The sequence below is a fragment of the Achromobacter ruhlandii genome (genome assembly GCF_002082135.1).
In the GTDB taxonomy this organism is placed as follows: Bacteria; Pseudomonadota; Gammaproteobacteria; order Burkholderiales; family Burkholderiaceae_B; genus Achromobacter; species Achromobacter ruhlandii.
In genome coordinates this window covers 2,736,954-2,793,264 of sequence record NZ_CP017433.1, presented here as the reverse complement: position 1 = coordinate 2,793,264, position 56,311 = coordinate 2,736,954, and the positions used below count along the sequence as shown (strand labels likewise).

General features: G+C 66.0%; 53 protein-coding genes and 1 pseudogene (1 of these 54 running past the window's edge). 21 read left to right on the top strand and 33 right to left on the bottom strand.

The features are described from left to right. Positions 1–1,065: the 3' portion of an amino acid permease gene (locus AruCF_RS12575; protein WP_049073387.1), read on the top strand. Its footprint begins 477 nt before the window's first position; 1,065 of the gene's 1,542 nt are visible here — the last part of the coding sequence; the start codon falls outside the window, past its left edge; it ends in the stop codon at positions 1,063–1,065. Positions 1,066–1,191: 126 nt separating this feature from the next. On the opposite strand, the gene AruCF_RS12570 is transcribed toward AruCF_RS12575, so the two are convergent. Beyond that, positions 1,192–2,253 (bottom strand): methyl-accepting chemotaxis protein, encoded by a 1,062-nt coding sequence (locus tag AruCF_RS12570; RefSeq protein WP_332849336.1) that lies wholly within the window; start codon positions 2,251–2,253, stop codon positions 1,192–1,194. A 318-nt stretch (positions 2,254–2,571) separates the two neighbouring features. Between AruCF_RS12570 and imuA the strand changes: the two genes are divergently transcribed. The 5 genes from imuA to AruCF_RS12545 all read left to right on the top strand — a co-directional run bounded on the left by imuA (position 2,572) and on the right by AruCF_RS12545 (position 9,935). Further along, positions 2,572–3,270 carry a translesion DNA synthesis-associated protein ImuA gene (imuA, locus tag AruCF_RS12565; RefSeq protein ID WP_049073385.1) on the top strand — a complete coding sequence of 233 codons (699 nt, stop codon included), beginning with the start codon at positions 2,572–2,574 and terminating at the stop codon, positions 3,268–3,270. Then, a complete protein-coding gene (locus AruCF_RS12560) occupies positions 3,200–4,669 on the top strand; it encodes a Y-family DNA polymerase (protein WP_049073384.1) in 1,470 nt (489 codons plus the stop codon). The genes imuA and AruCF_RS12560 overlap by 71 nt, the downstream gene beginning before the upstream one ends. Positions 4,670–4,676: 7 nt before the next feature. Beyond that, on the top strand, positions 4,677–7,904 hold the full coding sequence (locus AruCF_RS12555; protein WP_049073383.1) for an error-prone DNA polymerase: 3,228 nt from the start codon (positions 4,677–4,679) through the stop codon (positions 7,902–7,904). Between the two features lie 295 nt (positions 7,905–8,199). Further along, positions 8,200–8,580: an I78 family peptidase inhibitor gene (locus AruCF_RS12550; RefSeq protein WP_049073382.1), complete on the top strand. Its 381-nt coding sequence runs from the start codon at positions 8,200–8,202 to the stop codon at positions 8,578–8,580. 326 nt (positions 8,581–8,906) lie between these two features. Then, positions 8,907–9,935: a MerR family transcriptional regulator gene (locus AruCF_RS12545; RefSeq protein WP_049073381.1), complete on the top strand. Its 1,029-nt coding sequence runs from the start codon at positions 8,907–8,909 to the stop codon at positions 9,933–9,935. A 132-nt stretch (positions 9,936–10,067) separates the two neighbouring features. Here AruCF_RS12545 and AruCF_RS12540 read toward each other — a convergent pair whose 3' ends face one another. Further along, positions 10,068–10,967 (bottom strand): LysR substrate-binding domain-containing protein, encoded by a 900-nt coding sequence (locus AruCF_RS12540; RefSeq protein WP_049073380.1) that lies wholly within the window; start codon positions 10,965–10,967, stop codon positions 10,068–10,070. Positions 10,968–11,074: 107 nt separating this feature from the next. On the opposite strand from AruCF_RS12540, the gene AruCF_RS12535 reads away from it, so the two are divergent. The 5 genes from AruCF_RS12535 to AruCF_RS29900 all read left to right on the top strand — a co-directional run bounded on the left by AruCF_RS12535 (position 11,075) and on the right by AruCF_RS29900 (position 15,898). Beyond that, positions 11,075–11,947 carry an aldo/keto reductase family oxidoreductase gene (locus AruCF_RS12535; RefSeq protein WP_049073379.1) on the top strand — a complete coding sequence of 291 codons (873 nt, stop codon included), beginning with the start codon at positions 11,075–11,077 and terminating at the stop codon, positions 11,945–11,947. A 72-nt stretch (positions 11,948–12,019) separates the two neighbouring features. Continuing rightward, positions 12,020–12,670 carry an NUDIX hydrolase gene (locus tag AruCF_RS12530; RefSeq protein WP_049073378.1) on the top strand — a complete coding sequence of 217 codons (651 nt, stop codon included), beginning with the start codon at positions 12,020–12,022 and terminating at the stop codon, positions 12,668–12,670. A 90-nt stretch (positions 12,671–12,760) separates the two neighbouring features. Then, complete coding sequence (prs, locus tag AruCF_RS12525; RefSeq protein ID WP_063568647.1) at positions 12,761–13,711, top strand: ribose-phosphate diphosphokinase; 951 nt, start codon at positions 12,761–12,763, stop codon at positions 13,709–13,711. A gap of 22 nt (positions 13,712–13,733) precedes the next feature. After that, positions 13,734–15,422, top strand: a complete 1,689-nt coding sequence (locus AruCF_RS12520; RefSeq protein WP_083036766.1) for a nicotinate phosphoribosyltransferase — start codon at positions 13,734–13,736, stop codon at positions 15,420–15,422. Continuing rightward, a complete protein-coding gene (locus AruCF_RS29900; protein WP_063568649.1) occupies positions 15,422–15,898 on the top strand; it encodes a hypothetical protein in 477 nt (158 codons plus the stop codon). The genes AruCF_RS12520 and AruCF_RS29900 overlap by 1 nt, the downstream gene beginning before the upstream one ends. 79 nt (positions 15,899–15,977) lie before the next feature. Here AruCF_RS29900 and AruCF_RS12510 read toward each other — a convergent pair whose 3' ends face one another. The 8 genes from AruCF_RS12510 to AruCF_RS12475 all read right to left on the bottom strand — a co-directional run bounded on the left by AruCF_RS12510 (position 15,978) and on the right by AruCF_RS12475 (position 22,659). Beyond that, positions 15,978–16,943 carry a LysR family transcriptional regulator gene (locus tag AruCF_RS12510; RefSeq protein ID WP_157130042.1) on the bottom strand — a complete coding sequence of 322 codons (966 nt, stop codon included), beginning with the start codon at positions 16,941–16,943 and terminating at the stop codon, positions 15,978–15,980. A 233-nt stretch (positions 16,944–17,176) separates the two neighbouring features. Next, positions 17,177–17,911: an amino acid ABC transporter ATP-binding protein gene (locus AruCF_RS12505; protein WP_006386295.1), complete on the bottom strand. Its 735-nt coding sequence runs from the start codon at positions 17,909–17,911 to the stop codon at positions 17,177–17,179. A 62-nt stretch (positions 17,912–17,973) separates the two neighbouring features. Beyond that, positions 17,974–18,663 carry an amino acid ABC transporter permease gene (locus AruCF_RS12500; RefSeq protein ID WP_083036765.1) on the bottom strand — a complete coding sequence of 230 codons (690 nt, stop codon included), beginning with the start codon at positions 18,661–18,663 and terminating at the stop codon, positions 17,974–17,976. Then, positions 18,656–19,345 carry an amino acid ABC transporter permease gene (locus AruCF_RS12495; protein ID WP_006386293.1) on the bottom strand — a complete coding sequence of 230 codons (690 nt, stop codon included), beginning with the start codon at positions 19,343–19,345 and terminating at the stop codon, positions 18,656–18,658. The genes AruCF_RS12500 and AruCF_RS12495 overlap by 8 nt, the downstream gene beginning before the upstream one ends. 16 nt (positions 19,346–19,361) lie before the next feature. Beyond that, positions 19,362–20,183, bottom strand: a complete 822-nt coding sequence (locus tag AruCF_RS12490) for an ABC transporter substrate-binding protein (RefSeq protein ID WP_063568650.1) — start codon at positions 20,181–20,183, stop codon at positions 19,362–19,364. Between the two features lie 72 nt (positions 20,184–20,255). Beyond that, complete coding sequence (locus AruCF_RS12485; protein WP_063568653.1) at positions 20,256–21,452, bottom strand: aminotransferase class I/II-fold pyridoxal phosphate-dependent enzyme; 1,197 nt, start codon at positions 21,450–21,452, stop codon at positions 20,256–20,258. 77 nt (positions 21,453–21,529) lie between these two features. Next, positions 21,530–22,210, bottom strand: coding sequence for an RraA family protein (locus AruCF_RS12480; protein ID WP_054498853.1), 681 nt, complete (start codon positions 22,208–22,210; stop codon positions 21,530–21,532). A gap of 119 nt (positions 22,211–22,329) precedes the next feature. Continuing rightward, the gene (locus AruCF_RS12475) at positions 22,330–22,659 is read right to left on the bottom strand and encodes a hypothetical protein (protein WP_063568651.1); all 330 of its coding nucleotides are present in this window, start codon (positions 22,657–22,659) and stop codon (positions 22,330–22,332) included. Positions 22,660–23,005: 346 nt separating this feature from the next. On the opposite strand from AruCF_RS12475, the gene AruCF_RS30195 reads away from it, so the two are divergent. From AruCF_RS30195 to AruCF_RS12460, 4 genes are all read left to right on the top strand, one after another. Next, positions 23,006–23,644, top strand: a complete 639-nt coding sequence (locus tag AruCF_RS30195) for a Cap15 family cyclic dinucleotide receptor domain-containing protein (protein ID WP_082878677.1) — start codon at positions 23,006–23,008, stop codon at positions 23,642–23,644. Continuing rightward, on the top strand, positions 23,626–24,774 hold the full coding sequence (locus AruCF_RS12465; protein WP_217349498.1) for a nucleotidyltransferase-like protein: 1,149 nt from the start codon (positions 23,626–23,628) through the stop codon (positions 24,772–24,774). Before AruCF_RS30195 ends, AruCF_RS12465 begins: the two co-directional genes overlap by 19 nt. Before the next feature lie 356 nt (positions 24,775–25,130). Continuing rightward, the gene (locus AruCF_RS29140; protein ID WP_156524592.1) at positions 25,131–25,373 is read left to right on the top strand and encodes a hypothetical protein; all 243 of its coding nucleotides are present in this window, start codon (positions 25,131–25,133) and stop codon (positions 25,371–25,373) included. A gap of 676 nt (positions 25,374–26,049) precedes the next feature. Beyond that, positions 26,050–26,835, top strand: a complete 786-nt coding sequence (locus AruCF_RS12460; protein WP_082878698.1) for a reverse transcriptase domain-containing protein — start codon at positions 26,050–26,052, stop codon at positions 26,833–26,835. Positions 26,836–27,201: 366 nt separating this feature from the next. Here the strand turns inward: AruCF_RS12460 and AruCF_RS29135 are convergent, their stop codons facing one another. Both AruCF_RS29135 and AruCF_RS12455 read right to left on the bottom strand, forming a co-directional pair. After that, positions 27,202–28,113: a hypothetical protein gene (locus AruCF_RS29135; RefSeq protein WP_156524591.1), complete on the bottom strand. Its 912-nt coding sequence runs from the start codon at positions 28,111–28,113 to the stop codon at positions 27,202–27,204. 109 nt (positions 28,114–28,222) lie between these two features. After that, on the bottom strand, positions 28,223–28,804 hold the full coding sequence (locus AruCF_RS12455; RefSeq protein ID WP_063568812.1) for a TetR/AcrR family transcriptional regulator: 582 nt from the start codon (positions 28,802–28,804) through the stop codon (positions 28,223–28,225). A 107-nt stretch (positions 28,805–28,911) separates the two neighbouring features. Between AruCF_RS12455 and fabF the strand changes: the two genes are divergently transcribed. Next, positions 28,912–30,183 carry a beta-ketoacyl-ACP synthase II gene (gene fabF / locus AruCF_RS12450; protein ID WP_082878697.1) on the top strand — a complete coding sequence of 424 codons (1,272 nt, stop codon included), beginning with the start codon at positions 28,912–28,914 and terminating at the stop codon, positions 30,181–30,183. Positions 30,184–30,252: 69 nt separating this feature from the next. Here fabF and AruCF_RS12445 read toward each other — a convergent pair whose 3' ends face one another. From AruCF_RS12445 to AruCF_RS12420, 6 genes are all read right to left on the bottom strand, one after another. Then, on the bottom strand, positions 30,253–30,804 hold the full coding sequence (locus AruCF_RS12445) for a cytochrome b (RefSeq protein ID WP_063568811.1): 552 nt from the start codon (positions 30,802–30,804) through the stop codon (positions 30,253–30,255). Positions 30,805–30,829: 25 nt separating this feature from the next. Then, entirely contained in the window at positions 30,830–31,807 is a 978-nt protein-coding gene (locus AruCF_RS12440) for a cation diffusion facilitator family transporter (protein WP_063568810.1), read from the bottom strand. Positions 31,808–31,896: 89 nt separating this feature from the next. Then, complete coding sequence (locus AruCF_RS12435) at positions 31,897–34,440, bottom strand: cation-translocating P-type ATPase (RefSeq protein ID WP_063568809.1); 2,544 nt, start codon at positions 34,438–34,440, stop codon at positions 31,897–31,899. 12 nt (positions 34,441–34,452) lie between these two features. Continuing rightward, positions 34,453–34,881 (bottom strand): universal stress protein, encoded by a 429-nt coding sequence (locus AruCF_RS12430; protein WP_063568808.1) that lies wholly within the window; start codon positions 34,879–34,881, stop codon positions 34,453–34,455. Between the two features lie 120 nt (positions 34,882–35,001). Further along, positions 35,002–35,655: a nitroreductase family protein gene (locus AruCF_RS12425; RefSeq protein ID WP_082878696.1), complete on the bottom strand. Its 654-nt coding sequence runs from the start codon at positions 35,653–35,655 to the stop codon at positions 35,002–35,004. A 24-nt stretch (positions 35,656–35,679) separates the two neighbouring features. After that, entirely contained in the window at positions 35,680–36,327 is a 648-nt protein-coding gene (locus AruCF_RS12420; RefSeq protein WP_063568806.1) for a BON domain-containing protein, read from the bottom strand. A gap of 267 nt (positions 36,328–36,594) precedes the next feature. Here AruCF_RS12420 and AruCF_RS12415 point away from each other — a divergent pair, with 267 nt between their 5' ends. Beyond that, positions 36,595–37,284 carry a phosphoribosyltransferase gene (locus AruCF_RS12415; protein WP_063568805.1) on the top strand — a complete coding sequence of 230 codons (690 nt, stop codon included), beginning with the start codon at positions 36,595–36,597 and terminating at the stop codon, positions 37,282–37,284. Between the two features lie 29 nt (positions 37,285–37,313). Continuing rightward, positions 37,314–38,669: an erythromycin esterase family protein gene (locus AruCF_RS12410; RefSeq protein WP_156524590.1), complete on the top strand. Its 1,356-nt coding sequence runs from the start codon at positions 37,314–37,316 to the stop codon at positions 38,667–38,669. Between the two features lie 33 nt (positions 38,670–38,702). Here the strand turns inward: AruCF_RS12410 and AruCF_RS12405 are convergent, their stop codons facing one another. The 3 genes from AruCF_RS12405 to AruCF_RS12395 form a co-directional block, all read right to left on the bottom strand. Beyond that, a complete protein-coding gene (locus AruCF_RS12405) occupies positions 38,703–38,888 on the bottom strand; it encodes a hypothetical protein (protein WP_063568803.1) in 186 nt (61 codons plus the stop codon). A 254-nt stretch (positions 38,889–39,142) separates the two neighbouring features. Continuing rightward, complete coding sequence (locus AruCF_RS12400; protein WP_063568802.1) at positions 39,143–39,712, bottom strand: cysteine hydrolase family protein; 570 nt, start codon at positions 39,710–39,712, stop codon at positions 39,143–39,145. A gap of 134 nt (positions 39,713–39,846) precedes the next feature. After that, on the bottom strand, positions 39,847–41,469 hold the full coding sequence (locus tag AruCF_RS12395) for a methyl-accepting chemotaxis protein (RefSeq protein WP_083036763.1): 1,623 nt from the start codon (positions 41,467–41,469) through the stop codon (positions 39,847–39,849). A 293-nt stretch (positions 41,470–41,762) separates the two neighbouring features. Between AruCF_RS12395 and AruCF_RS12390 the strand changes: the two genes are divergently transcribed. After that, on the top strand, positions 41,763–42,053 hold the full coding sequence (locus AruCF_RS12390; protein ID WP_063568800.1) for a hypothetical protein: 291 nt from the start codon (positions 41,763–41,765) through the stop codon (positions 42,051–42,053). 300 nt (positions 42,054–42,353) lie between these two features. Here the strand turns inward: AruCF_RS12390 and AruCF_RS12385 are convergent, their stop codons facing one another. The 12 genes and pseudogenes from AruCF_RS12385 to AruCF_RS12330 form a co-directional block, all read right to left on the bottom strand. Then, positions 42,354–42,974, bottom strand: coding sequence for a hypothetical protein (locus AruCF_RS12385; RefSeq protein WP_063568818.1), 621 nt, complete (start codon positions 42,972–42,974; stop codon positions 42,354–42,356). 103 nt (positions 42,975–43,077) lie between these two features. Then, positions 43,078–43,902, bottom strand: a complete 825-nt coding sequence (locus AruCF_RS12380; RefSeq protein ID WP_054416707.1) for a ParB N-terminal domain-containing protein — start codon at positions 43,900–43,902, stop codon at positions 43,078–43,080. A gap of 110 nt (positions 43,903–44,012) precedes the next feature. After that, the gene (locus tag AruCF_RS12375) at positions 44,013–44,621 is read right to left on the bottom strand and encodes an LON peptidase substrate-binding domain-containing protein (protein ID WP_083036761.1); all 609 of its coding nucleotides are present in this window, start codon (positions 44,619–44,621) and stop codon (positions 44,013–44,015) included. A gap of 9 nt (positions 44,622–44,630) precedes the next feature. Further along, entirely contained in the window at positions 44,631–45,038 is a 408-nt protein-coding gene (locus AruCF_RS12370; RefSeq protein WP_026384362.1) for a carboxymuconolactone decarboxylase family protein, read from the bottom strand. A gap of 222 nt (positions 45,039–45,260) precedes the next feature. Beyond that, entirely contained in the window at positions 45,261–46,754 is a 1,494-nt protein-coding gene (locus tag AruCF_RS12365) for a M81 family metallopeptidase (RefSeq protein ID WP_063568798.1), read from the bottom strand. Then, positions 46,751–47,404, bottom strand: coding sequence for an ANTAR domain-containing response regulator (locus AruCF_RS12360; RefSeq protein ID WP_082878695.1), 654 nt, complete (start codon positions 47,402–47,404; stop codon positions 46,751–46,753). The genes AruCF_RS12365 and AruCF_RS12360 overlap by 4 nt, the downstream gene beginning before the upstream one ends. Positions 47,405–47,406: 2 nt before the next feature. Beyond that, positions 47,407–48,567 (bottom strand): transporter substrate-binding domain-containing protein, encoded by a 1,161-nt coding sequence (locus AruCF_RS12355; protein WP_063568816.1) that lies wholly within the window; start codon positions 48,565–48,567, stop codon positions 47,407–47,409. A gap of 53 nt (positions 48,568–48,620) precedes the next feature. Continuing rightward, the gene (locus AruCF_RS12350; protein ID WP_063568797.1) at positions 48,621–49,331 is read right to left on the bottom strand and encodes an ABC transporter ATP-binding protein; all 711 of its coding nucleotides are present in this window, start codon (positions 49,329–49,331) and stop codon (positions 48,621–48,623) included. After that, positions 49,328–51,295 (bottom strand): annotated as a pseudogene (locus tag AruCF_RS12345) (branched-chain amino acid ABC transporter ATP-binding protein/permease). Before AruCF_RS12345 ends, AruCF_RS12350 begins: the two are co-directional and overlap by 4 nt. Then, on the bottom strand, positions 51,288–52,121 hold the full coding sequence (locus AruCF_RS12340; RefSeq protein WP_054416553.1) for a branched-chain amino acid ABC transporter permease: 834 nt from the start codon (positions 52,119–52,121) through the stop codon (positions 51,288–51,290). The pseudogene AruCF_RS12345 and the gene AruCF_RS12340 overlap by 8 nt, the downstream one beginning before the upstream one ends. Positions 52,122–52,175: 54 nt before the next feature. Next, complete coding sequence (locus AruCF_RS12335) at positions 52,176–53,342, bottom strand: substrate-binding protein (protein WP_063568795.1); 1,167 nt, start codon at positions 53,340–53,342, stop codon at positions 52,176–52,178. Positions 53,343–53,381: 39 nt separating this feature from the next. Continuing rightward, entirely contained in the window at positions 53,382–54,272 is an 891-nt protein-coding gene (locus AruCF_RS12330; RefSeq protein ID WP_063568794.1) for a nitrilase family protein, read from the bottom strand. A 264-nt stretch (positions 54,273–54,536) separates the two neighbouring features. On the opposite strand from AruCF_RS12330, the gene AruCF_RS12325 reads away from it, so the two are divergent. Next, entirely contained in the window at positions 54,537–54,965 is a 429-nt protein-coding gene (locus AruCF_RS12325; RefSeq protein WP_059270903.1) for a VOC family protein, read from the top strand. Positions 54,966–55,015: 50 nt separating this feature from the next. Continuing rightward, the coding region (locus AruCF_RS12320) for an MFS transporter (RefSeq protein WP_175224769.1) at positions 55,016–56,311 on the top strand (1,296 nt) is incomplete at its 3' end.

Genomic DNA, 56,311 nt, shown 5'->3' with positions numbered 1-56,311 from the left:
GCCGAGTACTGGTTCGCCATCATCAAGGTGGTGGCGGTGCTGTGCTTCATCGTGCTGGGCCTGGCGATGCTGGTGGGCATCATCCACAGCGACGCGCCGGTCGGCGTGCGCAACTGGACCGTGGGCGACGCGCCCTTCGTCGGCAACGCCGCCACCTGGGTCGGGGTGGCCATGGTGGTGGCCTATTCGTTCCAGGGCACCGAACTGGTCGGCGTGGCCGCCGGCGAATCCGAGAACCCGCGCCGCAACGTGCCGCGCGCCATCAACCACGTGTTCTGGCGCATCCTGCTGTTCTACGTGCTGGCGATCCTGATCATCGGCCTGCTGATCCCCTATACCGACCCGCAACTGCTGCGCAACGAAGTCGAGGACATCGCCGTCAGCCCGTTCACGCTGGTGTTCCAGCACGCCGGGCTGCTGTCGGCGGCCACCGTGATGAACGCGGTGATCCTGACCTCGGTGCTGTCGGCCGGCAATTCGGGCATGTACGCCGCCACGCGGATGCTGTTCAACATGGCGGTCGAGGGCCAGGCCCCGGCCGTGTTCAAGCGCCTGACCGGCAACGGCGTGCCGCTGTACGCGCTGCTGGCCACCACCGCGCTGGCCTGCCTGTGTATGTTCAGCGTGGTCTACAGCCCCAAGGCGGTCTACATCTGGCTGCTGAATTTCGCCGGCATGACCGAGTTCATCGTCTGGCTCAGCATCGCCGTCAGCCACTACCGCTTCCGCCAGGGCTATATCAAGCACGGCTACGACACCGCCAACCTGCCCTACAAGGCCGGGCTGTTCCCGTTCGGACCGCTGTTTGCCTTCGTGCTGTGCCTGCTCGTCACGCTGGGCCAGAACTACCAGGCCTTCCTGGACGAGCGCATCGACTGGATCGGGGTGGTCTCGACCTACCTGGCTATCCCGCTGTTCCTGGCGTTCTGGATCGGCCACCGGCTGGTGAAAAAGTCGCGCTGGATCCGCTACGAAGACATGCAGTTCTACGGCTTCGAGGCCGACCGCGCGGCGGGCGTGCCGCAGGACGAACCGGTAGCCGCCGGCCAGGCCGCGCGGACCTGAGCGGCGGGCCTGAGCACGCGCCCCCGAGCACACGGGCCGGAGCGTGCGGGCCTGACCGCGAGGGCCTCGCGGACCGGGGCGCATCCTGAGCCGCGCCCCCCTCCTGCCGTCCCGTCGGCGCCGCCCCTATTCGAAGCTGTCGCGCGGACGCTGCGCGATGACGCCGTACCAGCCCAGGCCGGCGTAGGTTTCATAACCCGGCGTCAGCGAGAACCCCACCAGGCCGCGATCGGCGTTTTCGTAGTAGCCGCGCGGCCGCTCGTCGTGGCGCAGCACGTAGCGCTCCTTCAGCGACACGGGGCCGTCCGAGGCGGCGATGACGCGCTGGCGGCTGTCGACCAGCAGGCAGCGGGTGCGCGCCCACTCCTCTTCCGACAATCCCACCGATCTGACGATGCTGTCGGCCTGCTGGCTCCAGTCGAAGAACACCCCCAGCACGCCCAGCGGTTCGCCCTGCTTGTCGGCGTCGCGCCGGATCGCGGTGGCGTAGGTGGCGACGTGGGCGCCGTCCAGCAGGCGCTCGCTGTCGATGTCCATGGCCACGTACTCGCCGCCGTCGGCCGTGGCCATCCCGCGCCGGAACCATTCGGCCTGGCTGACGTTGGCGCCGCGCGCCTGCGGATAGCGGTCGGGACGGCCATTGGCCACCACCCGCCCCTGCGCATCGGCCACCCACAGGTCCAGGTAGACCGTATAGCTGTCCAGGATCACGCCCAGCCGGCCGCTGGCGTGGCGGGCGCTGTCGGCGCCGGGTTCCTGCAAGGCCCGCACCACCGACGAATCCGTCGCCCACCAGCGCACGTCGCAGGAACGCTCGTACAGGTTGCGGTCCATGGTCTCGATCATGTTCAGCGCCAGGTCGCCCAGGCGGCGGCCCTCGTAGCCGCGGATCTCGTGCAGGGTGTTTTCGCCGATGCGGATCAGGTCGGCGATGGAACCGGCCAGTTCCTCCTTGAGCGCGTCGGCGATGCCGGTGATCTGCTCGGACACGTACTGCACCTGGTTGGCCACCACCGCGAACCCGCGCCCCGCCTCGCCCGAGCGTGCGGCCTCGATGCGCGCGTTCAGCGACAGGTATTTGGCCTGCTGGTTGATATCGACGATGCTCTCGATCTTCTCGTTCGAAATGCGCTCGACGCGGCGCGACAGTTCGACGATTCTTTCCGGTTGATGGGCCATGTTCAGCACTCCTTTTGTTGGTCGTTGTTGCGTGAGGAGACGGTGACATGGGGACAGAAGCAGGAAGCATGCCAAGCCCTGCACGGGTTAACGACCGGCCCCTTCCAGGAGCGTGGCGGGGGTGGCGACGGCGCATCGTGCCTCCAAGCGGGCCTTGCGGCGCGCACCAATACGGTGCAAGCGACAGATACATCCGGTGCCTTCCGGGTCGGGTAAAATACTGTATATTCATACAGCAGTAAGCGATTCCGGCCAGGCGCCCTCTCCGCCCGGCCGTGCCGCCGCCCACCGAATCTTCACCCAGGAAAACCGGGTCGTCCGCCCGCCATGCCGTCGCCAGAACAGATCCATCCCGCGTTGTGGCGCGCCACCCAGTTGGCGCGCGGCGCCGCCCGCAGCCTGCCCACCGGCCACGCCGCCCTGTCGGCCGAGCTGCCGGACGGCGGCTGGCCGCTGGGCTCGCTGATCGAGCTGCTGGCGCCGCAACCCGGCATCGGTGAAATCCGCCTGCTGCGCCCGGCCCTGGCGCAACTGGAAACGCGCCGCCCCATCGCCCTGGTGCAGCCGCCGCACGCGCCGCACATCGCCAGTTGGATGAGCTGGCGGCTCGACCCGCGCCAACTGCTCTGGGTCGCCCCCGAAAAACCGCTGGACGCCCTCTGGGCCGCCGAGCAGATCCTGAAGAACGGCAGCTGCGGCGCCCTGCTCTGCTGGCTGCCGCACGTGCGCCCCGAATCGCTGCGCCGGCTGCACCTGGCGGCCCAGGCCAGCGACCTGCTGTTCGTCGCCCTGCGCCCGGCCAGCGCGGCGCAGCACGCCACCCCCGCCCCCTTGCGCCTGGCGCTCGCGCCCGCGCCGGGCGGGCTGTCCGTCCATATCCTCAAGCGCCGCGGACCGGTCTGCGAGGCCCCGCTGTACGTGGGCCTGGAGCCCGGCGTCCTGGCGCCCACCCGCCATGCGCCTCTGGATCGCCGCCTGCCTGCGCTGCCTGCCGCTGGACGCCCTGCGCCCGCACTGGCCGCTTGAGGCGCAGGCCTACGCGGTCCTCGACCAGGAACGCGTCGCCGCCCTCACGCCCGCCGCGCGCCAGGCCGGCGTGCGCGCGGGCATGCGCCGCGGCGGCGCGGCCGCCATCGCGCCCGAGGTCGAACTGCTGGCGCGCGACCCGGTGGCCGAGGCCGACACCCTGCAGGGCGCGGCGCTGGCGCTGCTGCAATACACCCCCGAGGTCGCGCTGGCGGACGCAGACACCGTGCTGCTCAACGTCGGCGCCAGCCTGCTGTTCTTCCGCGGGCCGCGCGCGCTGCACCGGCGCGTGGCCGCCACGCTGGCCGCGCTGGACCTGCGCGTGTCGCTGGGCATGGCGCCCACCGCCGCCGGCGCCTGGCTGCTGGCGCATCGCGGCGGACGCCGGCCGCCGCGCCGGGTGCTCACCCCGCGCACCCTGGCGCGCCGGCTCGACGCCCTGCCCGTGGCCCTGCTGCCCCAGGCCCGGCCGCGCCTGGACTGGCTCAACGACATCGGCTGCCACACCCTGGCCGACCTGCGCGCCCTGCCGCGCGCCGGCCTGCAACGGCGCAGCGCGCCCGACCTGCTGCAAGCGCTGGACGCGGCCTACGGCCAGTCGCCCGAACTGCATCGCTGGATCGAGCCGCCGCCGCGCTTCGAGCGCCGCATCGAGCTGATGGAATACCTCGAACACACCGACGCGGTGCTGGCCGTGGCGCGGCGCCTGGCCGAGCAACTGGGCGGCTGGCTGGCGGCGCGGCAACTGGCGGTGCGGCGCGTGCTGCTGCGCCTGGACCACGAGCGCGGCCGCCACGCGCGCCCGCCCACCGAGCTGGAACTGGCGCTGGCCCAGCCCGTCTGGCAGGCGCCGCAGATCCTCAACCTGCTGCGCGAAAAGCTCGGCCGCCTGACGCTCGAAGCGCCGGTGATCGCGGTGACGCTGCTGGCGCCCGACACCACCGAACAGCCCGCCGCCAGCACCACGCTGTTCCCCGAACCCGGCGGCACCGCCGCCGACCACGCCCGCCTGCTGGACCTGCTGACCGCGCGGCTGGGCCGCGAGCAGGTGCGCCACGCCTGTCCCCTCCCCGACCACCGGCCCGAGGCCGCCAACGCCTGGGGCGACGCGCTGGAACCGCCGCAACGCCCCGAACCGCTGCCCGAGCCCCTGGACCGCCCCTTCTGGCTGCTCGATCCGCCGCTGCCGCTCAAACTTGCCGGCCACCGCCCGCAATACGCCGGCCAGGCACTGCGGCTGATGCGCGGCCCCGAGCGCATCGAAAGCGGCTGGTGGGATCCGGTCCTGACCGTGCGCGACTACTTCGTGGCCGAGGACGCCGCCAGCGCGCGCTACTGGATCTACCGCGAGCGCGACGACGCGCACGCGCGCTGGTACCTGCACGGGCTGTACGCCTGACCCCGCCATGCACGCGCCCGACGATCCCCATGACGACGCCCCCGGTCCGCCTGCCGGACTGCCCGGCTATGCCGAACTGCAATGCCAGTCGAACTTCTCGTTCCTGCAGGGCGCCTCGCACCCCGAGGAACTGGCCGCCCGCGCCGCCGAACTGGGCTACGCCGCCCTGGCCATCACCGACGAATGCAGCCTGGCCGGCGTGGTGCGCGCCCACGTCGAGGCCAAGACCCAGAAGCTGCCGCTCATCATCGGCGCCACCTTCCGGCTGCGCGCCGGCCCCGAGGCCGCGCCGCTGGACCTGACCCTGCTGGCCCAGACCCGCGAGGGCTACGGCAACCTGTCCGAGCTCATCACCCTGGCCCGCACCCGCGCCCCCAAGGGCGAATACCGGCTGGCGCCCGAGGACTTCACCGCCCCGCCGCCGGGCTACGAACACCTGCGCCACCTGCCCGAATGCCTGGCGATCCTGTCGCCCGTCTACGGCGACGACCCCGACCGCATGGCGCAGCAGGCGCGCTGGCTGGCCGCCACCTTCCCGCGCCGCGCCTGGGTCGGCCTGACCCTGCTGTACCGCTCGCGCGACGACCTGCACCGCGCCGCCGTCGACCACGCCGCGCGCGCCGCCGAACTGCCGGTGGTGGCGCTGGGCCAGGTGCAGATGCACGTGCGCTCGCGCAAGCCGCTGCACGACACCCTCACCGGCATCCGCACCCACCAGTGCGTGTCGCAATGCGGCTACGCGCTGTCCGGCAACGCCGAACAGCACCTGCGCACCCGCATGCGGCTGGCCAACCTGTATCCGCCCGAAGCGCTGGCGCAGACGCTGGTGGTGGCGCGGCGCTGCGCCTTCTCGCTGGACGAACTGCGCTACGAATACCCCGACGAAATCATCCCGCGCGGCCACACCCCCGCCACCTACCTGCGCCAGGAAACCCTGGCCGGCGCCGCGCGGCGCTTTCCCGGCGGAACGCCGGCCCACGTCAGCGAACAGATCGAAAAGGAACTGGCGCTGATCGCCGACCTGCACTACGAGGCCTACTTCCTCACGGTCTACGACATCGTGCTGTACGCCCGCAACAACGGCATCCTGTGCCAGGGGCGCGGCTCGGCCGCCAACTCGGCGGTGTGCTACTGCCTGGGCATCACCGAGGTCGACCCGCGCCGCGGCAACAACCTGTTCGAACGCTTCATCAGCAAGGAACGCAACGAGCCGCCCGACATCGACGTCGACTTCGAACACCAGCGGCGCGAGGAAGTGATCCAGTACATCTACCGCAAGTACGGCCGCCAGCGCGCCGCCCTGACCGCCGTGGTGATCTCGTACCGCCCGCGCAGCGTGCTGCGCGACACCGGCCGCGCGCTGGGCGTGGACCCGGGCGTGATCGACGCGGTGGCGCGCGCCCACCAGTGGTGGGACGGCAAAAAGGAAATGCTGCGCACCCTGGGCGACTGCGGCCTGGACCCGGAATCGCAGGTGGCGCGGCAGTGGGCCGCGCTGGCCCAGACGCTGATGGGCTTTCCGCGCCACCTGTCGCAGCACCCGGGCGGCTTCGTCATCTCGCGCGGCAAGCTGTCGCGGCTGGTCCCGATCGAAAACGCCGCCATGGCCGACCGCAGCGTGGTGCAGTGGGACAAGGACGACCTGGACGCGCTCAAGCTGCTCAAGGTCGACGTGCTGGCGCTGGGCATGCTCTCGGCGCTGCGCCGCACCCTGGAACTGGCCGGCCAGCGCCGCGGCCAGCCGCTGCGGCTGCAGGACATTCCCGAAGGCGACGAACCCACCTACGACATGATCTGCGAGGCCGACACCATCGGCGTGTTCCAGATCGAATCGCGCGCCCAGATGACCATGCTGCCGCGCCTGCGGCCGCGCGAATACTACGACCTGGTGGTGCAGGTGGCCATCGTGCGGCCCGGCCCGATCCAGGGCGGCATGGTGCATCCATACCTGCGCCGCCGCCAGGGCAAGGAAAAGGAAAGCTACCCCAGCGAGAAAGTGCGCGGCGTGCTCAGCCGCACCATGGGCGTGCCGATCTTCCAGGAACAGGTGATGCAGATCGCGGTGGTCGCGGCCGGTTTCTCGCCCGGCGACGCCGACCAGTTGCGGCGCTCCATGGCCGCCTGGCGGCGCAAGGGCGGCGTCGACAAATACCGCGTCAAGCTGGTGGGCGGCCTGCTGGCCCACGGCTACACCCTGGAATTCGCCGAGGCGCTGTTCCGCCAGGTCGAGGGCTTTGGCGAATACGGCTTCCCCGAAAGCCACGCCGCCAGCTTCGCGCTGCTGGCCTACGCCAGTTCCTGGCTCAAGCGCCACGAACCCGAGGCCTTCCTGGCCGCGCTGCTCAACTCCCAGCCCATGGGCTTTTACGCGCCGGCGCAACTGGTGCAGGACGCGCGCCGCCACGGCGTGCGGGTGCTGCCGGTGGACGTGACCGTCAGCGGCTGGGACGCGGCGCTGGAGCCCGCGCCCGCCGACGCGGCGCCGCGCCGGCCCCATCCTCACGCGCCCTCGCCCGACGAAATCCGCCCCGCCGTGCGTCTCGGCCTGAGCCTGATCCAGGGCCTGCACGAAGACAGCGCCCGCCGCATCGAGGCCGCCCGCGCCGAGGCCCCCTTCACCAGCACCGGCGACCTGGCCCGCCGCGCCGCCCTGACCCGCCACGACCTGAACGCCCTGGCCGCCGGCGACGCCCTGCGCACCCTGGCCGGCCACCGCCGCCAGGCCAGTTGGGAAGCCGCCGCCAGCGTCCACAGCCGCGACCTGCTGCGCGACGCCGCCATCCACGAAACCGAAATGCCGCAACTGACCGCGCCGACTGAGAACCAGACCGTGGCGGCCGACTACCGCAGCGTCGGCCTGACCCTGCGGCGCCACCCCGTCGAACTGCTGCGGCCGCAACTGGCGGCGCGCAACTTCCAGCCGGCCAGCGTGCTCAACGGCTACCCCGACAAGCGCGTGGCCCGCGCCTGCGGCATCGTCACCGTGCGCCAGCGGCCGCAGACCTCCAAGGGCGTGATCTTCGTCACGCTGGAAGACGAAACCGGCCCGGTCAACGTGGTGGTGCGCCCCGAACTGATCGAACGCCAGCGCCGCGAGCTGCTCGGCGCCACCCTGCTGGGCGTGTATGGCTCGTGGCAGAACGTGGACGGCGTGCGCCACCTGATCGCGCAGCGGCTGGTGGACCTGTCCGAACTGCTGGGCGGTTTGAGCACGCCCAGCCGCAATTTCCACTGACGGCGATGCGCGGCCCGGCGCTGGCCCCGATGCCAGGGGCGCGCCGCCAGGCGAGACGACGGGGCGAAACAGAGCGGGTGAAACAAAGCGGGTGAAACAATCGGGCAAGACGAAGGGATGAGACAGCCTGGCGCGGCGGCAAAGCGTGGCGGTCACGGCGACGCCCCGGGGTTCGACCGGACGCCACCTCGGCCAAGCGCGGCACGGGCGGCTGGTCTATGATGGATTTTCCGCGCCGCCCGCCGGCCCCCGCGCCGGCCGCGCCGTGGAGACGTTTTCTATTTCAGGAGTGATCATGATCCGCAAGCTGATTCCCGTTCTGCTGGTTGCCACGCTGAGCGCCTGCGCCAACACCGGAGCCCCGCGTTCCTCATCCTCATCCGCCGCCTCCAGTTCCGCCAGCTCGCCCGCCGCCTCCGACAGCTCCTCCGGCGCGTCGTACGGATCACCCTCCGCCCAGGCCGGCGCCCGCAAGACCTGCGACGCCGCCGCGCTGCAATCGCAGATCGGCCAGAAAGCCACCCAGTCCGTCCTGGAAGACCTGCGCACCCGCAGCGGCGCCGCCACCGCCCGCATCCTGCGCCCGGGCCAATTGGTCACCATGGAATACAACGACACCCGCCTGAACCTGATCGTCGACGACAAGGACGTGATGACGGCGATCCGCTGCGGCTGACGTCCCGGCATTCACGGCAAGACGGGCGCAACGGACACACTCGCCCGCGCCCGCTTCTTCCAGACGCCGCGGTTGCCCGGGTCGTCCATGGACATCTCCCCCGGGGCCGCCCCGCCCGCGGACAACCATCCCCAAGCGAACGACCGGCCAGCCCCACGGGCAGGGCCGGGCCGGCGCGCCAGCAAGCTTGCCGGCGCGACCGCCTCCCTGCACGCCCGGCCCGCGAATCGATTCACGAATCGATCCACAAATCGATCCGCCAACGCTTGACCCTTACGTAACGTCATGCCCAAAAGTTCGGCCTGCGCCATTCACGAAGGAACCCCATGCGACTGAAAGTAGGAGAACTGGCCAAGCGCAGCGGACTGACCGTCCGCACGCTGCACCACTATCACGCGATCGGCCTGCTGACGCCTTCGGCGCGCGCCGACAACGGCTACCGGCTCTACGGCCGCGACGACATCGCCCGACTGCACCAGATCCAGGCATTGCGTCGCTTCGGATTGCCGCTGGCCGAGATCGGCGCCTACCTGGACCAGCCCGGCACGCCGCTGGACGAGATCATCGCCAGACAGATCGCGATGCTCGACAGCCAGATCCAACACGCCACCCGGCTGCGCGAACGCCTCGCGCAGTTGCAAGGCCAGTTGGCGATGGGAGCGGAGCCGGCACTGGCCGATTGGCTGACCACTCTGGAACTGATGAACATGTACGACAAATATTTCTCCCAGGAAGAACTGGCGCGTCTGCCCATGTACCGCCGAGGCCCGAACGACGATGCCGGCTGGCTTGCGCTGATCGCCGACGTGCGCCGGCAGATGGACGACGGCGCCCCGCCCGAGGACCCGCGTTCGCAGGCGCTGGCCCTGCGCTGGATGACGCTGCTGCTGCGCGACACCAACGGCGATCCGCGCCTGCTCGTGAAGCTCAACCAGATGCACGAACGGGAACCGGCCATGCAGGAACACATCGGTATCTCGCCGGCCATGCGCGACTACGTGGTGCGCGCCTTCTCCGAAAGCAAGCTGCGGCTCTACGAAAAACACCTGACGCCGGACGAGGCCCGGTTCATGCGGGCGCATTATCACGACCGCGCCGGCGAATGGCCGGCCCTGATGGCGCGGGTGCGCGACGCGATCGATGCCGGACAGGCGCCCGACTCGGCCACCGGCCGCGACCTTGCGCGGCAATGGCTGGAACTGTTTTGCAGCTACGCCGGCAACGACCCCGCGACCCACGCGAAATTCCGCCACGCCCTGATGACCGAGCCCGAACTGACCGCCGGCACCTGGGCCGATGACGCCACGCTGGCTTTCATGCGCCAGGCTATGGGCGCATTGACGGCGGCGCGCTAAGCGGCGTCGGCGTCGGCGGACACGGACGCCGACGCGGTTACGGTCAAGGTCGTCGTCGCGGTCGAGGTCACGGTCACGGTCGCGGTCACGGTCAAGGTCGCCGTCGCGGCGACAATCGCAGCCGCGACCGCGCTACCAGCGCGCCGCCTGGACGAAATCCACGAAGGCACGCAACGGCGCCGGCAGATAATGCCGGCCCGGAAAATACAGCAAGGGGCCGGTGAAGCTGGGCCACCAGTCCGCCAGCACCGGCTCCAGTTCGCCCCGATCCAGGTACGGCTGCAGCCAGTCCTCGAAAAGATAGACCACCCCGGCGCCCGCCACCGCCGCATCGACCGCCAGATCCACCGCCGCCCCCAGGCTGACGATCAGCGGACCGTCCACCTCCACCGTGACGGACTGGCCGTCGCGTTCAAACGCCCACGCCGGCATCGCGCCGCTGGTGAAACGGCCGCGCAGGCACAGGTGCTGGCGCAGGTCTTGCGGATGTTGCGGCCGCCCATGCCGGGCCAGGTAGGCCGGCGCGGCCGCCGCCGCCATCCGCTGGCGCCGCGGCCCGATCGGAATGGCCACCATGTCCTGGTCCATGCTTTCCTCGTAGCGGATGCCCGCGTCGCAGCCCGACTGCAGCAGCTCGACAAAACGATCGTCGACGATGACCTCCAGCCGGATCTCCGGATACTGCGCCAGGAACGGCGGCACGATACGCGGCAGCACCAGCCTGGATGCCGCCAGCGGCACATTCAGCCGCAGCCGGCCCGCCGGCCGGTCACGGAAACTGTTGGCCACGTCCAGCGCCGACTCGACCGCGTCCAGCGCGGGCGTCAGTTGCTCCAGCAGGCGCTGCCCGGCCGCCGTGGTCGCCACGCTGCGCGTGGTGCGGTTCAGCAGCCGCAGGCCCAGCCGGGCTTCCAGCCGGCGCACCGCCTCGCTCAACTGCGACGCGCTGGTCCCCGTCTGGCGCGCCGCGCCACGAAAGCCCCCATGCGTGGCCACCGCCACAAAGGCGCTGATGTCTTGAAGGTTGGACATGACCGGCCCTGATTGTTCGATATTCCGCACAAGCCGTGCGATTACCAGGGATTGTCGCACGCCCCGCGCCGCCCTAGACTCGCTTCATTCCCTCCCTGGAGCACGTCATGACCTCGATTCAACAAGCCGGCGCCTATGCGCTGGGCGACCTGACCGTCAACCGCCTGGGCTACGGCGCCATGCAACTGGCCGGCCCGCACGTATTCGGACCGCCCTCGGACAAGGCGCAAGCCCTGGCGGTGCTGCGCGAAGCGCTCGAACTCGGCATCAACCACATCGACACCAGCGACTTCTACGGCCCGCACATCACCAACCAGTTGATCCGCGAAGCGCTGCACCCCTACCGCGACGACCTTCTCATCGTCACCAAGGTCGGCGCGCGTCGCGGCGACGATGCCTCGTGGCTGCTGGCGAACTCCCCGGCCGAACTGGAATCGGCCGTGCACGACAACCTGCGCAACCTGGGCCTGGACGTGCTGGACGTGGTCAACCTGCGCCTCATGTTCGACGTGGCCGGCCCCGCCGAAGGCGACATCGAACCGTCCTTCACCACCCTGGCCGAACTGCAGCGCAAGGGCCTGATACGCCACCTGGGCCTGAGCAACGCCACCGCGCGCCAGGTGGCGCAGGCGCGCGGCATCGCCGACATCGTCTGCGTGCAGAACCAGTACAACATCGCGCACCGCGCCGACGACGCGCTGATCGGGCAGCTGGCGCAAGATGGCATCGCCTACGTGCCGTTCTTCCCGCTGGGTGGCTTCTCGCCGCTGCAATCGGCCACGCTGGAGCGCGTGGCCGCCGACTGCCAGGCCACGCCGATGCAGACCGCGTTGGCCTGGCTGCTGCAACGCGCGCCCAACATCCTGCTGATCCCGGGCACCTCGTCGGTCGAACACCTGCGGCAGAACGCCGCCGCGGCCAGCCTGGCGCTGCCGCCGCGGGCCGTGGCCGAGCTGGACGGGATCGGCGCCGCGGGCTAGTTCAATGGGCGCGGTTGACCAATCCGCCGCATAGTGGCACCTTACCCCGAAGTGCCACGCCCGGACCCCCACTTGGACCACCCACAGCCCCTCGTCACCGTCGACGCCGTCCTGCTCACCCTGCGCGAGACCGGCCTGGAAATCGCCCTGCACCCGCGCGACCGCGCGCCGTTCAAGGGCGCCATGGCCTTGCCCGGCGGCGTGGTGCACGTGGACGAAGACGCCAGCACCGAGGCCAGCATCCGCCGCGTGCTGCGCGAAAAGACCGGCTTCGAGCCGCGCTACCTGGAGCAGTTGCAGGTGTTCTCGGGCCCCGACCGCGACCCGCGCAAGTGGTCGCTGTCGGTGTCCTACGTGGCGCTGGTGCCGGCCGCCGAACTAGAGGCGGCCCCGGCGGGCTTTCGGTTCGTCAGCGTAGATGCGCTGCCGCCGCTGGCCTTCGACCACGCCGACATCGTCGCCGCCGCCGTGGCTCGCCTGCGCGGCAAATCCAGCTACTCCACCCTGCCGTTCTTCCTGCTGCCCGAACGCTTCACCCTGACCGAGCTGCAGCGCACCTACGAAGCCATCCTCCAGACCACCCTCGAGAAATCGAACTTCCGCCGCAAGATGGAAGCCTGGGATGTGCTCGAAGCCACCGACGACTACGCGCTGGGCGCGCAGCGTCCCGCCCGCCTGTACCGCCTGAAAGACTTCGCCCTGTTCGACCGCAGCGTCGGCTGACCTCGCGCCGAACTCCACTTAGTTGCAAACAAACAATAAGTAGGCTTATACTTGCCTCACTTAGTTTTAATTTGCCACTAAGGCCTGATCATGTTCACCCTCACCGCGCTCGTAGAAGGACAACGCCACACCGATACGCCCAGCGCGTTCGTGTTCCCCGGCGGCGAAAGCCAGGTCACCGTGCCCGCTGCCTTGCAGGCCCGCGCCGACGCGGCCAGCGAATTCCACATCCACGCCCTGCTGAAATCGGCCGACGACGTCATGCAGTTGCTGCTGCTGACCGACGCGCTGCGCCGCCTGAACCCGGCCGCGCCCGTGCACCTGGACATGCCCTACGTGCCCTACGCCCGCCAGGACCGCGTCTGCAATCCGGGCGAGGCGCTTGGCGCGGCGGTGTTCTGCAAGCTCATCAACGACCAGCAATACGCCACCGTCACCGTGGTCGAACCGCACAGCGACGTCACCCCCGCCCTGCTGCAACGCGTCCGCGTGATCGACGCCGCCGCCTTCCTGAAGACCGCGCTGGCCAACCCCGCCTTTGCCAACGGCGTCACCCTGATGGCGCCCGACGCCGGCGCCCGCAAGCGCGTGCAGGCCCTGGCCAAAAAGCTGGGCGTGGCCGACGTGCGCTACGCCGAAAAGGTCCGCGCCCCGCAGACCGGCCGCATCACCGAAACCCGCGTGCCCGACGACATCCCCGCGCAACCGGTGCTGGTGGTCGATGACATCTGCGACGGCGGCCGCACCTTCCTGGAACTGGCCAACGCCCTGCGCGACAAGACCGACCAACCGCTCTACCTGTATGTCACCCACGGCCTTTTCAGCAAAGGCCTGGCCGAGCTGAACGCCCGCTACGCCGGGATCTACACCGCCTATGACTGGACCGCCAGCGAAGGCGCCGGCGCGCCAGTCGTGGTCAACACGATCCAGGGCGCCAACGCCACCGCGCCGGTCAACACAATCGGCGCCGCCAGCGCCCCCGCCCCAACCAACACGATCGAAACCGCCAGCGCCCCCGCGCTCGCCACCCCGGCCAACTGAACCTCAAGCAGGAGTCCCCACCATGAACGCCTCCATCCCTGCCAAGAACGGCATCAACCCCTTGCTGCAAGCCGACTTCTACAAGACCGGCCACCCCTTCCAGTACCCCAGGGGCACCAACAAGATCCTGGCCAACTTCACCCCGCGCTCGGCCCGGCTGGCGCCGGTGCTGCCCGAACTGTTCGACAACAAGATCGTCTGGTTCGGCCTGCAAGGCTTCATCAAGGAAATCCTGATCGACCTGTTCAACCGCGAATTCTTCGGCAAGCCCGCCGGCGCCGCCGTGCGCCAGTACCAGCGCCGCGTCGACAATGCGCTGGGCAAGGGCGCGGTCACCGTCGATCACCTGCAGGCGCTGTATGACCTGGGCTATCTGCCGCTGGAAATCCGTTCCCTGCCCGAAGGCGCCCGGGTCGACATTCGCGTGCCGCCCGTCACCTTCGTCAACACCAGGCCGGAATTCGCCTGGCTGGTCACCTACATCGAAACGCTGTTCAGCTGCGAATCGTGGAAGCCGTCCACCGTGGCCACCATCGCCTTCGAATACCGCAAGCTCCTGACCTACTTCGCCCGCCTGACCGGCAGCCCGATGGACTTCGTCAACTGGCAGGGCCACGACTTCTCGATGCGCGGCATGGCCGGCCTGTACGACGCCCGCAAGAGCGGCGCCGGCCACCTGCTGTCGTTCACCGGCACCGACACCATTCCCGCCATCGACTACCTGGAAGACCTGTACGGCGCCGATTCGGACCGCGAACTGGTCGGCGGCTCGGTGCCCGCGACCGAACACTCGGTCATGTGCCTGGGCAGCAAGGAAGGCGAAATCGAGACCATCCGCCGCTTGGTCACGCAGGTCTATCCGGCCGGCATCGTGTCGGTGGTGTCGGACACCTGGGACTTCTGGCAAGTGGTCACCGACTTCGCCGCCGCATTGAAGTCGGAAATCCTGGCGCGCCAGCCCGATCCCTTCGGCAACGCCAAGGTCGTGTTCCGCCCCGACTCCGGCGATCCCGTGAAGATCCTGACCGGCTACTTCTGCACCGACGTCCCCAGCATCGAAGACACGGCAGCCCTGGCCGCCGCCCGCCACGACGGCTTCGAAGCGGTGCGGGATATCGAGACTGGCCGCTACTGGCGCCTGGACGACGACGCCCGCGCCAGCCAGGCGCTGCGCGAGGCCGAAGTCAACGGCGCGGTGCAATGCCTGTGGAATATCTTCGGCGGCGTGGTGACCGAGCGCGGCTACAAGCTGCTGGACCCGCACGTCGGCCTGATCTACGGCGATTCGATAACCCTGGCGCGTGGGCGCGACATCCTGATGCGGCTGGAAAGAAAGGGTTTCGCGTCGGGCAACGTGGTCCTGGGCATCGGCTCGTACACCTATCAATACCTGACGCGCGACAGCTTCGGCTGGGCGCTGAAGGCGACGTATGCCGAGGTCAATGGCGAACCGCAGGAACTGGTCAAGGACCCAGTCACCGACTCCGGCGTGAAGCGGTCGGCCAAGGGCTTGCTGCGGGTCGATGAGACGGCGACGGGCTATGTGTTGCGCGACCAGCAGACGCCGGAGCAGGCGGCTGGCGGCGCGCTGGTGCCGGTGTTCCGGGATGGGGTTCTGCTGGTGGAGCAGGATCTGGCGCAGATCCGGGAGCGGTTGCAGGGGTCTTGGGTTTGTCCTGAGCCGGGGAGTATTGATTGGGAGGGGTGTTGATGGACGAAGATTGGCTGGTAACAGACGCAAACGTAGCGTGGCCTGACGACAAGGCATCGGCTCTGCCGATTGCCCTGTGGTCTCCCGCCGAAGTAGTTGCGAAGCAAAAGCTGAGCGCGTTGACGACCCTGTACAGATACGACGAGGCCGGCAGGCTCTATTGCGTGAAGCCGTCAGCGAAACAGAAAGGGCGCATGTTCCCGGCCTGGCAGTTCGTTGATCCGGTTCCCAGCCTTTTGCCGCACGTCATCACCGAGTTGCGTGGCGTGTTGCTGTTCGAGCTTCATGCTTTTTTCGTTACCCAGCAAGACGACCTCAACGAACTATCACCCGCGGAAATGTTGGCGGGGCTGCCGTTCGAAAATCGAGGCGCAGTATCGCCCGCACAGGCGCGACTGCTCTCGCTTCCAACGGCAGAACGGTTGCAGCGGGTTCTGGCGCTTGCACGGTATGCAGGAAGGGGCATGACTGATTGAAATCGGTCGTATGCGATTTGATGAACCAACGCGTTACGAGCCGCCGTCTCACCTACAGGCACTAGTTCCCAGTACCGCCCTACTCCCCGCCCGCCCCCACCGCCGGCGGCACATGCGGCAGGAACGCCCCCGCCACCTCGAACGCGCATTCTTCCCGCGCGATATCGATCACCCGCGACACCACCGGATTGACGATGCTCTTCTTGTGCACCGCGTAGTAATTGATCGTCGGCAGATCCGGCTGCACATCCAACTGGCACAGCGCCCCGCGCTCGACCAGTGGCGCGAAATACGCCCCCGGCAGGTAACTGATGCCCAGCCCCAGCATCGTCAACTGCGCCATCATGCCCAGGCTGTTGCAGGTCAGCACCCGCTTGACCGACAGACCCTGCTCGGCGAACCAGGCATCGTACAGATGCGACAGCGCCGAATTGGTCGGCTGTGAAATCACCGGATACGGCGCCAGGTCCTGCGGCGCCAGCCTTGCCGAGAAATCGATGTCCAGCGACGGGCTGGCCATCCAGACGTTGGTCACCGCGCCCAGGTGGACGCAGTCGTATTGGTAGCTCCAGAAAGGCCCCGGCATGATGGCCAGGTCCAGTTGGTCCTGCTCCAGCCGCTCGTACAGCGTGATGCCGCCATCGATCTCGGGCATCAACTGCACCTTGGGATAGCGCAGGCTGATCTGGTTGACCAGCCGCGCCAGCCAGGTCATGCCGACCAGCTCGGTCACGCCCAGCCGCACCACGCCCTCGAAACTGGCCGGGTCGGCCATGTTCTGCACGATGCGGCTGTTCAGGTCCAGCATCTCGCGCGCCAGCTCGAACAGCTTGCGGCCCTGCGCCGTCAGCGCCAGCTTCTTGGCGCGGCGCTCGAACAGCGGCGCGCCGGCAAAGGCTTCCAGCTCCCCCACCCGCTTGGCGACGGCCGACTGGGTGGTGTGCAGCTTGCGCGAGGACGCGCTGAAGCTGCCCAGTTGCGAGCTCCAGTAGAACGCCTCCAGCTGTTTGAGGGTGTACATCGCGGCGGTGGACGTGAAATGCATGAAGAACCCTCACATTATCGTCGACAGGCGCGCGGCTGCGCGCCGTCCGGTCCGCGACCGAAACGTCGGGCGGCCGAAACGTCGGGCGGCCGAAACGTCGGGCGGCCGAACCGGGCCGGTCGACGCCGATCCGCCCCCGCCGGCACCGACGCATCCAAGTCAATGCCACCGCGTGCCGACTCAGTCGTTCCCTGCCGAGCGCAGCGGGTATCCCGCCACGCCCGGCACGGGCCCTACCCGCGCGGATGCAAGATATCCGCCAGAAACCGCTGCGCCCGCGGATGCTGTGGCGCGCTGAAGAAGCGCTCCGGCGTATCCATTTCCAGGATCTCGCCCGCATCCATGAACACCACCCGGTCGCACACGTCCCGCGCGAACCCCATCTCGTGCGTCACGCAGACCATGGTCATGCCGTCCTTGGCCAGGCCCTTCATCACCTGCAGCACCTCGCCCACCATCTCCGGGTCGAGCGCGCTGGTGGGCTCGTCGAACAGCATCACCGGCGGTTGCAGCGCCAGCGCGCGGGCGATCGCCACGCGCTGCTGCTGGCCGCCCGACAGCGAGCCGGGATAGGCGTCGATCTTGTGCTCCAGCCCCACCCGCGCCAGCAGCTGGCGCGCCAGCTCGGTGGCCTGCTTGCGCGGCTGCTTGCGGATGTTGACCGGCGCGAACACCACGTTGTCCAGCACGCTCATGTGCGGAAACAGGTTGAACTGCTGGAACACGAAACCGATCTTCTGGCGCAGCGCGTTCAGGTTGACGCCCTTGCCGTAGATGTCGGCGTCGTCGATCAGGATGCGGCCCTTCTCGATCGGTTCCAGGCGGTTGATGGTGCGGATCATGGTGGACTTGCCCGAGCCCGACGGCCCGCACACCACCAGCACCTCGCCGCGCGCGACCGACAGGTCCACGTCCTTCAGGACGTGATGCGCGCCATACCATTTGTTGACTTTCTCAAGCTTGATCATGATGAATTCCGATAAGCGCCGGCTCAGGGCCTGTTCTCGCTAAAAGGGGCCTCGCACGGGCCCTAGGCCATGGCGCGCTGGCGGCGGATGCGAAGGTCCAGCCACGACAGGCCGCGGCTCAGGCTGAAGCACACCAGGAAATAGATGATGGCCAGGATGCCGAACACCTGCAGCGGCTTGGTCAGCACCAGGTTGTTGACCTGATTGGCGGCAAACGTCAGTTCGTTCACGCTGATCACATACCCCAGCGAGGTCTCCTTGATGGTCGAGACGAACTGGCTGGTCATGCTGGGCAGCACGTTGAACAGCGCCTGCGGCAGCACCACCCGGCGCATCGTGGTCCAGTAGCCCACGCCCAGCGAGCGCGAGGCCTCGATCTGGCCGCGCGGCACCGCCTCGATACCCGAGCGGATCACCTCCGACAGATAGGCGCTCTCGTACACCACCATCGCCGCGATCAGCGTCCAGAAGCCGCTGATCACCTGCCCCGTCAGCTTCGGAATGACGAAGTACGCCCAGAAGATTAGCATCAGCAGCGGCATGCCGCGCACCACGTTGACCAGCGTCTTGCTGGCCACGCGCAGCCAGCCAAACGGACTGACCCGCGCCAGCGCGATGGCCAGCGCCAGCGGCAGCGACAGCGCCAGGCCGCACAACGCCAGGATCAGCGTCAGCGCCAGGCCGCCCAGCGGCCCATTGGGGTATTGGCCGACCAGCAGCGTCGGCCAGTATTGCGACAGGAGATCAAGCACCGTGGCCTCCCCGGTTCAGGCGGTAGCGCGCATAGATGCGCGATCCGATCAGCATGATGAGGAAGGATCCCAACAGGTACATGAGGGTCGCCGCGCCAAACGTGGCGAAGGTGCGGTAGGTCTCGTTCTCGATCTCGCGCGCCTGGTAGGTCAGCTCCATCACGCCGATGGCCATGGCCACGCTGGTGTTCTTGAACAGCAGCAAGGCGCGGCCCACCAGCGGCGGGATGGAAATCCGCACCGCCTGCGGCACGATCACGAAGCGCATGCATTGCAGATAGCTGGCGCCCAGCGCCCGGGCCGCCTCGAACTGCGTGCCGGGAATGGCGCGCAGCCCGCTGCGGATGTCCTCGGCGATATAGGCGGCCGACCCCAGCGCCAGCGCGATCGCCGCCAGCGACATCTCGGCGTTGTGCTGGTACAGCCACATCCGGAACCCCTCCGGCAGCAGCTCGGGCATGCCGAAGTACCAGAACAGCACCTGCACCAGCAGCGGCACGTTGCGGTGGTATTCCACATAGGCGTCGACCAGCCAGCGGCACGGCGCCAGGTTGGTGGCGCGCACCACGACCAGCGTCACCGCGATCGTGAACGCCATCACCCAGGACACCAGGAACAGCTGCAGCGTCACCACCATGCCGCTGGCCAGCAGCTGGTATTGCGAAGCGTCAAGTAGGCTCATTGCGCGGTACCGGCGTTCAGCCCGCGATGGGGCCGATCTTGAAACCGCGCTCGAGCTTGTACGGCGTCTGCGCGCCGAACCACTTGTCGAACAACTGCGCGGCCACGCCCGAGCTTTCCGCCTCGTCCAGCGCCTGGTTCACCACCGCCAGCATGCCCGGCTCCGACTTGCGCACGCCCAGGCCCCACGGCTCGTCGAACACCGACTTGGCGATCACGCTGACCGGCGCCGTCGGCGGGCTTTGCAGCACCAGGCGCACCAGCACCAGTTCCGACGCGAACTGCGCGTCCACCTTCTTCTGCTGCAGGGCCAGGTACGTGGCCGAGCTGTCGCCGTAGCCGATCACCTGCGACTTATCGAGAATGCGCTTGATCTCGCGCTCCGAACTGGAACCCTTGGTCGCGCCGACGCGGCGGCCATTCAGCGACTCGATCGTGTCCAGCCCCGAATCCTTGCGCACCAGCAGCTTCTGCGGGCTGACGTAGTACGCGTGGCTGAAGGCGATCTGCTGGGCACGGTCCGGCGAATAGCCCAGGTTCGCCGCCAGGATGTCGACGCGACCCTCGTTCAGCTCCGGCACGCGCGCCGCCACCGACAGCAGCTTGTAGCTGATCTTCACTCCCAGCTTGTCGGCCACCAGCTTGCACACGTCCACGTCATAGCCCACCAGTTGGCGCGTCGTCGCGTCCTGGAAGCTGAACGGCTGCGACGTGCCCAGGGTGCCGCAGATCAATTCGCCGCGGGCCTTGATGTCCGCGACCTGGTCGGCGCGGGCGCCAGCGCCCAGCGACAACGCGGCCAGGCCCAGGCAGGCGGCGATAAGTGAATGGCGTTTCATGGTGATTCCCCTTGTGTTGTGGTTTGAACAGAAAAACGGAACCGGCCCGCTCGTCGGCGGGCCCGGGAACAACTAGACGAGCTTGGCGCAAGCCTCGCGGATGCCCGCGCAGCCCTGCCGGATATCGTCCAGCGAAGCCGCGAACGACAGCCGGAACGTGCCCGGCGCGCCATAGGCATGGCCGTCGATCACCGCCACGCCAGCCTCGCGCAGCAGGTAATGCGTCAGGTCGGTATCGGTGCGGATCACATCACCTGCCGGCGTGCGCTTGCCCAGCAGCCCCGAGCAATCCGGAAACACGTAGAACGCGCCCTGCGGCACCACGATCGCCAGCCCCGGCGTGCCGGACAGCTCCGCCACCGCCAGATCGCGGCGCTCGCGGAACACCCGCGCGAACTCCGTCACGCAGTCCTGCGGCCCCGACAGCGCCTCCAGCGCCGCCGCCTGGCTCACCGACGACGCGCCCGACGTGCTCTGCGACTGCAGAATCGCCATGGCCTTGATCAGCTCATCCGGCCCGGCGCCGTAACCAATGCGCCAGCCCGTCATCGCATAGGCCTTGGACACGCCATTGACCACCAGCGTGCGCGCCGCCAGCGCCGGCGCCACCTGCAACGGATGCACCGTGGGTTCGTCGGTGAAGTTCAACCGCGCATAGATATCGTCCGTCATCAGCCAGACATGCGGATGGCGCTCGAGCACCGCGGCCAGCCCGCGCAGCTCGTCGGCAGTGTAGACCGAGCCCGTCGGATTGCTGGGCGCGTTCATCATCAGCCACTTGGTGCGCGGCGTGATGGCGCGCTCCAGCGCCTCCGGCGTCAGCTTGTAATCCGTGGCCGGCGTGGTCGGCACCGTCACCGGCACCCCGCCGTTGACCAGCACCATGTCCGGATACGACACCCAGAACGGCGCCGGAATCAGAACCTCGTCGCCGTCGTTCAGCGTCGCCGCCAGCCCGTTGAAGATCACCTGCTTGGCGCCCGTGCTGACAATGATGCGCGCCACCGGATAATCGACGCCGGTCGCTTCGAGCAGATGCGTCCGCGCCGCCTTGCGCAGCGCCACCGTGCCCTGGGCCGGCGGATACTTGGTCTCGCCCCGGTTCATCGCGGCCGTGGCCGCCTGGCGGATATGCTCCGGTGTCGAGAAATCCGGCTCGCCGATCGTCAGGTCGATAATGCGCCGGCCCTGCTCGCGCAGCTCGGCAATGATCGCGCGCGCCGCCACACTGGGCGACAGCTTGATGCGCTTGATGCGGTCGGCGACGATGCTGGCGGGTTGCGGGAGTTGGGTTTGCGGCTGGGTCGGGGTTTGCGGCTGGGTCGGGGTTTGTGTCGGGGCTTGGTTCACTTCGCGGCTCCCGTCTTCTCGGCCAGCGTCTTCTCCAGCCAGGGCTTGGTGTAGGTGCCGGCGCGCAGCTTCTCCTTGGCCACCGCCTCGTCGGCTTCCTTCTTGACCGCCAGCGCCAGCACCGCCGCGGCATGCTCGGCGGGAATCACCACCACGCCGTCGGCATCGCCGACCACCACATCACCCGGGTTGACCACCTGGCCGCCCACCGACACCGGCACATTGATCTCGCCCGGGCCATCCTTGTACGGCCCCTTGTGCGACACCGCGCGCGCAAAGCAGCCAAACTGCCCCTGCGCGAACACGTCCAGGTCACGCACCGCGCCGTCGATCACGAACCCGGCGATGCCGCGCCCCTGCGCATCCATCATCATCAACTCGCCGACCAGCGCATTGCTGGTATCGCCAGCGCCATCGACCACGATCACATCGCCCGCGCCACCCAGCGAAATCGCCTTGTGGATCATCAGGTTATCGCCCGGCCGCGTCTTCACGGTCAGCGCCAGGCCAACCGTGCGCTGGTTGCCGGCGTGCAGCGGACGCAGCCCGCTGACGCCGTACAGGCGGTTCATGCAATCGCTGATCTGGGCCGAGCCGATGGCGGCAAAACCGGCCAGCACGTCAGCGGCGACGGCCGGCGCGGGCCGGGGAAGAATGCGGTATCCGATGGGATTCATAGCGAGGAATTTTCTTGAAGGCGTGAACGGCAATAAGCGAACACGCATTACAAGGCCTCGCGGGGCGATCCTCAAAACGATATAAATTCCCGGTTATGTAGGAATTATTTTCGTGGATGTTATTGGATCGCGGGGGGAGCGTTGTGGGTGGGGTTGGGGGCTTCCCTTTCGTCGTCGGATTGCAGGGCCTGGTCGAGCATGGCTTCGGTCAGGGTGCCGAGGTGCTCGCAGAGGCTTTCGACGCCGCCCATCAGGGCGGAGATTGCCCAGGGGTCCAGCGGTGGGGAGCCGGTGGCGTCGGGTTCGGACGCGCTGTTGCCGACCATACGGGCGATGGTCTGGATGGCGTAGCGGGTGCGGTCTAGTTGGTGGAGGTGGGAAAGGGAGACGGGGCCGGATTCTCGGTCGGTGTCGATTTGCCAGGGGTTTTGGGTTAGGGGGTGCAGCATGAGGGACTGCCTCCTATAGGAGTTAAGCCGCGAACCGTTGCGGCTGTCTACGCCTATAGCTTTCCGGCTTCCAAACCGGCACCGGGAGAGGTGATGGTCATGAGTGTATGGCGACATGGTGGCATGTTGGACGCAAGAGAGGCAATTTCGCCATTGGTAGTAGCGTCAATGGTCACTTTCGACCCATACCGGTCGCCCCCACACCTTCAGTTCCAAGCCCCGCAGGATTCATCCCGCCCCCAAATTGCCTTCAGATATTCGGAATAGATAAAATATATTGAAAGAAGTAACTGACTGAGATTGCATCGAGCCGTTTGTTGGCGTCTGCATCATAAAAAGGTACAGCATGGTCGCACCACAAGAGCATGAATACTCAGTAATGGGTGGAGCAAATCGGTCAAGCGTTGGGCGGCTTCTGAGTCTCGCTGCCAGTGCCATCTCGGGAACACTTGTGTTTGCCGTTCTGTACACAGTTGACTTGGCAAAGCAACTTGGCTGGAACGCCAACGTTCCCCCGACACTGCTCTCCCTGGTAGGCGCCGGCGCGGTCTTTGGCGTTCTGTATTGGGTCCTAAACAAATGGGCCTGGAAGTGGCCCGGTGTTGGCCTACTGCTTAAAGTGCCCGACATTTCGGGCACCTGGGATTGCCAGGGTAAAACAATCGCCGCTGACGGATCGACGAAGTTCGAGTGGTCGGCCGAAGTAGTCATTGTTCAGTCGTGGGACAAGTTGAGAATTCGGCTGGCGACTCAAACGTCCGGATCGAGCAGCATCTCTGCCGCGCTAGCACACGACACCGTCGATGGATTCGTCCTGCTCTATCACTACCGAAACGATCCACGGCCGGAGGCCGTTGAACTGAAGACTCACACAGGGTGCTCCGTTATGACGATTGCAAAAAACTTACGGTCTGCCGAGGGCGAGTATTTTACGGGGCGAGGTCGTATGACCTTCGGCGTTATGAAATGGACCAAGAGGACCTGATGGCGACCGATATCAACAAACGCCTCGCGCAACTGCGCGCTCGACGCGATGGATCTGATCGTTTGACCATGGACAGCGCAGTCCAAAATGAAATTTTGAGTAAGGCGTTAGGCACTGGCACGCAAACTATCCAAGAATCGTGGGAGAAGCGCGCAAGCATCGACAGCAAGCACACTCTGTATGCGTTGGGTGCCATGCAGCCCGTTAGCGCCACTTACACACGAGTGAGTGTAGAAACCGCGGAACGAATCGGAAATCAGCTTCGTTCCAGACTTGGCAAAGCGGGAATAGACGCGGAGTTCCGCCTTCAGGGTTCAGTACCGCTGGACGTTCATATCCGTAGAGTAAGTGACGTTGATCTGTTGACAATTGACACAGGTTTCTTGGTCTACAGCACATCTGGAGTGCAAAGCCAGGCCGGCTATTACTTGAATACATCCAAAAATTCCCTCTCAGTGCTTCAAACGCTTCGCAAGCAGATAGAGATCGAGCTGCCTCTCGCGTTTCCCCAAGCAATCGTCGATACAACGGGTGCGAAAGCTGTCAAGATCCATGGAGGCTCTCTACCTCGGATGGTAGACGTTGTACCAGCCCACTGGTATGACACTAATGACTACCAAGCCAATAGAACGGAATCAGATCGAGGCATTCAAATTCTCGACAAGAAGGCAGGGATCTCACTGACTAACTTTCCGTTTTTGCATATCAGAAGGATCATCGATAAATGCAACAACGTCGGCGGAGGTCTGCGGAAGGCGATTCGACTATGTAAAAATGTAAAGGCCGACGCTGAGTCGGAGGGGAATGCGATCTCGCTCCCTAGCTTCGACATCGCCTCGATGATGTATCACGCCGATGTTGGCAATCTGGCTTTTGGCCAATACTTCGAGCTTATGATATTGGCGGAGGCCCAACGCCATCTTGACGTCTTGGCTCGAAACAACGAATACGCAGAAACTCTGATGGTGCCAGATGGCTCCAGGCGCATAATCGACACGCCTGCGAAGTGGCGAGGGTTGCTCTCGTTGTCCCTCGAAATGGACGATCTACTTCGGCGCGTTGCCGCGGAACATGGAGTATCTGGCTCCCTGGAGGACTGCCGAAACGCGATCCGGTTCTTGAACCAGTAGCACATTCGAAACTCAGAGGATACGGTCATTGCGCTGCGCCAGGTCACAAATAGGAATTTGATGTCAACATACCTAGAGCGGGCGTTGGTTGTGGTAGCGCCTCAGAATTTCGGAAAGAACACTTTGCTACGGTCAATGTTTAATGATCCTCGGCTCGGAAATAATGGGGAAATACCTAAAGCGCGGAGGCTTCGTGACGTCGTCCGGCTCAGTGGCGAGCGTCGGCTATATCTGCGTCTGACTTCGCCTCATGAGGGTGGAGAAACGCTAGGCGAATTTATTGGAAAGACAAACAGCAAGATGGTCGATGGGCGTTGGTGCTTCGCTGGCCGCTGCATCCCTAACCGCCAAAAAATATGCCGACCGCAGCTTCCGCCATTCAACATTTCATCAAAAATTTCGACCCGGAGCGGGTGCGGGCCGTGCTTTTGTGGCCTAGCCACTATCGTGACGATGACGATATTTTTGGTTCAGACGTCGTAGAGGGGCTGCTAGGCGTTCTGGAGAGAATTGACAAGCGAGTGGAAACCATGTGCGTAGACGGGCGGCAACGCGGGCGAAACGGCCTTGTACTGGCCGACTTTTTCGATTTCACTTGAGATTCGGAGGCACCGATAATGAAAGTTCGTTGGTCGCCGATCAGCCCCGCAGCACGTGTACGTGACGTTAGCCGAATGCTGGCGAAAGTGCTTCCGTACGGGGCCTATCCGCAGTTTCGTAGCCATAGCGCCACTTGTTGATAAAAAGTGGTTTGTAGGGTCGAAGCGTGATATCCCGACCCCCTCTCTCAACAGTCTAGGGCTGGCAAGTACCGCCGGCACGCGCGAGACGTCAGCGACACGCATGCGGCCACGGCCCGTCAAGGATGAGCGAGAGGCGAACCCAAAGCAGCGCAGCCGTCTAGGATGACGCAGTCGATCTTCATGGCGAACCAGAACCATCAGCGCGCACGCGCAACCGAAACATATGCTAATCTTCATCCGCCCGGCATTAGGCTTACATTTGTGCGCCTATCATCCCCATAATCTCATTGTCACTCCGTGATATGACTTATCGCCATGGGGTCCTCTCATGGTATTGAATTGGTTAAAGTCGTGCGCTTTGCGCTAGGTTTGCCGGGCTTGAGATGGAGGACGATAACTATGTCAAAAGACAAAACTTATCGCCTAGTCTGCAGAGTCCTGCATGTCTCGATTCTGGCCGTAAGGCTGGTAAACGAGATCTGGCAGCTTTGCAGCACGGCGTTTAACTACCCACCATCATGGCATAGAAAACATGGCCTTTCATGAGTTGTGGGAGGAGCGGTTTGAGCTTGCTCCTGGAAAATGGGTGTTTGTGCCGTCCGCAGAGTCACGAGAGCGAGGCGAACGTATCACCTCGAAAATCAAAGAAAAGTGGCAAGCTCCTGCATACTTCTACCATTGTCACCACGGCGGCCACGTTCGAGCCATTAAACAACATTTGGCCAACACCCATTTTTGCTGTGTAGACATAGAGAGCTTCTTCACAAGCATTAATCTCAGCAGAGTGACCCGAGCGCTGAAGCAATACTTTGGGTATGAGGTCGCACGCGAGTTCGCCCGCGATTCAGTGATCCGATTAGTTGACGATGTAGATTCCCAGTACATCTTACCTTTCGGCTTCGTCCAGTCCCCGATTATTGCCTCCGTGTGCCTTGACCAAAGCGCGCTAGGACGAGTACTGCATGAATTGGCCTCCAAACCAGACATTACCGTAAGCGTCTACGTCGATGACATCATTCTATCCGGTAGCGACCCATATCGTCTTCAACAGGAATTTGAAAGTATCAAAGCGGCTGCAGATAGGTCTGGTTGGAAAGTCAGTACGAGCAAGACACAGCCGCCCGGTGAACAGATATTGTCGTTCAACATACACCTATCCCAAGGGAACCTCACCATTTCTTCAGAAAGAATGGGGTTATTTGTTGATGCCTATCTCCAGGCGACATCCGACCATCAAAAAGAAGGGATGTTGAGATACATCCGCTCAATCAACGCCGCTCAAGCTACGTTCTTTGAGGTCATGGACGCTCATCCCTAACCCTGCTGACGCAGGCTTACGCGGACGACACATCCGAGTCTGACGCGCTACTCGACCAAGTTGCGAAGAATTGGCGCAGTTACTGGCAACGCGATCTGTGCTCAAACTGAAAAGACATCCAGTTCGGCGGACTGCCTGGTCTTTGGCCGACAGCAGACCAGGCCTGACGCCCACTTCCGACCTGGGGCAGACATTCCCGGCCATAAAAACGGCTATTCTTTGTGCGCTTGCCCCAATTCAAGGTGCGTGTCTCTTCTTGGCCGCGAGCCAACGCGGGTGACTGGTCGCTTCCGGCCCGGGAACGTGTTTTAGAGGCGCCAGCCGGTTTGTTGAGGCTCTCGCGGTCTAGTGGATGGCGTTGCAGACCTAAAACGGCACATCTCCCTCAAGGCTATTTGCGAGATCCACCAAGAAAATTATTTGTGACGCGCACACAGCTAGAACGTACTCAGTGATGTCAGCAGAGACCTTCCCTCCGGTGGTGGCCCCATGAGCCACTCCCTCAGCCCCACTTCGGAAGGCGTAAATGCCCGTGAGTGTTTGTATGAGTGCCTTCGGAACCGACACAACGCCCGTCGTTCCGAACCATTTGATCAAATCCCCCAGTGTCGACGCCTTTGCCATTGGAAAAAGCACCTTGCCGGTTGCCTCAACCGCACATACTGCTTCCTTGACCGCATTCTCGAAATCTGGCTTGGTAGGGTGCTGGAAGAACTGCCGCGCCTTCTCAAAATGCTGACGCGCACTGATCAATTCCACTGCGCCCAGGACTACGTGAGCTTTTGACGATAGCTCTACAGTGTGCTTCCGCCCTCTTCGCCGAACTGCGCCATCGGTAAAGTCGTAAGCGAGCGATTCCTCAAGAAAGAGTCGCTGTAGTTCAGCAGCTATGTAGGCTTGCGAATCAGCACGTGAAATCTCCTCAGTGTAATTGCCGTAGCCGTCCTCCCATCCAACTTGATTTGGAAGTCGAGAATACAGACGCTCACAGAAGTCGTAGATCTTTGGCCATTCTAGCTTCTGCAGCGCTGAAGTGGCGTTAGCCTGCGCCTGCTTAAGGCTTGACACCGACGAAGTGTCATACGACACAAGCTCAAATCGACCGGTCCGGTGAAGCTCGCGAGCTATTACGACCCAGTCAGCCACATACCTTTTTTCGACAAGGTCGGCTAGTAGATGAAGTAGGCCTGCCCTAGCTGTGTCTGGAAAGTCAGCATCGACTTGCCGATGCGATTGATTAGTCCGCGCGGAAAAGGGGATCGGTGAAGTTTGGATCATGTCTCGGTGGCCAAGCATGGATACACATTATTAATGCTTTGGAGATTGTGAACTGGTTCGAATAGCGCTAGCTCGGGCGAGCTGAGTCAGAGCGGCCGCCAGAATAAAATTATCCGCCGAACCGCTCCCGCACAGTTGCCAAAATTTCTTCGGAAAGCGCCGGGTTGCCCGCCGCCGTGGCGCGGGCGAGGGTCAATGCACCAACCATGCTGCTGAGGGTCACGATGGCCTGCGTGCGCTTGGCTGGGTCACTCCCCTGGAGCTCACTCATGAAGCGTTGGAAGTTGCGTTCCACGCCCTGCGCAAAGACCTTTGACATTTCCGGCCCTGCCCTGGCAACGTCTGCCGCCAGTGCGGCAACAGGGCAACCCTCTCCGGGGTGATCGCGGTGGAACGTGGAAAGATAACCATACACCAGTGCGCGGAGTCCGCCGGCAGATACACCATCCGCCTCTGAAGACTCCGATCCCTCTTGCGGCGTAATCGTCCACTCAAACGCGCGCGTGCATGCCTCGCGAGCGAGGGCATCCCGCGACTCGAAGTGCCGGTACAGCCCGCCATGGGTCAAGCCCGCATCGCGGGTGATCTCGGCCAGGCCCACGCCATCCAGGCCCTTTTCTCGATAGAGGCGCGCGGCGGCGTCCACGATTCCTTCGCGGTTCTTGGCGGCCTGTGCTTTGCTGACTTTCATAGGTTAGATGATACCCCTCATCAAAATTGATTTATGATTACGCTCATCATCAATAACATTACACTCAGCCCGTCGCAAGGGCTGGGTTCAATTGCGGAAGGTGCGGTATGGAACGTCGGGTAGTCATCACCGGTCTGGGCTTGGTGTCCCCTCTCGGATGCAATGTGGAGCTGGTCTGGCAACGCTTGCTGGCGGGCCAGTCCGGAATACGCGCCTTGGATGCGGCGGTTGGCGAAGGCTCCGGCGTTTCCATCGCTGGCCGGGTGCCAAGCCAGGAGGAGGATCCGCAAGCCGGATGGCGGGCCGAAGCCGTCATCCCGGCAAAAGAGCTACGCCGCATGGACCGCTTCATCGCATTCGCATTGGGCGCGGCGGATCAGGCCCTGGCACACGCACAGTGGCGCCATCCGACCGCCGAGCAGCAGGAGCGCGCGGCAACCATCATCGGCTCTGGCGTGGGCGGTTTCAGCACCATTGTCGAAGCTGTGCGAACCACGGATGGCAAGGGGCCGCAGCGCTTGTCGCCTTTCACCGTGCCGGCTTTCCTGGCCAATCTGGCGGCGGGACAAGTGTCGATCAGGCACCAGCTAAAGGGTCCGTTGGGAGCGCCGGTGACAGCCTGTGCCGCCAGCATCCAGGCCATTGGCGATGCGGCGCGCCTGATTCGGAATGACGAAGCCGACATGGCGCTCTGCGGCGGTAGCGAAGCCACCATCGACAAAGTGGCGCTAGGCAGCTTCGCGGCGGCTAAGGCGGTGAAGACCCATTGCGACAGCGAGCCCGCGAAGGCTTCCCGCCCGTTTGACCTGGCCCGGGACGGCTTTGTCATGGCCGAAGGCGCGGGGCTATTGGTGCTGGAGGGGCTGGATCATGCGTTGGCTCGCGGTGCCAAGCCGCTGGCGGAAGTCGTAGGCTACGGCACTTCCGCCGATGCCTATCACGTCACTTCCGGGCCGGAAGATGGTTCCGGCGCCGCCCGATCGATGCGCGCGGCGTTGCGGCAGGCGCGGTTGCAACCCCATGACATTCAACACTTGAATGCTCATGCGACATCCACGCTGGTCGGTGACCGAGGAGAGCTGGCGGCCATTCGCCAAGTGTTTGGAGCAGGCTCTGGCCCCTCCATTACGGCCACGAAATCCGCCATGGGCCACATGCTGGGAGCCGCTGGCGCGGCCGCCGCGATTTTCACTATATTGGCCTTGCGTGACCAGATTGCGCCACACGTGCTCAACCTGGAACATCCAGATCCGTTGGCAGATGGCCTGGACCTGATCGCTGGAAGTGCGCGCGCTCATGCCATGGAGCATGCCATGCTCAACGGATTTGGCTTCGGTGGCGTCAATGCGTCATTGGTTCTCAAGCGATTTTCAGCCTGAGCCCTGCCTCGCGGGTGAAGCGCTTCTGCCCTGGATCACGCCCGCCCCGCGCTCCAGCCCCAAGAACCCTCACCGCCTCCCCGGCAACATCCGCACCAACGTGTTATCCCGGAACACATAGTGATGCAACAACGCCGCAGCAGCATGCAGCCCCACCAGGAAGTAGCCCACCGTGGCCAAGGTTTCATGCAATTCCTTGACCTGATCGGCCAGGGCCTTGTCCGGGCTGACCAGCGCCGGAACCTCCAGGCCGAACAACGGAATCGGCTTGCCCCCGGCGCTAAGCGTCAGCCACCCCAGAATCGGCGTGGCAATCATGAACGCATACAACGCGTAATGCATCACCCGTGAAAGCACATCCTGCCACCTCGGCATCGGCGGCCGCACGCCAGGCGCCGGGCCCGAAGCCACCCGGATAACCACCCGCAAAACCACCAACCCGATCACACACAGCCCCAGCGAGAAATGCAGGGCCTTGATGTTGTTGTACAGATCGGTGCCTTTGGTGGCCAGTCCGCGCAATTCCATACAGGCGTAGACCAATGCCAGGACCACGAGCATGAGCCAGTGCATGGTGATCACCAGGCCTGCGTACTGAGTGTCGGAGTTCTTGATTTTCATGTTTCTTCCTTGTCGTCAAAGCGCGCTACGGACAGCCTGGTTCGATAATCGCCCTGCCCTCGGCGCTCTGCGTGGGCGCGTCGGGAGGTCTCCAGGGATCAACATGGGTCATCACGTTCAATACACGATGCCGCTGCATGACGCGTTGGCGCGCTTGCACGGCGATCTTGTGGCCTTCGTCGACAGTCAGCCCGGCGTCGATTTCCAGGTGAGCGTCAACGACGATCATATCCCCCATTTTTCGGGTGCGTAGATCGTGCACGCCTTGAATACCCGGGGTGTCCAGCAAGGTCCGCTGGATCGCGGCGGCCTCGCCTTCGTCGATGGCGCGGTCCAGCAGGTCGTGCAAGGCGTCCCAGCCGAAGCTCCAGCCCATTCGGGCCACCATGAAGCCCACGATGGCCGCGGCGATGGGATCCAGTATCGGGTAGCCCAGCAGGTTGCCGATGATGCCCAGGCCCACCACCAGCGACGACGCCGCGTCGGAGCGCGCATGCCAGGCGTTGGCCACCAGCATGCTGGACTTCACGCGCTTGGCCACGGCAAGCATGTAGCGGAACAAGGCCTCTTTGATGACCAGGGCGGCACAGGCCACCCACAGCGCAACGAGGTGGACCTGCGGGATCGCGTCGGGCTGCTCCAGCTTGGTCACGGCGGACCACAGCATGCCGCCGCCGACCAGCAGCAGCAAAACGCCCAGCGCCAGGGACGCCGCGGTCTCGTAGCGATAATGGCCGTAGTGGTGGTCCGCGTCGGCTGCTTTCTGGCCATGGCGGTTGGCCAGCAGCACGATGAAGTCGGCGATCAGATCGGAAGAAGAATGAATACCGTCCGCGATCAGGCCCTGCGACTTCGAGAAAATGCCGATGACGATCTGCGCGGTGGCGAGCACCACGTTCACGCCCACGCTCACCCAGGTGCTGCGGGCGGCGGCGGCGGCGCGTTCGGCCGGGCTGTGTTCATCGTCCTCCGGATCTTCCAGCGGAGGCGGAAAGGCGGTCATGGTTCATGCTCCCGTTCTTGCAATCTAGCCTTGCGGCGTTTGGGCAGGAGCATAAGCACCGAAACCTGAACGAATGATGAACGTGGGCGTCAATGTCGCGGCGGCGCCGGACGGGACGCACCGCAACGGATTGGCCTTGACTTGCGCCCTAGCGCCCATTTCACGGCCTCGAGCCACAGCAAACCCAGCACGGTCAGCCCCGCCGCCGCCAGGAGTATCCACGGCGTTGGCTGCTCGAACGCAAACAGGCGGCTCACGGGAGAGATGCCGAGCACGCAGGCCAGGAGCAGGACGGTGACCGCGCTGATCCAGGCGGCGTAGCGGTTGCCGGCATCCCCCGTGCGCCAGGAGGGGCGCGTCAGGTTGCGATTGGCGTAGATGAGTCCCAGGTTGGCAAGCACCAGTACCGTGAACACCATGGCGCGGGCCATGTCTTCGGAATTTGCCACCACTCGCGCGCCGGCATACAGGGCCAACAGTAGAACCAGCAGGCCGCATCCCTGCCACAAGCCATGGGTCAGTATGGCGCGGTCGAACAGGCGGGCGCCCGCGCGGCGCGGCGGCTCGGTCATGGCATCCGTTTCGAGCGGCTCGGCTTCAAACACAATCGCGCAGGCCGGGTCGATGATGAGCTGCAGAAAGAGGATGTGCACCGGCATCAGCAGCATGGGCCACCCCAGCAAGACCGGCACCAGGGATAGACCCACGATGGGCACGTGCACTGCCACCCCGAACACAATGGCCTTGCGCAGATTGGCGAACACGCGACGGCCATGGCGCACGGCGGTGACGATGGAGGCAAAGTCGTCGTTCATCAGCACCAGATCGGCCGCCTCGCGCGCCACCTCGGTGCCGCGCGCGCCCATGGCGATGCCGATGTGAGCCGCCTTGAGGGCGGGCGCGTCGTTCACGCCATCGCCGGTCATGGCGACGATGTCTCCGCGCGCGCGAAAGGCCTGCACCAGGCGCAGCTTCTGCGCGGGCTGCAGGCGGCAGAACACCTGGGTGACGGACAAGCGCTCCCGCAGGGCCGCGTCGTCAAGGCTCGCCAGCGCTTGGCCGGTCATCGGCGGCGCGTTGGCGTCCAGGCCTGCCTGACGGGCGATGGCGACGGCAGTGGCCGGATGGTCTCCGGTCATCATCACCACCCGGATACCGGCTGCCTGGCAGGAGGCGATGGCGCTTGGCACATCGGGGCGCAGCGGGTCTTCCAGCCCCACCAGGCCGAGAAAGACGAAGTCGAAATCGTGCTGGCTGGCCGGTAGCGGCGGGGTGGCGAACACGGCGCGCGCCACACCCAGCACGCGTATTCCATCGGCGGCCATGGCCGCCACCTGCTGGGCGATGCGCGCGCGATCGGCCGCGGGAAGGTGGCATAGGTCGACCACGGCTTCGGGCGCGCCCTTGGCGGCGATCACGTAGGCCCGCTGGTCGGGCGACTGCCAGACGCGCGACATGGCGAGCATGGCGGGCGACAAAGGGTAGTCCTCGACCAGGCTCCAGTCAGCGTGCAGATGCTCGGTGCGGGCCAATAGCCGCGCGCCGGCGCCGACAATGGCGACCTCCATCGGGTCGCTGGCGTGGCGGTGGGTGGCCAGGAGGGCGTATTCCAGCACGCCGTGCAGCGCCTCGGGCAGCGGCTCTGCGCCGTCGCGCAGGCTGTCGTATAGCGCGCTGCCCGACTGAAGGCGCCGAACGGCCATGCGATTGGTCGTGAGGGTTCCGGTCTTGTCAACGCAGAGTACGGTGGTGGCTCCCAGCAACTCCACGGCGGGGATGCTGCGGGCCAACACCTTCTGGCGCGACAAGCGCCATGCGCCCAGGCTCAGAAACAAGGTCAGGATGACCAACAATTCTTCCGGCAGGATGGCCATGGCCAGCGTCAATCCCGCCAGCATTCCGCCCAGCCAATCGCCACGCAAAAACCCGTGCGCCAATGCCAGCGCCACCGCCAGCGCGAGCCCCACCACGGTTACGTTTCTGACGACACGCCGGGTTTCGCGCTGGATGGGGGTGATATCAATGGCGATGCTCTGTAGCGACTGGCTGATACGGCCCAGCGCGCTATGCACGCCCGTGGCCACGACGCGCCCCTGCCCGCCGCCCTGCGTGACAAGGGTGCCGGCGTATGCCAGGACGGCCGCGTCAGCGCCCGCCTGTTTGCGCACCGGCACCGATTCGCCGGTAAGCAGCGATTCGTCCAGAGCCAGATTGGCGGTGCTGATGAGTTGCAGGTCGGCGGGCACGCGGTCCCCCTCGGCCAGCAGCACGACGTCGCCGCGCACAAGCTCGCGAGCGGGGATTCTCTGGGTCTGGCCACCCCGCCTGACAAGCGCCTGCGGGCTGGATAGATCGCGCAGCGTCTCCAGCGAGCGCTCGGTGCGACGTTGTTGCACGAAGGTAATGCTCATCACGACGAACACAAACCCCAGCAGCATCAACGCCTCTTGCCGGTCGCCCAGCGCCAGATAGAGCGCGCCGCAGGCCACCAACAGCAAGAACATGGGTTCCGCCACCACCTCGCGCGCCAGCCGCAAGACGCTACGCCGCTGCGAAGCCGGGAGCGCGTTCGGGCCGTCACGCGCCAGGCGCTGCCGCGCCTGCGCCGGGCTCAGGCCATCGATGTCGTCCATGTCCAGGGCGGCTCACCTCACCAGGAGGACAGGCTGGCGGGCCGCCGCCAGCACGCGCTGCGCGACCGAACCGATAAGCAGGTCGGCGATGGCCCCGCGGCCTTTGGAGCCCAGCACCACCAGATCGAATTTTCCCTTTCCCGCACAGTCGAGAATTTCCTTGGCTACATGGCCGGTTCGCTCGACCATGTCATGCCTGATGCCGGCCGCATCAAGTAACTTGCGGGCGGGCCTGAGTTCCTTTTCACAGCGCTCGCGCAGATAATCAACCACTGCTGCCTTGCCGACAAAGGACTTTGCGTGGTTCAAGCCGGTATCGTCGTGCACGCAGATCAACGTGATGCTGTGCGGGCCCGATTGCAGGCCTGCCACCAGTTTTGCCGCGTACTTGACCGCATGCAAGGAGAACTTCGAACCGTCGACGGCAACGAGGATTTTCATCACGGCCTCTCTGGGGGAGTCTGGATCCTTTCAGCTTGACGCATCCGCGGCGGGGATTATTGATACAGGTCAAGCACACAGGGCATTGCCGTGCGTGGCGGGAATGAAGAGGCGCCCGGATCACGGCAGGGCGAACCCGACGGTTTGCGCGAAGGTCACGAAGTCGCTCTCCGGTAGCTGCAGCTCGCGGCCCAGCCTGACTGCATCCACGGCTCCGCGAAAGACCGTGCCAAGATTCGCGGAGGCGCAGTATAGATAGACATTCTGGCCGATGAATGCCGCATCGACCGACGCATAGAGATGACGCTCCACCGTCGTGATGTCCGCCATCTTTTCGCCGTGGGCGACGTAGACAAGCTCCAGCGGCGCGGTGCCAACGAAATCCTGCTGACCCGCCGCCTTCCGCAGGTCGGCCTTCAGATGTGGTAGCAACGCATGGCGCACCGGATCGTAGATCGTCACGCCGTCGCCTTGCAGCACATAGACGTCCAATACGATGCGGTGCCGCCAGAACGGCGCGGTTCGATCGCCCGTGTCGCGATTGACGCCACACGCCGACCAAAGCAGGTCCGAGAGCTGTTGCGGACTCAAGAGCGCGCTCGAATAGCTTCGGACGGATCGCCGCAGCTTGAGCGCTGATTGAAGGGGCATGCCGCCATCGGTTCGGGGAGCCGGCAACGCCATGGGCGTGGCCAGCGCCCGCGCCGACGCGGGCTCGGGACCGGAAGCGCTGCCGGCCGCGCCCGGATCTTTGCCTGAAGAAAATGGGGTCATGGAAAAACCTGCCTGTGTGGGGACTTAGCTCACGATGAGATTGTCTTCAACAGCGGTCACGCTGGGGGCATTCCATGCCGCCTTCTCGGCGGCGCGTCGATCCAGCCAGCTCTTGACCCTGCCGTTCAAAATGACCGTGTGGCCACGCACATTCACCTCGATGTCGTGGGCCTCCAGACTCGCGCTGCGCTTGAGCGCCCTTTCGATGCGCTCCTTGACGTCACTGATTCGGGGGCCGTCGTCCAGCGTGATCTGGTTCACGACTCCTTTCACCCCTTTGAGCTGGCGCACCGAACTTTCAGCCGCGTCGCGTTGAAAACGCCAGCGCACCGCGCCGCCCAAAGTGATCCATCCATGCTGTACCTTGACTTGCACCTGGTTGTCGGGCACTGCCACGTTCCAGGCAATGCTGTGCAGCGCGCGCCGCGCTAGTTCCTCATCGGAATTGCCGTGCTCGTAGCTCGCGCGGACTTCAATATCCTGTGCGATTCCCTTTACGCCTTTGACTTTGGCCACGATTTTCTCGGCGGCGTACTTCTCACTGTATGTGCCGACATGCCCGGTAAGCGTGACGACCCCCTCGAACGCGGCCACGCCGATCCCGGTGGCGTCGACACTGGGATCGAATTCCAAGGCCTCCAGCACATGGCGGCGAAGTTCCTCGTCTTTCATGATGGGGCTCCAATCGCTGAAGAATGAAATCCACGTCGCCCCATCGCATGACGGTCGCTGTCCATCGCGGCGAGGCACTTCGATTGTGTGCCTGCGCTTTGCTCGAGGATTGACTTTGGTCAATCCGGACCTGATCCGGGGATTTACGCTGAGGGAAACTTAGCGGGTCCGATCCAGGCCGGGACCGACGATGCGCGCCCGTCTCGCACGCGGCGGTCAGCGATGGCACGCCTGGCGTTTTCAGGAAGCAACGACGGAGGTTCATGGATGGACGCTCCTTTCAAGAATCGAAAAGAGGCTGGAGTGCTGCTGGCCAGGCGGCTGATGGGATATGCGGGACGCACCGACGTCATCGTGCTGGCACTGCCCCGCGGGGGAGTACCGGTGGGCTTCCAGATTGCCGCCGCGCTGAATGTTCCGCTGGACGTCGTGCTGGTGCGCAAGCTCGGGATGCCGGGGCATGCCGAATGCGCCATCGGCGCGATCAGCAACGATCAGTCTGAACTGCAGACCGAGGTCATCGCGGCGTACGGGATTTCCATGAAAGAGATCGAGGCAATCGCGTCGCGCGAGCGAAGGGAGCTGATGCGCCGTGACGCGTTGTACCGGGCGGGGCGGCCACCGCTGCGTCTGCGCGGAAAAACGGTGATTCTCGTGGATGATGGCCTGGCGACCGGTTCGACGATGCGCGTGGCGGTGCGGACCGTGCGGATGGCCAAGCCGGCAAAGGTCGTGGTCGCCGTTCCGGTTTCCGCCGCGCAGACCCACGAGGAACTGGCGCTTGAGGCTGACGAAATGATCTGCTTGAGCACGCCCGCGCCTTTTTACGGCGTGGGCCAGTGGTACCTGGACTTTGAGCAGACCACGGACGACGAAGTAATCAGTCTCTTGCAAGAAGCCGCGCGCACCCATCCGCTGTCCGCATGGATAGCGTCGCCCGCGCCGAGTCACGGTTGATGGTTCTTGGCCCAAGGCAGCTTATGGAAATGACCACCGATGCGCATCTGCCCTCGCCTGCCCGGTCGATTGCCGCGTCCGCGCTTGCGCTTACGGGAAGCTCGCGCGACTACGACTCCGTTCTGGAGCGGATCGGCGACGCGCGCTTTGTGCTGATCGGCGAAGCCAGCCACGGAACGCACGAGTTCTATGAAGAACGCGCGCGGCTGACGCAACGGCTGATCATGGAAAAGTGCTTCTGCGCCGTAGCGGTCGAGGCCGATTGGCCGGATGCGTATCGGGTCAATCGATACGTTCGCGGTTTGGGGGAAGACACCACCGGCGATCAGGCCTTGGCGAGTTTCAAGCGCTTTCCGACCTGGATGTGGCGCAATACCTCGGTGGTTCGTTTCATCGAGTGGCTGCGTGACTACAACGACTCGGTGTCACCCCTGACCGAGCAGGTCGGATTCTATGGCCTGGATCTCTACAGCCTGTTTACGTCGATCGCGGAAGTGCTGCGATATCTCGATCATGTCGACCCCGAATCGGCCCGCCATGCGCGTGACCGCTACGCTTGTTTTGATCATTTCGATCGCAACAGCGAACGCTATGGATATTTGACGAGCCACGGCTTGTCGGCCTCATGCCAGGGCGCCGTCATCGCGCAGATGCTTGAACTGAACACGCGTGCCTCGCAATATCTGAAAAGCGATGGATATGAGTCAAGCGATGCGCTGTTCTATGCGCAACAAAATGCGCGCTTGATCACGAATGCCGAAGAGTACTACCGCACGATGTTCGATCGGCGCGTGTCTTCCTGGAACCTGCGGGACCGCCATATGGCACAGACCCTGGATGCCCTCGCCCGCCATCTGCCACGGACGAGGGACGGCGGGCCGGCCAAAATCATCGTCTGGGAACACAATTCGCATGTGGGCGATGCGCGCGCGACGGACGTTGGACAGGCGGGAGAGTGGACGGTAGGCCAATTGGCGCGCGAGCGTTACGGCGCCGAGACTTTCCTGGTGGGACTGACCACCTATCAGGGAAGCGTCACCGCCGCGGACGACTGGGACTCGCCGGCAGAACGCAAGCGTGTGCTGCCGGCCCTGCCTGGCAGCTACGAGGCAGCGCTGCATGAGACAGGCATCGACCGATTCGTGGTGTCGTTCAAGGGCGACCGGAGCCTGACGCAAGCGCTGTCCAGGCGTCGGCTGGAACGTGCCATCGGCGTCATCTATCGGCCGCATACAGAGCGGCAGAGCCACTATTTCTATGCTTGCCTGCCGCAACAGTTCGACTGCGTCCTCCATTTCGACCAGACCCGCGCCGTCGAGCCCCTGGAGTGGGGTGACACTTGGACGTTGGGAGAGGCGCCAGAGACTTTCCCGCGTGGGCTGTAGCGCCGCGAACGCAAAGGCGATGGGGGCCGGGCCCTACGTTGCGCTCATCTCCTTCTCTTTCTCCTTCTTCATCTTTTCCTTGTCCTTTTTGGCGCCTTCGTGATGCGACTTGATCGCCAGGAACATGCCCGTGCCCAACACGAGGATCTTGAACGTACCGAAGATTACAGGGACCCAAAAATTCATCATTTCCTCAAAACGCTGCTGCGGCAGCTGCATTTACTGCGCGTGGGCCAGGCAAAGCCAAACGGCAGTGGCCTGAGACCACTGCATCAGCCTGGTTCAGGGCTTAGCGCCCTGCTCCCTACAAGCGTCGAATTCTACCTCCGAATCCATACAAACTCTTGAATGATTCTATATGTATGGTTTTTTATGACATTAAAGAGAAGATAAAATCCATACATAAGCCCGCGCGACGAAGGACCGCGGCTCAAACGGGGCGGGGCGCGCCGGCCAGTGGCATCCCCCTGCCTTCAGCCCAGGGCGTTCAACAGCGCATCTGCGGTGACGACGGTGCAGTATTCGCCGTCCAGGTTGGCGAGCGACATGGCGTGGACATCCTCGGCGCTTCGCGCCGCCCCATTCCAGTCGGTCCGGGCGAAGGTGAAACAGCCGTCGGCCACGAGCCACGCCTGCAAGCCAAGGTTGCCAGCCATGCGCACCGTCGCCTCGACGGAATTGTTCGTGATGACGCCCGCCACGACCAACGTGTCGTGGCCATGGGCGCGCAGCCGCTTTTCCAGGTCGGTGCCGATAAACGCGCTGTTCGTCTGCTTGGGAATGACTGCTTCCCCCACGATGGGCGCTGTTTCCGGCTTGAAGGCATGCCCTGGCTGGCCCGGCCGATAGTGAGACGCGGGATCCGTGGAGTCATGCCGGACGTGCCAGACCGGCCACCCCTGGGCGCGCCAATGGGCGAGGAGCCGAGCCACTTGGCGCTCGGCGCCGGGATTGTTTCGCTCACCCCAACTGGGATGGTCGATCGCGCACTGCAGATCGATCAGCAGAAGGACGGCACCGCGTGGGGGAAGTGGGGAGCGCATGTGGACGGGCCGGAGAATTTCGAATCGATGGGCGGGTCGAGACGGGGCCGAAAAGCCGAGCGAAGCCGACTATACCGCATGGCCGCCACGGCCACCGCGCGACGTTTTCGGGCGTGTCCAACGGCTGCTGGCGATCAGGTCAGCATCAGGGCGCCACGCTCGCGCGGCCGGGCGCCAGCGTCCTCGCGCCGCGCGGCATCCTCGCGCAAGCGGAACACACCGACCGCCCCCACCAATGCATGCGCCTGGTCCTGCATCGAGCCCGCCGCGGCCGCGGCTTCTTCGACCAGCGCGGCGTTCTGCTGGGTCACTTCGTCCATCTGCGACACGGCGCGGTTGACCTGCTCGATGCCGGAGGCCTGTTCCTGCGATGCCGCGGCGATCTCGCCCATGATGTCCGTGACACGCTTGACCGAGGCGACCACTTCTTGCATCGTGGTGCCTGCGTTTTCCGCCTGGCCCGCGCCCTCGGCTACCTTGCTGACGGACGCTTCGATCAGCGTCTTGACCTCGCGCGCGGCCTGCGCGCTGCGTTGCGCCAGCGACCGCACCTCGCCCGCGACCACCGCGAAGCCCTTGCCCTGCTCGCCCGCCCGGGCTGCTTCCACGGCGGCGTTCAGCGCCAGGATGTTGGTCTGGAACGCGATCCCGTCGATGACCGAGACAATCTCGGAAATCTTGCGCGAGCTGGCGGAAATATCGCCCATCGTGCTGACCACCGCCGACACCACGGCGCCGCCGCGCTGGGCGACTTCGGAGGCGCTTGCGGCCAGTTGATTGGCCTGGCGCGCGTTGTCGGCATTCTGCTTGACGGTCGACGCCAGTTCTTCCATCGATGCGGCGGTTTCTTCCAGCGACGCGGCCTGCTCCTCGGTTCGGCTGGACAAGTCGGTGTTGCCGGCCGCGATCTGCCCGGCTGCGCTGGATATGGTTTCGGACCCGGCGCGAATGGTGCGAACGGCGCCGGCCAGCTTGTCCTGCATATCGTGCAGCGCGCGCAGCAGCCGGCCGGTTTCATCGCGGGTGACCGCGTGGATGGGTTGCCCCAGGTCGCCACGCGCCACGGTCTCCGCCACCAACACAGCCTGGGCAAGCGGCGCCGTGATCGACTTGGACACCCGCCACGCGAACAGGCCGCCCAGCACGACGGCCAGGCCCGACAGGATCAGGTTCAACATGCCCGCGTTGTCGATGACCTTCCGGCTGTCGGCGCTGGCGTCCGCCATCTCGGCCGCTTGAATCCGCGAAATCTCGATGATGTGGTCCTGCAGGCTGTCCAGGAGCGGAAGGGTCTCTTCCAGCAAACGTTGGCGGGCGGCGTCACGCTCGCCACGCTTGAGAAGCGCGCCCACGCCCTGGAATGACTTCACATAGCGGCCGCGCACGTCTTCCAATAACCGCAGTCGCTGACGTTCGTCTTCGGTGCTGAACAATGGCCGCAGGGTTTCCAGCGCCTGGTCGATCACCTTCCGATTGGTGTCGATGCGGGCAAACAGCGTTTCAGCGGCGCGGGGATCGGTATTGACGATCAACTCGAGGTTCGCGCGCGCATTGGCGCGCGTCGTCACGTCAATCCTGTTGATGGCGTTTGCCTCGGTCCAAGTCTGTTCCGTGATCGTCCGGTTGATGCCGCCGATTTGGGACAGTTCGTATTGCGACAGGCCTGTGAGCGCCAGTAGCAGGACAAGTACGGTGCCGAAGCCCAGCGTCAGCCGGGTGCCAATGGAGAGGTTGCCAAGAGTGAAACGCGAGCGCATGAATTTGTATTACGACAAAGGGAAAACCCTAGTATAAAAATCATGACACATATAGCAACCATTTTGTAATTAGAGTTTGCGATTTCGCAGAGCGGGACGCAATTGTTTGTGGCTGCCAGCCGCTTCGACATTCAGGGAAGCCAAACGTCTTTCCGTTCTCCCACGCCCCGCCCGTCACCACCCGCACCCGCCCCTGGCGCGGCGGCCTTCTGAAGCTGATCGTGGCGACTGGCACGGAGCAACGTAAAATGCCAGGCCTTCTGCCTCAACTTGCTTCCCCACTTGCTTTCCTTATGAACCTCGAACGACTGCGCCGCGAATTTCCCGACTACGACATCACCACCCTGCCGACGCTGCCCGAAGGGTTTGTCGATTCGTCGAGCTACATCGATGCCGCTCCTTCATTCGAGAACCAGGAGCGCGGCTTGAAGGTGTATGTCGACTACGCCAACTATGCCGACCGCGAATCCGGCAGAAGCCAGCGCTTCTGCGTTTCGCGCTGCGACGAGGAAACTGACGACGACGAGGACGTCGTCCTGTCGACCAACGATTGGGCCGAAGTCATCCGCTTCCTGGCGGCCTGAACGCCCTCGCCGGGGGGATCGGTTTCCGCTTCGATCATCGGATGATCGCCCCCGCGACCTCCTGCGTTTCCGTGGCGCCGCTTGATTTCGACGGTTGCTGTCGACCCTGAACCTGCGCGATGGGGTTTGCATGCGATCGGCAGCTTGGACAAGTAGCGGTACACCCTGCCCTTCAATTCGTGAGAAAGAACGCCGGTGGGGGTGCGCCACACCTTGCCTTGTGCCTGGTCGGCGATGCCTGCGACGCCGGCCTGCGCATGGGAGCAAGCCATGTTGTCCCTGCTGGACGCAGGTCTGGTCTCAAAGATGGTCGAGTTGATTGCGCGGCTGGAACTCCGGATCGTCTTTGCCTTCCAGCATCGCGTCCACCATGGCCTCGAATGCGCCGGCGGCTTGGCCGAGCGCTTCGGACGCCAGGAATACGGAGCCGCCGTTTGCGGCGAGCTCCAGCGCAGCCAACGTTTCTCGTTCGTCTTCCTCGCCCCAGAGATAGTCGTGAACCACTGCAAGGCCACGATCATCCGCCTCGAAAAAATCGGCCGCTCCACGCGCTATCGAAAAAAAGACGATGAGGTCATAGAGGTTTTCGGAATAGGTCAGCGAGCCGGCAACGAAGCGCGTTCCTGTACGATCGTAGGCCGCCACTTTGATGTTCTCGGCCTCCGCGGATGCCAGGATGGCCGCCAGCGCCGCGCGGTTGTCCGGATGGCGAGCCAGCATGGCGTCGCATTCCGCAATGAGCCTGCCCAGATCCTGATTGCTGGAGGCAGCCAGATCCTTGCCTTCGGAGAGATACCACTGGCCGCCGATGGCACGCCAGTCCGACCATCTTGATGCCGCCGGCGCCGGGGCTGCGAGCCATCTGGCAAGATTCTCGCGGGACATCTGGAGGTTGAGAAAGGCAGAATAGGGTTCGGACATGGCAGCCATCGACTCTCAGGTTCTGATCAACCTTGCTTTTACCAAATAAGGGCTGTCAGGCCAATTCTCGACAAGATTCGTTCAGTTGAGAGGAGGCCCGCCATCAATCATCCCCTCCCCCCGCCGACGCATTCCGCGCCTCGGCCAACGCCACCGTCAAATGCATCACCTTCTTCTTCAACTGATCCCGTTCATCCGTCAGCCGCGCCAGCAACTCCCGTAACCGCGCCACCTCCGCCGGCAAATCCGCGATATTCTCGATCGGAATATCCGGCACCGCCTCTTTCGGTGGCGGCGCCTTGGCCTGGCGCACTTCGCGCGCCGCCTGCTGCAATTCCTTTCTGCCACCCGCCACCGCCGCGGCCTGCCGCTCGGGCGGCAACGTCGCGACCGCCGCCGCGGCGTTGATGGAGATCGCGCCATCCTTCACCGCCCGCACCAGTTCCGGCGCGGCGGCTTTCTGGATCTTCTCGATCTGCCCCAGCGTGTTGCTGCTGATGCGCGCCTCGCGCGCCAGCGCCTGCCGGCTCAGCGCGGCGGCCGGCGGGATGGGCGGCGGTTCAGGCGGCGGCGTGCTGCCGTCGTCTTCCCATGGCGGCACGCTGCGCGATTGCAGGATCTCTTTCTTGCGCAGCGCCAGCACCCCGCGCTGGAAATCCGACACGCTGCGCCGGCCGAGGTGGTTCTCGATCATCCACAGGTGCACGTCGTCCATCGACTTGAACGAGGTGTTCTGGCGCGTTTCGAACGGAATGCCGTGCTTCATGCACAGCGCGTAGCGGTTGTGGCCGTCGATCAGCAGGTCGCCCCACAGCACCAATGCGTCGCGGCAGCCTTCGGCCAGCAGGCTGCGTTCGAGCGCCTCGCGCTCGTCGTCGGTCAAGGGGTCAATATAGGCGCGCAGGCCTTCGTCAATCCTGATATCCATGGTGTCCAAAAAACAATTCTTGCCCTGCCCGCGTGCCTCGCCCGGTTGGCCTGGCGTGGGTCCACGCCAGACGGCCGCCAGGCGTCACCAAAAGCGCCGCCTGCCGCTGGCTAGGCCTGCGGCCCTTCCAGCGCGATGCGCACGGCTTCCAGACGAGCGCGCGGGTCCGTCAGCGCCAGCAGCCGGACTTTGTCCGCCGCCGGCAGCGGCAACAGTTCGCACCAGCGGTCAGCCACCCAGGCGCATTCATCCAGCCGGTATGGCGGCGCCACCGGCATGCGGTCGGCGGGCACGCCTTCCTGCTGCCATTGGGCCACCAGGCGGCCCAGGGCGTCGGCGCAGGGTTGCAGCGGCGCCGGCACGGGCAGCGGCGGGTCGTCGGGGATGGGTTCGATTTCGCCCATCCAAAGACCGTATTTTGCCAGTTGGCTGGAAACCAGCCGGAACCGGCTCGTCCCCACGCAGCGCAGTTGCAGCAAGGCGGGCATGGGCGCGTCCCAGGCGTCGATGCGGGCCAGGGTGCCGGTGTCGGCCAGGACCTCCTGGCCTTCGGGCGAGCGGACCTCGTTGCCGGACAGCAGCGCGACCACGCCGAACTCGGTGCCATCGGCGATGCAGCGGCGGATCATGTCCAGGTAGCGCACTTCGAAGATGCGCAAGTGCAGCACGCCGGCGGGGAACAGCGCGTTGGATAGCGGGAACAGCGGAATGGTCGCCATGGCGGCGCCCTACTTCACCGTGAAGGCGTCGTCGACCGGCACCTGCATGGCGGTGACCAGCGCGTTGGTCTGGGCGGCCATGCCGATGACGGCGAGCAGTTCGGCGTGCTGGCCGTCGGTCATGCCCTTGGCGCGGGCGGCGGCGGTGTGGGAATGGATGCAGTAGCTGCAGCCGTTGGCCGTCGATACCGCGATGTAGATCATCTCGCGCACCAGGGGCGGGATTTCGCCGTCGGCCATCATGACCTGCTTGAGCTGTTCCCAGACCCGCTTGAGCTGGGGCGGGTCGTTGGCCAGGGCGCGCCAGAAGTTGTTGACGAAATCGGACTTGCGGGTGGCGCGGATGTCCTCGAACACCGCCCACGCCTCGGGGATCCTGCGCGCTTCTTCATCCGACAACAGATGCACCGTAGCCATATGCCACTCCAACGGGTAAGGGGCCGGGCGGCGGCGTGCCGCCCGCGCAATGTCCCATTGAACTGGAAAGCCCGGCGCGGTTCAAGGCGCCGGGCTGGCCGAGGGCAATGGCGCGGACCCGGCGGGCGCCACCCTGACGCCGACGCCTTTGGCGCGCCAGTATTGGCGTGCCGTGCCAGGCGTAGTGCTGTCCTGGAAGCCCCACTCTTGCGGCCCCCGCCCTCACGCCGACATCTGTGCCGGATTGAACGGATCGAGCGGATAGCGCGGCCGGTTGCGCCGCTGGTACGGGAACAGCGAGAAGTCCGAGCTGGTGACACCCGGGCTGTCGCATTCGATCAGGGCGCAAGAGATGGGCACGAACACCGGGCGGCAGTACATGCGCGACTTGACCAGGATGAAGCGGGCGGCGCGAGGGTCGATGCCCAGGCTTTCGAAGACGCCCAGGTCCCAGGGTTCGTGGGTGCGTTCGGTGATGACCAGTTGCGCGGCGCCGATGTCCAGCACGGCGCTGCGGCCCATGCAGACGGTCTGGCCGGTGTAGGTGGGGCCGGTGATGACGTAGCTGCCGTCGGTGATGGCGCGCACCACGCCGGTCAGCGTCACCGGCGCGGCGGGCCGGCCGATGGCGGGGATGGGCAGTTTGTTGCCGACCGGCAGTTCGACCCGGGCGCCCTGCCCGGCCGCGATCATGGCGGCGACGGCTTCGGGGTCGCAGTACAGGCCGGCGACGATGCCGGTCAGGCCGGCGTCGACGGCTGCGACAAGCACGTCCATGGTGTCGCAGGTGCCGCCGGACATGCAGTTGTCGCCGTGGTCCAGCAGCAGCACGGGGCGGTCGGCGCCGCGCGCCAGGGCGGCGGCGCGTTCGAGCGAGGCGGCCAGGGGTTCGGCCTCGTAGACGAAGCCGTCGCGGTCGTCCCAGATGGCGGCGGCCAGGCCCGCGGCGACGCGCTCGGCGGCCTCGGCGTCGCCGGCGGCGACCACCACCACGCTCAGGCATGGGTCGGGGATGTCGGCCAGGGCGAAGCCGGCCAGCACCGACACGGCCAGCATGCCGCCGGCCTCGGCGCCGCGCGCGGCCTGCACGGCGCGGCGCATGGCGCCTTCGGCGGTGTTGCTGCGCAGGGTGTGGCTCATGAGCGGCAGGCGGCGCCAGGCCAGGCGCGGGCGCGGACCGCCCGCCAGCCAGTCGAACAGGAGGCGGCCGGCGTGCTCGCCGGTTTCGTACATGTCGACGTGCGGGTAGGTCTTGAAGCTGACGATGACGTCGGCGTTGTCGATCATTTTCTGGGTGACGTTGCCGTGCAAGTCCAGGGCGACGGCGATCGGCACGCCGGGGGCCTGCTGGCGCAGGCGTTCGAGGAGGTCGCCTTCGCCGTCGTCGGTGGTTTCGACGGCCATGGCGCCGTGCAGGTCCAGCAGCAGCGCGTCGCAGCCGACGGCGGCGGCGACGATGCGGTCGCACAATTCACGATAGGCCTGGCCGTCGACTCGGCCGCTGGGGTACGCGGTGGCGGACACCGGCGTGACCAGCGTGGCGCCACGCGCTTCGGCCAGGTCGATGAAGGCGGACATGGCGGTGCGCTTGCCGTGGTTCTCTTCGTAGGCGGCGCGGTCATAGGTCGGGCCGTCGTTGCCGAAGGCGGACAGCGGCGTGGGCACCGGCGAAAAGGTGTTGGTCTCGTGGTTCATGCGGGCGATCATGACTTTCATGCCTTGCCTCCGTTGTTGCCGTTGTTGTGCGGGTCGGGGCGCGCGCCGCCCAGGCCCAGTTTTTCCATGGCTTCGCTGGCCTCGACGATCATGGCGGCGACCTCGGCCACGCTGACCCGCAGGCCGGTGGCGCGGGTGCGCATGTGTTCGTAGGCGGCGCGTTCGTCCAGGCGCTGGTGGTCCATCAGCACGCGGATCGCCTTTTCGATCACGCGGCGCGCCTTGATGGTGCTTTCCAGCTTGTCGATCTTGTTCTGCTGGCGGTTCTGGAACTGCTTGGCCGAGCGCGCCAGCACCAGCGTGCTGAGGATGCCGGCCGAGCGGAACGGCCGCGTCAGCACGCCGTGGGCGTTGGTCTTGAGCAGTTGCTTCAAGGTGGTGGGGGTTTCGTATTCGGACAGCGCGATGAGGGTGGCGTCGACCTCGCTGGCGGACCAGGCGAACGAGTTCTGGCCGCATTGCGAGACCTGGAAGAACACCACGTCGGCGCCGGCCGGCGGTTTATCGGGGAACGGCCAGACCAGGTGGATGCGGCAGCCGATGCGCTTGAGCTGTTCGACCAGCAGGTCGCGGTCTTCGCCGGGCGGATAGGCCACGGCGACGGCCACGCTGCGCAGGTCTTCGTAGAGGCGGCGGAGGCTATGGTCCATGATCACGCCAACCAGAACTCGTCCAGGCCGAAGGCCGTAAGGTAGGGATCCGGCTTGACCGGTTCGCCGCTGGCCCAGACGATGTCGAAGCGGCCGTCGGCGCGGCAGACGCCGATGCGCGGGGTCAGCACGCTGTGGTTGTTCTCGGCCAGGATGGTCAGGCGGCCGCCGGGCGCGTCGAAACCCACCTGGTGCACCGCCTGCGCCAGCTTGCGCGTGTCCAGGCTGCCGGCGCGCTGCAGGGCGCGCGCGAACAGGTGCATCTGGCTGTAGCAGGCCTCGGCGTAGACGCTGGCCGGGCGGTCGCCGAAGCGGGCGCGCCAGCGGTCCAGGAAATGGGCGTTGGCGGGCGAGTCGACGGTGTTGAAGTAGGTGGCGGCGGTGATGTGGCCGGCGCACAGGGCCGGGCCGATCTCGGCCACCTCGGATTCGGCCATGGTGAGGCTGGCGATGGGGATGTGCGGCGCGCCCGGGTCGGCCTCGCAGGCGGCGTGGTAGCGGCGGTAGAAGCGCTGGGCGTCGTCGCCGATCAGGGTGGAGAACACCACATCCGGCCGGATGCGGCGGATGTCGCGCACCACGTCGATGATCTCGCCTTCGTCGCAGCCCAGCGGCAGGTAGGTTTCGTCGAGGATCTCGCCGCCGTGCTCCTCGACGGTGTCGCGCATGATGCGGTTGGTTTCGCGCGGGTAGATGTAGTCGGCGCCCACCAGGAAGATGCGCTTGCCGCAGTGCTGGATCAGGTAGGCGGCCAGCTGCATGCTGCCCTGGTTGGGCGCGGCGCCGGTGTAGATGATGTTGGGCGAATACTCGAAGCCTTCGTAGACCGAGGCATACCAGAGCAGCGCGTTGTTGCGCTCGACCACCGGCAGCATGGCCTTGCGGCAGTGCGAAGTGCAGCCGCCGAAGATCACGTTGACCTCGTCGTCCAGCAACAGGCGCGCGGCCAGGCGGCGGTATTCCTCGGCGTCGCTGCGCGGGTCGTAGACCACCGGTTCCAGCGGCCGGCCCAGCACGCCGCCGAGCGCGTTGATTTCCTCGACCGCCAGCACGGTGCCGAAGAAGTGCTGCGATTCGGTGGTGCCGGTCACGCCGCTGCGCGAATACAGCACGCCGATGCGCCATCCCGGCGTGGCGGCGTCCGTGTCAGTGCGGTAGGTCATAGGGGCTTCCTTCTGCAAGATCGTGGCCGGCGCGCCGCGGGCGCCGGGACGGTTCATACCTTCAAGTGGTCCATGATATGGCCGGCGGCCCCGGGCGCGCCAGCCTCGCCCTGGTCGACGATGGCGCCCTGCTTGAGCACCAGGTAGCGGTCGGCCACGTCCAGCGCAAAGGCCACGTTCTGTTCGACGATGAACATGGAGGTGCCACGCCGCTCGCGTTCCCAGTTGAGCGCCCGGCCCAGCCGCTCGATCACCGAGGGCTGCAGGCCTTCGGTGATCTCGTCCAGCAGCAACAGGGCCGGCCGCTGCATCAGGCCGCGCGCCACCAGCAGCATCTTCTGCTCGCCGCCCGACAGGGTGCCGGCATGCTGGCGCAGGCGGCTGGCGAAGACCGGGAACAGGTCGGCGATTTCGCCGAAGCGTTCATCGAACAGGCGGTCGTTGGGCAGGCCCAGGCGCAGGTTGTCGCGGATGTTCAGGTCGGGGAACAGCGGCTGGTCCTGGGCCGCGTAGGCGACGCCGCGGCGCGCGACTTCGTGCGGCCGCAGGCGGGTGGCGTCAACGCCGCCCAGGCTGACGGTGCCGCGCAGCTTGGGCAGGTAGCCCATGACCGTCTTGAGCAGCGTGCTCTTGCCCATGCCGTTCTTGCCCAGCAGCGCCACGCAGGCGCCGCCGGCCACCGACAGCGAGATGTCGTTCAGCACCACGGCACCCTTGTAGCCGCTGGCGACGTTTTCCATGCGCAAGGCCGGGGCGGCGTTCATGGTTGGGCTCCTTCGGGCGAGACGGGCGGGGTTGCGGGTTGGGCGCCTTGCCGCGCGGCTTGCTCAGTGGCTTGCTGACTCGCTTGCCGGGTGGCTTGCGCGGTCTTGTCCGCGGCCGGCGCGTTGCCGGCGTAGATGGTGCGCACCAGTTCCGATTCGGCCACTTCGCGGAAGCTGCCGTCCATGACGATGCGGCCCTGGTGCAGCACGATGATGCGGGTGGCCACCTCGGCCACGAAGTCCAGGTCGTGCTCGACCAGCAGGCAGCACAGGCCGTGGGTATGGGCCAGCGCCGACAGTACCTGGCCGATGCGGGCGCGTTCGTCCTTGCTGAGACCCGCGGTGGGTTCGTCCAGCAGCACCACGCGTGGCTCCAGCGCCAGCACCATGGCCAGTTCCAGCGCCTGCTGCTGGCCATGCGACAGGTCGCGCGCCACGCGGTCCAGTTGCTGGTCCAGGCCGGTCATGCGCAGCACCTCCAGCGCATAGGCCGGCAGCGCCAGTCGGGGCGACCGGCGACGCCACGACGGCCGCTCGCGCAGCGTGGTGGCGATGCGCAGGCTTTCGGCCACGGTCAGCGTGTCGAAGATGTTGGCGTTCTGGAACTTGCGGCCCAGGCCGTAGCGCACGCACTGCTCCGGCCCGTCGCGCTTGACCGCGTGGCCGCAGAGTTCGACCGTGCCGTCGCTACGCTCGGCGCCGTCGGCGATGCAGCGCATCAGCGTGGTCTTGCCGGCGCCGTTGGGACCGATCAGGCCCAGCAGCTCGCCGCCGCGCGCGCGCAGGTCGATGCCTTCCAGCACCTTGAGGCTGCCGAAGCGCTTGGCCACGCCGGCCAGGACCAGGCCGCTTTGGGTGGCGGCTAGGGCTGGCGCGGCGGCTTGACGCAATGCGCCGCCCTGCCCCGACGCGCCGCCCGACGCCGCTTCGCCGGCCGGCGCGCGCGCCACCAATTCCGGCACCGGGGCCGGCCGCCTGCGGCGCCAGGGCGCCAGCAGCAGCGGCAGCAGCCCGCGCGGCAGCAGCAGGATCACCAGGATGAAGGTCACGCCCAGCACCAGTTGGTAGAGGAACGGCATGTTGCCGCTGAGGTACGAGCCGGCCACGTTGATCAGCACGGCGCCCAGCACCGGGCCCCACACCGTGCCGCGTCCGCCCAGCGCCACCCAGATGATGAGTTCGGTGCCGAACACGAAGCCGGTCAGTTCCGGCGCGACCACGCCGCTGAAGGCGCCGTAGCCGAAGCCCGCCAGGCTGGCGACCGCGCCGCACACCACCAGCAGCGCGATGCGCCAGTGCGCGGTGTTCAGGCCCAGGTAGCTGCAGCGGCCCTCGTTGTCGCGCAGCGCGGCCAGGATGCGGCCGCCGTCGCTGCGCACCGCGACCCAGGCCAGCAGCGCCACGATCGACAGGCCGCCGGCGGCGATGACGTACCAGGCTTCCAGCGACAGGTCGAAGGTGTCGTAGCCGGTCAGGCCGGACTAGGAGCCGGTGTAGGTGCCGCCCGACAGCACGACCTGGGTCAGCACGATGGGCAGCACCAGCGAGATCACGGTGGCGAAGAATGGCGAGGCGCCGCGATAGAACGACAGCCAGCCGGTGGCCAGCGCCAGCAGCATCGCCGCGCCCACCGCCACCAGCGCGGCCGCGAGCGCGATGCCCGGCGAGAAGCCGTAGTGCGTGAAGGCCAGCCCGGCGGCATAGGCGCCGACGCCGAAGAAGGCCGACTGGCCGAAGGTCAGGTAGCCGGTGTAGCCCCACAGGATGTCCACCGTGACGGCCGCCACGGCGAAGAACAGCGCCTTGATCAGCACGTTCAGCAGATAGGTGTCGAACAGCCAGGGGCCGGCCACGGTCAGCGCCAGGCAGGCGATGGCCAGCCACAGCAAGTCGCGCCCGCGGGCGGCGCGGCGCGGGTCGGCGCGGGTCGCCAGCGCCGGTTGCGCAAGGGAGGAATCAGTCATGGGCGAATCCTTTGGGACGCAGGCGCAGGGTCAGGGCCGCCAGCACCGCGATGGTGACGCCGCCCAGGATCGGGCTGATGAACACGCCCACCAGCACCTGGCAGGCGCCATAGACCAGGCAGGTCAGGAGCAGCGCGGTGATCGAGTTGCCCGACACCATCACCAGCATGAAGGCGCTGACCAGCCATGGCAGCCCCATGTTCGGATCGACGCTGGACAACGGCGTGATGAGAGCGCCGGCCAGCGCCCCCAGCCCCGCGCCGAGCGCGAAGGTCGTAAAGCGGATGCGTTCGGCGTTGATGCCCAGGCCGCGCGCCAGGTCCTCGTTCATGATAACGGCGCGGGTCCGCACGCCGAAACGCGTGCCGTTCAGCAGCAGCGTCAGCGCCACGTACAGCAGCAGCGCGCCGGGCACCAGGAACAGCCGGTAGGCCGAGTATTCGGTGCCCAGGAACGGCACCGCGCCCTGGATCGGCGCGTCGGCGAACTGCACCTCGCGGCCGAAGGCCATGGTGATGAGCTGGCCGATCACGATGCCCAGGCCCCAGGTGGCCAGGATGGCGTCCAGCGGCCGCTTGTACAGCGGCTGCACGATCAGGCGTTCGACCAGCATGCCCACCAGCACCCCCGCCGCCAGCGCGCACGGCAGCGCCAGCCACGGGTCCAGCCCCAGCCGCGTCACCACCAGGGCGGCGTAGCTGCCCAGCGTGATGATGGCGCCGTGGGCGAAATTGACGATCTTCATCACGCCGAAAATGATCATCAGCCCGGCCGTCACGATGAACAGCATGGCGGCCGTGCTCAGGATGTCCAGCATCAAACCCATTGTGTTCTCCTGCGCCGCCAGCGAACCGGCGGCGCGCAGGGGTGGCTTACCGCGTTACTTCAGGTCGGGGCATTGCGCGCCCGGATCGACTTGGTCGAAGGTCTGCAGGATCTTGATGGAGCCGTCCGGCTGCACCTGGCCCAGCCGCATGGTCAGGGCGGCGTGGCGCTGGCGGTCCATCTTGACCGGGCCGCGCGGGCCGTCGAACGACACTTCGCTCAGCGCCTGCACCACCTTCTGCGGATCGAGGCTACCGGCCTTCTCGACCGCCGCCTTGTACAGGAAGAAGGCTTCGTACTGCGGGCCCGAGAACTCGTTGGCGGTCTTGGCGTCGGCGCCGAACTTGGCCTTCAGGCCGTCGAGGAACTTGCGGTTCTGCGGCGTATCGATGCTGGTCAGGTACGAGGCCGACAAGTACATGCCGACCGCCGTGTCGCCCATGGTCTTGGCGGTGGCCTCGTCGATCGCCAGGTTGCCGTAGGGCATGGTCAGGCCGGCCGCCTTGACCTGCTTGGCCAGGCTGACGTTGGGGCCGCCGCCGGCGGTGGAGCTGATCAGCGCGTCCGGGTTGGCCGAGCGGATCTTCGACACCACCGGGGTCCAGTCGGAGCCGTCGATGGGCAGGTATTCCTCGCCCACCACGCGCCCGCCCTGCTTCTCGATGTATTCGCGGGTGAACTTGAGCATGCCGCGGCCGAAGGCGTAGTCGCTGCCGACCAGGAAGAAGGTCTTGGCGCCGCGTTCTTTCATGAAGTGGTCCACCACCGGCGCCACCTGCTGCTCGGGCACCCAGCCGTTGACGTGCATCCAGCGGTTGCACGAGCGGCCTTCGTAGAACGAGGTGTAGATGTACGGCACCTTGCCGCGCGAGACGATGGGCAGCGCCGCGTTGCGCGCCGCGCTGGTTTCCATGGCGATGATGGCGTCCACCTTCTTCTGGAATACCAGCGTGTCGTAGGCCTTCTGCGCGCCGACCGCGCCCGAGGCGTCGTCGGCGATCTCCAGCACCACCTGGCGGCCGAGGATGCCGCCGGCGGCGTTGATCTCGTCGGCGGCCAGCTGCGAGGCCTGCACCACGCCGGGCGCGACCACGCTGTTGGCGCCCGACAGGCCGACCGGCACGCCGATGCGCAAGGGCTCGGCCGCGTGCGCGCCCGCCGCGCCGGTCAGCGCGGCGATGAAGGAAAGTCGGATGAGGAAGCTGCAAGTGGGTTTTTTCATGGGGATTTCTCCTTGGGGGCCGGCTGTCCGCCGTTGTATTCAACGCTGCCGCGGCGCGTCGGCGGCGCCCAGCAGTTCGTCGTAAAGGTCGCGGCGCCGATCGCGCAGCACGTGGTTGAAGTCGTTCAGTTGCCGCGCGCGGCGCGAGGCGGCCAGGTCCACCGGCGCCAGCAGCACTTCTTCGCGGTCGTGGCTGGCGGGGCCGGCCACGGTCCAGCCCTGAGAGCCGACGATCAGGCTGCGGCCGACGAAGGGCTGGCCGCGCTCGACGCCGACCCGGTCGGCGCACACCAGCGTCAGGCCGTTGCTGTGGGCCCCGGCCGCCGCCAGCGCGTGCGCCATGGCGGGGCCGTCGGGCGTCTGCCCCGGCATCGGCACCCAGTTGGTCGGCACCGCGACGATGTCGGCGCCGCGCAGCGCCAGCAGGCGGTAGACCTCGGGGAACCAGCCGTCGTAGCAGATCGCCACGCCCAGCCGGCCGAATTCCGTGTCGAACAGCGGCAGGCCCAGGTCGCCCGGCTCGAAGAACAGGTTCTCGTCGCCCCAAAGGTGCAGCTTGCGGTAGGTGCCCAGGTAGCCGTCGGGGCCGGCGATGACGGCGGCGTTGTACAGCCGGCCGCCGCTGCGCTCGGCGATGCCGGCCACCAGGTAGATGCCCAGGCGTTGCGCCAGCGCGATCCAGGCCTGCGAGCTGGGGCCGTCGGGCACGGCTTCGGCCAAAGCATAGGCCTCCTGGCGGCTGGCGAACACGTAGCCGGTGTTGGCCAGCTCGGGCAGCACCACCAGCCGCGCGCCCTGCGCGGCGGCCTGCTCGACCAGCTCGATGGAACGGGCCACGTTGGCGGCGACCTCGCCCATGACGGGGGCCGTCTGCACACTGGCCACGTGGATCGCGGACGCGGCGGCGTCCGGCGGCGGTGAAACTTGCATGCGATCTCCCTGCAACGTTTTGGAAAACAAAAAAGCCCCCGACCACGCATTGCGTGTGAGTCGGGGGCTTCTATAGCCAGACGAAGGTTCGGGCAGCAATCATTGCTGCGGGGCACTGCCGCACCAAGCCATGCCGGTGCGTGCGGATCAGTCCTGATCCTGTGGCGAATGATAGGGATGGGCGCGGACCGGCGGCAATAAGAGGTTTCCCGGACGGCGCCATGGGTGCGAGAATCAGGGTCGGCCATCAAGGAGGAACCCGCCATGCCCCAACTTTCCGCCTACCTCAGTTTCGACGGCAACTGCGCCGAGGCCATGCGTTTCTACGAACGCGTGCTGGGCGGCCGCGTCGAGGCCCTGGTGCGCTACGCGGATGCGCCCGCCGATGCCGCCATGCCGGCGCTGTCGGGCGAAGAGGCCGAGCGCATCATGTACGCCCGCCTGGCGCTGGACGAACAGGTGCTGATGGCCAGCGACGCCACCGCCGGCCATCCCTACCCCGGCAAGCAGGGCATGGCGTTGTCGCTGGCCTACCCCACGGTCTCGGACGCGCAACGCGTGTTCGATATGCTGGCCGAGGGCGGCAGCGTTACCATGCCGCTCCAGAAAACCTTCTGGGCCGACGCCTACGGCGCGCTGATCGACCGCTACGACACGCGGTGGATGATCAGCGGTGGGCGGCTCAACCACTGACAACCCCACTGACAACCGAATCCGCCACCCGCGGATGGAGCGAGACATCCATGACGCATGGCATACAGGGCAAGCAACGCTGGTGGGCACTGATGGTGCTGTGCCTGGGCGTATTGATGATCGTGCTGGACACCACCATCGTCAACGTCGCCCTGCCCTCGATCCGCGAAGACCTGCATTTCACCGAGACCTCGCTGGTCTGGGTGGTGAACGCCTACATGCTGACCTTCGGCGGCTTCCTGCTGCTGGGCGGACGGCTGGGCGACCTGCTCGGCCACCGGCGCATGTTCCTGGCGGGCCTGGTGCTGTTCACCGTGGCCTCGCTGGCCTGTGGGCTGGCCCGGGGCCAGGGACTGCTGATCGCCGCGCGCGCCGCGCAGGGGCTGGGCGGCGCGGTGGTGTCGGCGGTGTCGCTGTCGCTCATCATGAACCTCTTCACCGAGGCCGGCGAACGCGCCCGCGCCATGGGCGTGTACGGCTTCGTCTGTGCGGGCGGCGGCAGCCTGGGCGTGCTGCTGGGCGGGCTGCTGACCAGCACGCTGTCGTGGCACTGGATCTTCCTGGTCAACATTCCGATCGGCGTGGCCGTCTACGCGCTGTGCCTGCGGCTGCTGCCGGCGGCGCGCGGCACGGCCGGTGGCGGCAAGCTGGACGTGGCCGGCGCGCTGACCGTCACCGCGTCGCTGATGCTGGCGGTGTACGCCGTGGTCAACGGCAACGAGGCCGGCTGGACCTCGGCGCAGTCGCTCGGCCTGCTGGGCGCGGCCGCGCTGCTGATGGCGCTGTTCCTGGCGATCGAGGCGCGCGTGGCCGAGCCGCTGATGCCGCTGGCGCTGTTCCGCCTGCGCAACGTGGCCACCGCCAACGTGGTCGGCGTGCTGTGGGCCGCGGGCATGTTCGCGTGGTTCTTCGTGTCGGCGCTGTACATGCAGCTGGTGCTGGGCTACGACGCCATGCAGGTGGGGCTGGCGTTTCTGCCGGCCAATCTGATCATGGCGGCGTTCTCGCTGGGGCTGTCGGCCAAGCTGGTGATGCGTTTTGGCATCCGCGGGCCGCTGGCCACCGGGCTGCTAATGGCGGCGCTGGGGCTGGCGCTGTTCGCGCGCGCGCCGGTCGACGGCGGTTTCACGGCCGACGTGCTGCCCGGCATGCTGCTGCTGGGCCTGGGCGCGGGCATCGCCTTCAACCCGATGCTGCTGGCCGCCATGAGCGACGTCGAGCCGAGCCAGTCGGGCCTGGCGTCCGGCGTGGTCAACACCGCCTTCATGATGGGCGGCGCGCTGGGGCTGGCGGTGCTGGCCAGCCTGGCCGCGGCGCGCACGGCCGCGCTGGCCGGCGCCGGCGCG

Bases quoted from the DNA above. Each gene is read 5' to 3' on its own strand.
- imuA (WP_049073385.1), top strand. From the start codon at position 2,572: ATGCCGTCGCCAGAACAGATCCATCCCGCGTTGTGGCGCGCCACCCAG.
- AruCF_RS12560 (WP_049073384.1), top strand. From the start codon at position 3,200: ATGCGCCTCTGGATCGCCGCCTGCCTGCGCTGCCTGCCGCTGGACGCC.
- AruCF_RS12555 (WP_049073383.1), top strand. From the start codon at position 4,677: ATGCACGCGCCCGACGATCCCCATGACGACGCCCCCGGTCCGCCTGCC.
- AruCF_RS12550 (WP_049073382.1), top strand. From the start codon at position 8,200: ATGATCCGCAAGCTGATTCCCGTTCTGCTGGTTGCCACGCTGAGCGCC.
- AruCF_RS12545 (WP_049073381.1), top strand. From the start codon at position 8,907: ATGCGACTGAAAGTAGGAGAACTGGCCAAGCGCAGCGGACTGACCGTC.
- AruCF_RS12540 (WP_049073380.1), bottom strand. From the start codon at position 10,967: ATGTCCAACCTTCAAGACATCAGCGCCTTTGTGGCGGTGGCCACGCAT.
- AruCF_RS12535 (WP_049073379.1), top strand. From the start codon at position 11,075: ATGACCTCGATTCAACAAGCCGGCGCCTATGCGCTGGGCGACCTGACC.
- prs (WP_063568647.1), top strand. From the start codon at position 12,761: ATGTTCACCCTCACCGCGCTCGTAGAAGGACAACGCCACACCGATACG.
- AruCF_RS12520 (WP_083036766.1), top strand. From the start codon at position 13,734: ATGAACGCCTCCATCCCTGCCAAGAACGGCATCAACCCCTTGCTGCAA.
- AruCF_RS29900 (WP_063568649.1), top strand. From the start codon at position 15,422: ATGGACGAAGATTGGCTGGTAACAGACGCAAACGTAGCGTGGCCTGAC.
- AruCF_RS12510 (WP_157130042.1), bottom strand. From the start codon at position 16,943: ATGCATTTCACGTCCACCGCCGCGATGTACACCCTCAAACAGCTGGAG.
- AruCF_RS12505 (WP_006386295.1), bottom strand. From the start codon at position 17,911: ATGATCAAGCTTGAGAAAGTCAACAAATGGTATGGCGCGCATCACGTC.
- AruCF_RS12495 (WP_006386293.1), bottom strand. From the start codon at position 19,345: ATGAGCCTACTTGACGCTTCGCAATACCAGCTGCTGGCCAGCGGCATG.
- AruCF_RS12490 (WP_063568650.1), bottom strand. From the start codon at position 20,183: ATGAAACGCCATTCACTTATCGCCGCCTGCCTGGGCCTGGCCGCGTTG.
- AruCF_RS12480 (WP_054498853.1), bottom strand. From the start codon at position 22,210: ATGAATCCCATCGGATACCGCATTCTTCCCCGGCCCGCGCCGGCCGTC.
- AruCF_RS12475 (WP_063568651.1), bottom strand. From the start codon at position 22,659: ATGCTGCACCCCCTAACCCAAAACCCCTGGCAAATCGACACCGACCGA.
- AruCF_RS30195 (WP_082878677.1), top strand. From the start codon at position 23,006: ATGGTCGCACCACAAGAGCATGAATACTCAGTAATGGGTGGAGCAAAT.
- AruCF_RS12465 (WP_217349498.1), top strand. From the start codon at position 23,626: ATGGACCAAGAGGACCTGATGGCGACCGATATCAACAAACGCCTCGCG.
- AruCF_RS29140 (WP_156524592.1), top strand. From the start codon at position 25,131: ATGCCGACCGCAGCTTCCGCCATTCAACATTTCATCAAAAATTTCGAC.
- AruCF_RS12460 (WP_082878698.1), top strand. From the start codon at position 26,050: ATGGCCTTTCATGAGTTGTGGGAGGAGCGGTTTGAGCTTGCTCCTGGA.
- AruCF_RS29135 (WP_156524591.1), bottom strand. From the start codon at position 28,113: ATGATCCAAACTTCACCGATCCCCTTTTCCGCGCGGACTAATCAATCG.
- AruCF_RS12455 (WP_063568812.1), bottom strand. From the start codon at position 28,804: ATGAAAGTCAGCAAAGCACAGGCCGCCAAGAACCGCGAAGGAATCGTG.
- fabF (WP_082878697.1), top strand. From the start codon at position 28,912: ATGGAACGTCGGGTAGTCATCACCGGTCTGGGCTTGGTGTCCCCTCTC.
- AruCF_RS12445 (WP_063568811.1), bottom strand. From the start codon at position 30,804: ATGAAAATCAAGAACTCCGACACTCAGTACGCAGGCCTGGTGATCACC.
- AruCF_RS12440 (WP_063568810.1), bottom strand. From the start codon at position 31,807: ATGACCGCCTTTCCGCCTCCGCTGGAAGATCCGGAGGACGATGAACAC.
- AruCF_RS12435 (WP_063568809.1), bottom strand. From the start codon at position 34,440: ATGGACGACATCGATGGCCTGAGCCCGGCGCAGGCGCGGCAGCGCCTG.
- AruCF_RS12430 (WP_063568808.1), bottom strand. From the start codon at position 34,881: ATGAAAATCCTCGTTGCCGTCGACGGTTCGAAGTTCTCCTTGCATGCG.
- AruCF_RS12425 (WP_082878696.1), bottom strand. From the start codon at position 35,655: ATGACCCCATTTTCTTCAGGCAAAGATCCGGGCGCGGCCGGCAGCGCT.
- AruCF_RS12420 (WP_063568806.1), bottom strand. From the start codon at position 36,327: ATGAAAGACGAGGAACTTCGCCGCCATGTGCTGGAGGCCTTGGAATTC.
- AruCF_RS12415 (WP_063568805.1), top strand. From the start codon at position 36,595: ATGGACGCTCCTTTCAAGAATCGAAAAGAGGCTGGAGTGCTGCTGGCC.
- AruCF_RS12410 (WP_156524590.1), top strand. From the start codon at position 37,314: ATGACCACCGATGCGCATCTGCCCTCGCCTGCCCGGTCGATTGCCGCG.
- AruCF_RS12405 (WP_063568803.1), bottom strand. From the start codon at position 38,888: ATGCAGCTGCCGCAGCAGCGTTTTGAGGAAATGATGAATTTTTGGGTC.
- AruCF_RS12400 (WP_063568802.1), bottom strand. From the start codon at position 39,712: ATGCGCTCCCCACTTCCCCCACGCGGTGCCGTCCTTCTGCTGATCGAT.
- AruCF_RS12395 (WP_083036763.1), bottom strand. From the start codon at position 41,469: ATGCGCTCGCGTTTCACTCTTGGCAACCTCTCCATTGGCACCCGGCTG.
- AruCF_RS12390 (WP_063568800.1), top strand. From the start codon at position 41,763: ATGAACCTCGAACGACTGCGCCGCGAATTTCCCGACTACGACATCACC.
- AruCF_RS12385 (WP_063568818.1), bottom strand. From the start codon at position 42,974: ATGTCCGAACCCTATTCTGCCTTTCTCAACCTCCAGATGTCCCGCGAG.
- AruCF_RS12380 (WP_054416707.1), bottom strand. From the start codon at position 43,902: ATGGATATCAGGATTGACGAAGGCCTGCGCGCCTATATTGACCCCTTG.
- AruCF_RS12375 (WP_083036761.1), bottom strand. From the start codon at position 44,621: ATGGCGACCATTCCGCTGTTCCCGCTATCCAACGCGCTGTTCCCCGCC.
- AruCF_RS12370 (WP_026384362.1), bottom strand. From the start codon at position 45,038: ATGGCTACGGTGCATCTGTTGTCGGATGAAGAAGCGCGCAGGATCCCC.
- AruCF_RS12365 (WP_063568798.1), bottom strand. From the start codon at position 46,754: ATGAAAGTCATGATCGCCCGCATGAACCACGAGACCAACACCTTTTCG.
- AruCF_RS12360 (WP_082878695.1), bottom strand. From the start codon at position 47,404: ATGGACCATAGCCTCCGCCGCCTCTACGAAGACCTGCGCAGCGTGGCC.
- AruCF_RS12355 (WP_063568816.1), bottom strand. From the start codon at position 48,567: ATGACCTACCGCACTGACACGGACGCCGCCACGCCGGGATGGCGCATC.
- AruCF_RS12350 (WP_063568797.1), bottom strand. From the start codon at position 49,331: ATGAACGCCGCCCCGGCCTTGCGCATGGAAAACGTCGCCAGCGGCTAC.
- AruCF_RS12340 (WP_054416553.1), bottom strand. From the start codon at position 52,121: ATGGGTTTGATGCTGGACATCCTGAGCACGGCCGCCATGCTGTTCATC.
- AruCF_RS12335 (WP_063568795.1), bottom strand. From the start codon at position 53,342: ATGAAAAAACCCACTTGCAGCTTCCTCATCCGACTTTCCTTCATCGCC.
- AruCF_RS12330 (WP_063568794.1), bottom strand. From the start codon at position 54,272: ATGCAAGTTTCACCGCCGCCGGACGCCGCCGCGTCCGCGATCCACGTG.
- AruCF_RS12325 (WP_059270903.1), top strand. From the start codon at position 54,537: ATGCCCCAACTTTCCGCCTACCTCAGTTTCGACGGCAACTGCGCCGAG.